The sequence below is a fragment of the Lactococcus sp. FSL K6-0773 genome (assembly GCF_038006485.1).
Taxonomy (GTDB): Bacteria; Bacillota; Bacilli; order Lactobacillales; family Streptococcaceae; genus Lactococcus; species Lactococcus lactis.
In genome coordinates, this window is sequence record NZ_JBBOVF010000002.1 from 1 (window position 1) to 57671 (window position 57671).

Annotated in this window: 49 protein-coding genes, 1 tRNA gene and 18 pseudogenes (1 of these 68 running past the window's edge); 39 read left to right on the forward strand and 29 right to left on the reverse strand. The window is 36.8% G+C overall.

Features of this window, described 5'->3' with window-relative positions:
- From MHB61_RS12535 to MHB61_RS12555, 5 genes and pseudogenes are all read left to right on the forward strand, one after another.
- The coding region (locus MHB61_RS12535) for a replication initiation protein (protein WP_014011582.1) at positions 1-1353 on the forward strand (1353 nt) is incomplete at its 5' end.
- 344 nt (positions 1354-1697) lie between these two features.
- A pseudogene (locus MHB61_RS12540) lies at positions 1698-2588 on the forward strand (IS982 family transposase).
- 284 nt (positions 2589-2872) lie between these two features.
- Positions 2873-3106, forward strand: a complete 234-nt coding sequence (locus MHB61_RS12545; RefSeq protein ID WP_014573541.1) for a hypothetical protein — start codon at positions 2873-2875, stop codon at positions 3104-3106.
- Between the two features lie 9 nt (positions 3107-3115).
- Complete coding sequence (locus MHB61_RS12550) at positions 3116-3874, forward strand: ParA family protein (protein ID WP_023349312.1); 759 nt, start codon at positions 3116-3118, stop codon at positions 3872-3874.
- Between the two features lie 3 nt (positions 3875-3877).
- Positions 3878-4606, forward strand: coding sequence for a ParB/RepB/Spo0J family partition protein (locus tag MHB61_RS12555; RefSeq protein ID WP_014573539.1), 729 nt, complete (start codon positions 3878-3880; stop codon positions 4604-4606).
- Between the two features lie 29 nt (positions 4607-4635).
- Here the strand turns inward: MHB61_RS12555 and MHB61_RS12560 are convergent, their stop codons facing one another.
- Complete coding sequence (locus MHB61_RS12560) at positions 4636-4986, reverse strand: hypothetical protein (protein ID WP_014011586.1); 351 nt, start codon at positions 4984-4986, stop codon at positions 4636-4638.
- A pseudogene (locus MHB61_RS12565) lies at positions 4976-6442 on the reverse strand (Y-family DNA polymerase). Before MHB61_RS12565 ends, MHB61_RS12560 begins: the two are co-directional and overlap by 11 nt.
- A gap of 641 nt (positions 6443-7083) precedes the next feature.
- Between MHB61_RS12565 and MHB61_RS12570 the strand changes: the two are divergent.
- Positions 7084-7383, forward strand: a pseudogene (locus MHB61_RS12570) (type I restriction endonuclease subunit R); the annotation flags it as partial.
- 82 nt (positions 7384-7465) lie between these two features.
- Here MHB61_RS12570 and MHB61_RS12575 read toward each other — a convergent pair.
- The 3 genes and pseudogenes from MHB61_RS12575 to MHB61_RS12585 form a co-directional block, all read right to left on the reverse strand.
- A protein-coding gene (locus MHB61_RS12575; protein ID WP_101928132.1) for an IS3 family transposase occupies positions 7466-8613 on the reverse strand; the annotation gives its coding sequence in 2 pieces (ribosomal slippage) (positions 7466-8361 and positions 8361-8613; 1149 coding nt in all).
- 45 nt (positions 8614-8658) lie between these two features.
- A pseudogene (locus tag MHB61_RS12580) lies at positions 8659-9011 on the reverse strand (integrase core domain-containing protein); the annotation flags it as partial.
- A 54-nt stretch (positions 9012-9065) separates the two neighbouring features.
- Complete coding sequence (locus tag MHB61_RS12585; RefSeq protein ID WP_340817565.1) at positions 9066-9746, reverse strand: IS6 family transposase; 681 nt, start codon at positions 9744-9746, stop codon at positions 9066-9068.
- A gap of 802 nt (positions 9747-10548) precedes the next feature.
- On the opposite strand from MHB61_RS12585, the gene MHB61_RS12590 reads away from it, so the two are divergent.
- The 8 genes from MHB61_RS12590 to MHB61_RS12625 all read left to right on the forward strand — a co-directional run bounded on the left by MHB61_RS12590 (position 10549) and on the right by MHB61_RS12625 (position 13850).
- Positions 10549-10622, forward strand: a tRNA-Met gene (locus tag MHB61_RS12590).
- Positions 10623-10724: 102 nt separating this feature from the next.
- Positions 10725-10925, forward strand: a complete 201-nt coding sequence (locus tag MHB61_RS12595; protein WP_014570881.1) for a hypothetical protein — start codon at positions 10725-10727, stop codon at positions 10923-10925.
- A 130-nt stretch (positions 10926-11055) separates the two neighbouring features.
- Positions 11056-11256 carry a cold-shock protein gene (locus tag MHB61_RS12600; RefSeq protein WP_003132324.1) on the forward strand — a complete coding sequence of 67 codons (201 nt, stop codon included), beginning with the start codon at positions 11056-11058 and terminating at the stop codon, positions 11254-11256.
- 279 nt (positions 11257-11535) lie between these two features.
- On the forward strand, positions 11536-11736 hold the full coding sequence (locus MHB61_RS12605; protein ID WP_012898583.1) for a cold-shock protein: 201 nt from the start codon (positions 11536-11538) through the stop codon (positions 11734-11736).
- A gap of 514 nt (positions 11737-12250) precedes the next feature.
- Positions 12251-12490 carry a GlsB/YeaQ/YmgE family stress response membrane protein gene (locus MHB61_RS12610; RefSeq protein WP_081144449.1) on the forward strand — a complete coding sequence of 80 codons (240 nt, stop codon included), beginning with the start codon at positions 12251-12253 and terminating at the stop codon, positions 12488-12490.
- Between the two features lie 29 nt (positions 12491-12519).
- The gene (amaP, locus tag MHB61_RS12615; RefSeq protein WP_031559152.1) at positions 12520-13080 is read left to right on the forward strand and encodes an alkaline shock response membrane anchor protein AmaP; all 561 of its coding nucleotides are present in this window, start codon (positions 12520-12522) and stop codon (positions 13078-13080) included.
- 9 nt (positions 13081-13089) lie between these two features.
- Positions 13090-13278 (forward strand): DUF2273 domain-containing protein, encoded by a 189-nt coding sequence (locus MHB61_RS12620; RefSeq protein ID WP_081144448.1) that lies wholly within the window; start codon positions 13090-13092, stop codon positions 13276-13278.
- 20 nt (positions 13279-13298) lie between these two features.
- Positions 13299-13850: an Asp23/Gls24 family envelope stress response protein gene (locus MHB61_RS12625; protein ID WP_015425998.1), complete on the forward strand. Its 552-nt coding sequence runs from the start codon at positions 13299-13301 to the stop codon at positions 13848-13850.
- Between the two features lie 76 nt (positions 13851-13926).
- On the opposite strand, the pseudogene MHB61_RS12630 reads toward MHB61_RS12625, so the two are convergent.
- The 8 genes and pseudogenes from MHB61_RS12630 to MHB61_RS12665 all read right to left on the reverse strand — a co-directional run.
- A pseudogene (locus MHB61_RS12630) lies at positions 13927-14280 on the reverse strand (IS3 family transposase); the annotation flags it as partial.
- Positions 14281-14364: 84 nt separating this feature from the next.
- A complete protein-coding gene (locus tag MHB61_RS12635) occupies positions 14365-15015 on the reverse strand; it encodes an IS6-like element ISS1N family transposase (protein ID WP_340817568.1) in 651 nt (216 codons plus the stop codon).
- Positions 15016-15051: 36 nt separating this feature from the next.
- Positions 15052-15261 (reverse strand): annotated as a pseudogene (locus tag MHB61_RS12640) (hypothetical protein); the annotation flags it as partial.
- 55 nt (positions 15262-15316) lie between these two features.
- Complete coding sequence (locus MHB61_RS12645) at positions 15317-15997, reverse strand: IS6 family transposase (protein ID WP_014621307.1); 681 nt, start codon at positions 15995-15997, stop codon at positions 15317-15319.
- Between the two features lie 69 nt (positions 15998-16066).
- Positions 16067-16399 (reverse strand): annotated as a pseudogene (locus tag MHB61_RS12650) (tyrosine-type recombinase/integrase); the annotation flags it as partial.
- A gap of 28 nt (positions 16400-16427) precedes the next feature.
- Complete coding sequence (locus tag MHB61_RS12655) at positions 16428-16724, reverse strand: DUF4298 domain-containing protein (RefSeq protein ID WP_081144390.1); 297 nt, start codon at positions 16722-16724, stop codon at positions 16428-16430.
- A 90-nt stretch (positions 16725-16814) separates the two neighbouring features.
- Positions 16815-17705: pseudogene (locus MHB61_RS12660) on the reverse strand (IS982 family transposase).
- Between the two features lie 346 nt (positions 17706-18051).
- Positions 18052-19162 (reverse strand): annotated as a pseudogene (locus tag MHB61_RS12665) (IS3-like element IS981 family transposase).
- A 146-nt stretch (positions 19163-19308) separates the two neighbouring features.
- Here MHB61_RS12665 and MHB61_RS12670 point away from each other — a divergent pair.
- Positions 19309-20196: a GRP family sugar transporter gene (locus MHB61_RS12670; RefSeq protein WP_081144391.1), complete on the forward strand. Its 888-nt coding sequence runs from the start codon at positions 19309-19311 to the stop codon at positions 20194-20196.
- A gap of 73 nt (positions 20197-20269) precedes the next feature.
- Here the strand turns inward: MHB61_RS12670 and MHB61_RS12675 are convergent, their stop codons facing one another.
- The 4 genes and pseudogenes from MHB61_RS12675 to MHB61_RS12690 form a co-directional block, all read right to left on the reverse strand.
- Positions 20270-20860 (reverse strand): hypothetical protein, encoded by a 591-nt coding sequence (locus tag MHB61_RS12675; RefSeq protein WP_262652272.1) that lies wholly within the window; start codon positions 20858-20860, stop codon positions 20270-20272.
- 35 nt (positions 20861-20895) lie between these two features.
- Positions 20896-21342 (reverse strand): annotated as a pseudogene (locus tag MHB61_RS12680) (IS982 family transposase); the annotation flags it as partial.
- 525 nt (positions 21343-21867) lie between these two features.
- Positions 21868-22623 carry an ABC transporter permease gene (locus tag MHB61_RS12685; protein WP_010276774.1) on the reverse strand — a complete coding sequence of 252 codons (756 nt, stop codon included), beginning with the start codon at positions 22621-22623 and terminating at the stop codon, positions 21868-21870.
- A complete protein-coding gene (locus MHB61_RS12690; RefSeq protein ID WP_010383508.1) occupies positions 22620-23270 on the reverse strand; it encodes an ABC transporter ATP-binding protein in 651 nt (216 codons plus the stop codon). The genes MHB61_RS12685 and MHB61_RS12690 overlap by 4 nt, the downstream gene beginning before the upstream one ends.
- Positions 23271-23418: 148 nt before the next feature.
- Between MHB61_RS12690 and MHB61_RS12695 the strand changes: the two are divergent.
- A pseudogene (locus MHB61_RS12695) lies at positions 23419-23571 on the forward strand (23S rRNA (uracil(1939)-C(5))-methyltransferase RlmD); the annotation flags it as partial.
- Between the two features lie 54 nt (positions 23572-23625).
- Here MHB61_RS12695 and MHB61_RS12700 read toward each other — a convergent pair.
- Positions 23626-24306: an IS6-like element ISS1N family transposase gene (locus MHB61_RS12700; protein ID WP_283657087.1), complete on the reverse strand. Its 681-nt coding sequence runs from the start codon at positions 24304-24306 to the stop codon at positions 23626-23628.
- Between the two features lie 64 nt (positions 24307-24370).
- Between MHB61_RS12700 and MHB61_RS12705 the strand changes: the two are divergent.
- A pseudogene (locus MHB61_RS12705) lies at positions 24371-24514 on the forward strand (transposase); the annotation flags it as partial.
- Between the two features lie 117 nt (positions 24515-24631).
- On the opposite strand, the gene MHB61_RS12710 reads toward MHB61_RS12705, so the two are convergent.
- Positions 24632-25531: a peptidylprolyl isomerase PrsA gene (locus tag MHB61_RS12710; protein ID WP_058212595.1), complete on the reverse strand. Its 900-nt coding sequence runs from the start codon at positions 25529-25531 to the stop codon at positions 24632-24634.
- Positions 25532-25855: 324 nt separating this feature from the next.
- Here MHB61_RS12710 and prtP point away from each other — a divergent pair, with 324 nt between their 5' ends.
- Positions 25856-31738: a PII-type proteinase gene (gene prtP / locus MHB61_RS12715; RefSeq protein ID WP_137016054.1), complete on the forward strand. Its 5883-nt coding sequence runs from the start codon at positions 25856-25858 to the stop codon at positions 31736-31738.
- A gap of 247 nt (positions 31739-31985) precedes the next feature.
- On the opposite strand, the gene MHB61_RS12720 is transcribed toward prtP, so the two are convergent.
- On the reverse strand, positions 31986-32666 hold the full coding sequence (locus tag MHB61_RS12720) for an IS6-like element ISS1N family transposase (RefSeq protein ID WP_262652276.1): 681 nt from the start codon (positions 32664-32666) through the stop codon (positions 31986-31988).
- A gap of 169 nt (positions 32667-32835) precedes the next feature.
- On the opposite strand from MHB61_RS12720, the gene MHB61_RS12725 reads away from it, so the two are divergent.
- The 7 genes and pseudogenes from MHB61_RS12725 to MHB61_RS12755 all read left to right on the forward strand — a co-directional run bounded on the left by MHB61_RS12725 (position 32836) and on the right by MHB61_RS12755 (position 36990).
- Positions 32836-33066, forward strand: a complete 231-nt coding sequence (locus MHB61_RS12725; protein WP_031297153.1) for a ComC/BlpC family leader-containing pheromone/bacteriocin — start codon at positions 32836-32838, stop codon at positions 33064-33066.
- 9 nt (positions 33067-33075) lie between these two features.
- Positions 33076-33438 (forward strand): hypothetical protein, encoded by a 363-nt coding sequence (locus MHB61_RS12730; RefSeq protein ID WP_137015828.1) that lies wholly within the window; start codon positions 33076-33078, stop codon positions 33436-33438.
- 186 nt (positions 33439-33624) lie between these two features.
- Positions 33625-33894 carry a hypothetical protein gene (locus MHB61_RS12735; protein ID WP_023349276.1) on the forward strand — a complete coding sequence of 90 codons (270 nt, stop codon included), beginning with the start codon at positions 33625-33627 and terminating at the stop codon, positions 33892-33894.
- A 129-nt stretch (positions 33895-34023) separates the two neighbouring features.
- Positions 34024-34614, forward strand: a complete 591-nt coding sequence (locus MHB61_RS12740; protein ID WP_023349277.1) for a TetR/AcrR family transcriptional regulator — start codon at positions 34024-34026, stop codon at positions 34612-34614.
- A 73-nt stretch (positions 34615-34687) separates the two neighbouring features.
- Positions 34688-34852: a hypothetical protein gene (locus tag MHB61_RS12745; protein WP_153915025.1), complete on the forward strand. Its 165-nt coding sequence runs from the start codon at positions 34688-34690 to the stop codon at positions 34850-34852.
- A gap of 26 nt (positions 34853-34878) precedes the next feature.
- Positions 34879-35502 carry a cysteine hydrolase gene (locus MHB61_RS12750; protein WP_058212982.1) on the forward strand — a complete coding sequence of 208 codons (624 nt, stop codon included), beginning with the start codon at positions 34879-34881 and terminating at the stop codon, positions 35500-35502.
- 137 nt (positions 35503-35639) lie between these two features.
- Positions 35640-36990: pseudogene (locus tag MHB61_RS12755) on the forward strand (FAD-dependent oxidoreductase).
- Between the two features lie 386 nt (positions 36991-37376).
- Here MHB61_RS12755 and MHB61_RS12760 read toward each other — a convergent pair.
- A pseudogene (locus MHB61_RS12760) lies at positions 37377-38750 on the reverse strand (IS3-like element ISLla3 family transposase).
- A gap of 74 nt (positions 38751-38824) precedes the next feature.
- Here MHB61_RS12760 and MHB61_RS12765 point away from each other — a divergent pair.
- The 3 genes and pseudogenes from MHB61_RS12765 (at position 38825) to MHB61_RS12775 (ending at position 41950) form a co-directional block, all read left to right on the forward strand.
- Positions 38825-39972 (forward strand): IS3 family transposase gene (locus MHB61_RS12765; RefSeq protein WP_123174241.1). Its coding sequence is split into 2 segments (ribosomal slippage): positions 38825-39077 and positions 39077-39972, totalling 1149 coding nucleotides; the frame shifts between segments, so codons are not numbered across the junction.
- A 70-nt stretch (positions 39973-40042) separates the two neighbouring features.
- Positions 40043-41183: pseudogene (locus MHB61_RS12770) on the forward strand (IS3-like element ISLla3 family transposase); the annotation flags it as partial.
- A gap of 176 nt (positions 41184-41359) precedes the next feature.
- Positions 41360-41950 carry a CHAP domain-containing protein gene (locus tag MHB61_RS12775; protein WP_137016748.1) on the forward strand — a complete coding sequence of 197 codons (591 nt, stop codon included), beginning with the start codon at positions 41360-41362 and terminating at the stop codon, positions 41948-41950.
- Between the two features lie 132 nt (positions 41951-42082).
- Here the strand turns inward: MHB61_RS12775 and MHB61_RS12780 are convergent, their stop codons facing one another.
- Complete coding sequence (locus MHB61_RS12780) at positions 42083-43162, reverse strand: SEC-C domain-containing protein (protein ID WP_137016746.1); 1080 nt, start codon at positions 43160-43162, stop codon at positions 42083-42085.
- A 347-nt stretch (positions 43163-43509) separates the two neighbouring features.
- On the opposite strand from MHB61_RS12780, the gene istA reads away from it, so the two are divergent.
- From istA to MHB61_RS12795, 3 genes are all read left to right on the forward strand, one after another.
- Entirely contained in the window at positions 43510-44733 is a 1224-nt protein-coding gene (istA, locus tag MHB61_RS12785) for an IS21-like element IS712 family transposase (protein WP_003331415.1), read from the forward strand.
- Positions 44734-44744: 11 nt separating this feature from the next.
- Complete coding sequence (gene istB, locus MHB61_RS12790; RefSeq protein ID WP_003331414.1) at positions 44745-45503, forward strand: IS21-like element IS712 family helper ATPase IstB; 759 nt, start codon at positions 44745-44747, stop codon at positions 45501-45503.
- Between the two features lie 250 nt (positions 45504-45753).
- Entirely contained in the window at positions 45754-45858 is a 105-nt protein-coding gene (locus MHB61_RS12795) for a type I toxin-antitoxin system Fst family toxin (protein WP_127005300.1), read from the forward strand.
- Positions 45859-46008: 150 nt separating this feature from the next.
- On the opposite strand, the gene MHB61_RS12800 is transcribed toward MHB61_RS12795, so the two are convergent.
- Positions 46009-46572, reverse strand: a complete 564-nt coding sequence (locus tag MHB61_RS12800; protein ID WP_137016744.1) for a recombinase family protein — start codon at positions 46570-46572, stop codon at positions 46009-46011.
- A gap of 159 nt (positions 46573-46731) precedes the next feature.
- Here MHB61_RS12800 and MHB61_RS12805 point away from each other — a divergent pair.
- A pseudogene (locus MHB61_RS12805) lies at positions 46732-47020 on the forward strand (IS6 family transposase); the annotation flags it as partial.
- Positions 47021-47115: 95 nt separating this feature from the next.
- Here MHB61_RS12805 and MHB61_RS12810 read toward each other — a convergent pair.
- Entirely contained in the window at positions 47116-47418 is a 303-nt protein-coding gene (locus tag MHB61_RS12810; protein ID WP_015081754.1) for a bacteriocin immunity protein, read from the reverse strand.
- 243 nt (positions 47419-47661) lie between these two features.
- Between MHB61_RS12810 and MHB61_RS12815 the strand changes: the two genes are divergently transcribed.
- On the forward strand, positions 47662-48084 hold the full coding sequence (locus MHB61_RS12815) for a cupin domain-containing protein (protein WP_003108064.1): 423 nt from the start codon (positions 47662-47664) through the stop codon (positions 48082-48084).
- 162 nt (positions 48085-48246) lie between these two features.
- Here MHB61_RS12815 and MHB61_RS12820 read toward each other — a convergent pair.
- Positions 48247-48366, reverse strand: a pseudogene (locus MHB61_RS12820) (IS5/IS1182 family transposase); the annotation flags it as partial.
- Positions 48367-48441: 75 nt separating this feature from the next.
- Between MHB61_RS12820 and MHB61_RS12825 the strand changes: the two are divergent.
- From MHB61_RS12825 to gdhA, 5 genes are all read left to right on the forward strand, one after another.
- Positions 48442-49122, forward strand: a complete 681-nt coding sequence (locus MHB61_RS12825; protein WP_010890648.1) for an IS6-like element ISS1S family transposase — start codon at positions 48442-48444, stop codon at positions 49120-49122.
- 565 nt (positions 49123-49687) lie between these two features.
- Positions 49688-50080 (forward strand): Hg(II)-responsive transcriptional regulator, encoded by a 393-nt coding sequence (gene merR / locus MHB61_RS12830; RefSeq protein ID WP_020220203.1) that lies wholly within the window; start codon positions 49688-49690, stop codon positions 50078-50080.
- A gap of 24 nt (positions 50081-50104) precedes the next feature.
- Positions 50105-51745, forward strand: a complete 1641-nt coding sequence (merA, locus tag MHB61_RS12835; RefSeq protein ID WP_301475099.1) for a mercury(II) reductase — start codon at positions 50105-50107, stop codon at positions 51743-51745.
- A gap of 241 nt (positions 51746-51986) precedes the next feature.
- The gene (locus tag MHB61_RS12840; protein ID WP_340817571.1) at positions 51987-53309 is read left to right on the forward strand and encodes an ISL3 family transposase; all 1323 of its coding nucleotides are present in this window, start codon (positions 51987-51989) and stop codon (positions 53307-53309) included.
- 293 nt (positions 53310-53602) lie between these two features.
- The gene (gene gdhA, locus MHB61_RS12845) at positions 53603-54949 is read left to right on the forward strand and encodes an NADP-specific glutamate dehydrogenase (protein ID WP_011915213.1); all 1347 of its coding nucleotides are present in this window, start codon (positions 53603-53605) and stop codon (positions 54947-54949) included.
- 120 nt (positions 54950-55069) lie between these two features.
- On the opposite strand, the gene MHB61_RS12850 is transcribed toward gdhA, so the two are convergent.
- Positions 55070-55750 carry an IS6-like element IS1216 family transposase gene (locus MHB61_RS12850; RefSeq protein WP_340817572.1) on the reverse strand — a complete coding sequence of 227 codons (681 nt, stop codon included), beginning with the start codon at positions 55748-55750 and terminating at the stop codon, positions 55070-55072.
- Positions 55751-55869: 119 nt separating this feature from the next.
- Here MHB61_RS12850 and MHB61_RS12855 point away from each other — a divergent pair, with 119 nt between their 5' ends.
- Positions 55870-56397, forward strand: coding sequence for a hypothetical protein (locus MHB61_RS12855; protein WP_032944468.1), 528 nt, complete (start codon positions 55870-55872; stop codon positions 56395-56397).
- A 286-nt stretch (positions 56398-56683) separates the two neighbouring features.
- Here the strand turns inward: MHB61_RS12855 and MHB61_RS12860 are convergent, their stop codons facing one another.
- The 3 genes and pseudogenes from MHB61_RS12860 to MHB61_RS12870 all read right to left on the reverse strand — a co-directional run.
- Positions 56684-56911, reverse strand: a complete 228-nt coding sequence (locus MHB61_RS12860) for a hypothetical protein (RefSeq protein ID WP_023189917.1) — start codon at positions 56909-56911, stop codon at positions 56684-56686.
- Positions 56912-56924: 13 nt separating this feature from the next.
- A complete protein-coding gene (locus tag MHB61_RS12865; RefSeq protein WP_023189918.1) occupies positions 56925-57164 on the reverse strand; it encodes a heavy-metal-associated domain-containing protein in 240 nt (79 codons plus the stop codon).
- Positions 57165-57324: 160 nt separating this feature from the next.
- Positions 57325-57671: pseudogene (locus tag MHB61_RS12870) on the reverse strand (type II restriction endonuclease); its annotated part runs 861 nt beyond the window's last position; the annotation flags it as partial.

A 57671-nucleotide genomic window follows, 5' to 3' on the forward strand; every position in this document is an offset into this window, starting at 1 on the left:
ATGCAAAGTTACGATTTACTTGATGAACTTGATAGTGAAGATAAATTTAGAAAAGATATTAAATACAGCCGTCAATTGCCTGAGATGTTCTCTACTGAAGACATAAATGCTGCAAGTGAAAATATTACTTATGCTATACTTGGAGAGCTGAGAGACCGTTATAACGGAAGTGAACCAGTAACATTTTCTTATCAGGAATTAGCGGAATTAGGTGGATTGTGGGTAACACGTAAAAATGGTGTGAAATCGCTCTACAATGGTAAACGGCTACAAAAAATAATGTATGATTTAAACGAGGCATTGAAAAATTTCTCATACTATCAAGTAAGAGAAACAAATGATGATGGCACTCCCAAATCATGGAAAACAATAAATATTTTCAGTGTAATTGATTTTGATGGTACTAAAAAAGAAGTAAAACTCACAATTTCTAATGCTCAAATTAGTTCAGAACAAGTTGATGCAAAAGGGCATGTGATTGATAAACCGCTATATGTTTATGACTTAATCAATTCCAAAGATTGGAGAACGGTTAAACACTTACAATATAACAGAGGAATCAATAATAGTCTGCCATCTAAGTACTCCAAACGTGTTTACCGCTTTATAAGCGAGTTTAGGAGTTTTCCAAAAGGTACAAAAATGAGAATTGATGATTTTGATAAAAAAATACTTAAAATATTGAAGACTCAAGAAGACTCCTTTAACACCAAAGAGGTATTTGACCTCAGAAAAAATCGTAAAAAATATTTAGAAACTGCGGTTAAAGAAATATCAGAATTAACTACTCCTGAAGGAACTCAAATTGTTAAAAATTTAGATTATATTTATCACACTTCTGGACGAAGAATACAGTCTATTGAATTTACATATACGCCATTTAATGCTGATTTATCAGGCAGCAATCATATATCTATGAATTCTCGTACTTCTTCTCCTGGTACAGATAGTCCATTTATAAACGAAGCAAGAATGGTATTAGAATACTTTAATTACTTATCAAAAGTAAATTTTAATTTAGATGAAAACGGAATAATTAAACATTTACCAAATTATTATGATATTCAATTTGAACTAGATGATATACAACTTCTTCAACCGATTCATAAATTGCTTGAAAGTGGTGTAGCGATAGATGAATTGTTACAAGTGGCTGAGATGAAAGCAATCGATTGGAAGCTAGACAGCAATCAAATGATTAATAATTTTAGACCGAGTGTTGTTTTTGGAAATAAATTTTCAGAATACAGAGCATTTCTAACAACGTATAAGGCTCAAAATATACATAAATTAGTTTTTGATAGTTCGTCTGATTTCTATGTACCAATGAATGGTCCTTGGGATAGTAAATAAACTAAATATTTACCTTCAACATTAAGTATAAAAAAAAAGGGGCTAAATTTAGCTCCTTTTTTTGGAACGAATATATGAATGAACTTTTCCTCTAAAAAAAAACTTTTTACTCTCAACCTTTTGGACAGAGAAAGAGCAAAAAGCTACCACAAACCAGAGAGGTTTGATATGAGTAAGTATATCAAAATTAATTGTTCTTATCAATATTCGACAAAATTTCCCTCCAAAAAAATGAGGGAATTAAACTTGATTCTACCCGAATTGCTAGTTGATTTCATTGAAAAATATATAAGTCGTGCTATCCTAATCTTAAACCACTAAGCATTAGAAAGCGCACGACCTATATGACTTATAATAGCACGCTTACAAAAGTTTTTGTTTATTTACTGACAAGCATTGAAGCGATTTATCAAACGAGTGTTCCCCTTGAGGTTCAAAACCGAAAGAACGTCCATCTTGCAACATCTGACTGTTTAGTGATTACTTGTTACCTGTGGGGCGTACTGCATTTTAGTGAAACACTTAAAGCAAAGCACCAATTGGCTCAAAGTCTATTCCCTAATTTCCTAGAATATTCTCGCTTTGTTCATCGTTGTAATGCACTCCTACTGAGTATTCAACTCATTCGCCAATCTCTCGTCTTTAAAGAAGTTGAAGGGATTGATGTGTCTATTATTGACAGCTTTCCCATTCCTTTGTGTCAGCCGATTCGTAATTTTAGAAGCAAAGTTTTGGGCGACTATGCAAATATTGGCTACAATGCTACCAAAGGTCAGTACTTTTATGGCTGTAAATGTCATGCTTTAGTCAGTGAATCAGGCTATGTCATCGACTACGTGATTAGTCCTGCTTCAATAGCTGACAGTACAATGGCCGAGGAAGTATTGTCTCAATTTGGCACACCCATAGTCCTTGGAGATATGGGATATCTAGGTTAGTCACTGCATGATAGGCTTGAACTCAAGGAAATTGAACTTATTACACCCGTCAGAATGAACATGAAGAAAAAGGATATAACTTTTCCTAATTTTTCAAAACGTCGAAAAGTCATTGAACGCGTATTCTCTTTTCTGACAAACCTCGGAGCTGAACGCTGTAAAAGTCGTTCTTCTTATGGTTTTCAAGTCAAATTAGAGATGACGCTTTTAACTTATTCTCTAATATTGAAATCAGCTAAAACCGTGAATTCAATGACTTTAAGATACTCTACCGGATATCAAGTCATGGCTGAATAATCAACTAGCAATTCGGGTTGATTCTTAATTGATAAAGGGGGCTAAATTTAGCCCCCTTTATTTTTATATAAAAAATTTAAGAAAAACCGTAAAAACCTTTGACGTAAACATAAATTTACGATACAATAGATGTACAGTAAAAATAAAACAACTTCTTGCTTCAAACCTTTGGACAGAGAAAAAGTAAGAATGTTTACCACAAAATGTGAGAGGGCTGAGAATGAAATAATGAATTATAAAAATATGTTTTCGCAAGTATCGTATATTTGTGAAGAAAGGTTGATATGGAAAAAGTAACAGATGAAATTAAAAACGTGGTACAGAGATTACTCGATGATGACGAAAATTTTTCTGGTTGGTATATTGAGAAAGAACTCGAAAAAATTGGAATAAAAGTTTCTAGGATGACGATTTCAAACCTAAGAAATAAAAAAACGACATTGGGTAACACTAAATTTGAAACGTTAGAGGGACTTTATCATTTCGCAAAGACTCATGAAAATATAAATAAAGAATAGAGAGAAAATATGAAAACAATAAGTCTATTAAACTTAAAAGGCGGAGTTGCTAAAACAACAACAGGTGGAAATATAGCAAAAGGTTTAGCAAATAGAGGGTTCAAAACTCTGTTGATTGATACAGATATGCAAGCTAATGCAACAAGTATTTTTCTTGAAGATGAACGCTCGAAAGAGGATTATAAAGGTTTTGCAGAACTGATAGTTGATGAAAAACTAGATGATGTTGACCAGTATGTTTATAACGTAAGTGAGAATTTGGACATGATTGGTTCAAGTTTAGCAGTTGCTGAAAGTGAATTGAAAGTAAGAAATTCATTCAATCGTAATTCATCAAACATTGTAAAAAAAGTTTTAAAGAAACTAGATTCTAAATATGATTATTGTATTATTGATTGTGCTCCAACAATTAATCTAATTACTCTCAATATTATTATTGCGAGTGATGAAATTATCATCCCAATAAAAATTGATAAATTTGCACTTGAAGGTTATAGAACGACTTTAAAGAACATCAATCAAATTATTGATGATTATGAGTTAGATACAGAGGTGACCGTACTTTACACAATGGTCAACAGAAATAATATTGATAAACAATTTATTCAAGAAATATCTGGGAATAGATTTGAAACAACAATACGACATCAAGCTAAGCCAGTTACAGAAAGTGCTTTAAAGAATGAGGTATTAATTGATAGTTCTAAAAGTTCTAAAGTAAAAGATGATTATTTAAATCTTATTGATGAAATAGTAAAAAGGGGTTAAAAAATGAGTAATAGTTTCGGATTTACAGACCTTATGAACAAGGACGAACACAAGCGAAAAAAAACAAATACAAAAAATATTCCTATTGAGGAGATAAAGGAAAATGAGAATAACAACTATGATTTAGTTGACATTGATAAGTTAGCTGATAGCATAGACGAGTTAGGCTTATTACAACCCGTTCTTGTTAAACAACGTGATAAATATAGCTATGAATTGATTGCAGGGCATAGACGATTTAATGCTATTAAAAAACTAATTAGTGAAAATAGACTCCCTGAAGATTACGAAGTTCTCGCTAAGAAAGTTGATGAAGACGAGGATGAGCTTGTAACAAGACTAAAGTTGCATGAAACTAACCTACAAACTCGCTCGCTCTTAAAAATGCCAGAAGAAGAAAAAATAGCCATCATTGATGACTATATGGATATTTTAGATAAAGCCAAAAAACAAGGGTTACAAATCAACGGAAAACCTGTTAAAGGAAAGACTAGGGACTTAATTGCCGAAAGATTTGGTATCAGTCATTATACCGCTCAAAAACTGATTAGAAAAGCTAAAGAACAAGGTGGAGAAGAAGAGGGGGCAAAAATTAGCCCCCAAAAGAAAACCGCTAAAAAGCCAATCACGCAGTTAAAGAAAATTGAAACTCAATTAGAAAAATTAGAGTTTGAGGGAACGGAAGAAGAACAAGAAATCAAGAAAAAATTGATTGAGTTGTTGATGAAATAAAAAGGGGGCTAAATTTAGCCCCTTTTTATTTAGGAAATATTTATAATTTGTTCAATGGATATGAGATAGATTTTATCCGTTGATTTAACTCTTACTTGATTATTGATAAATTCTGATACAAAACCATAGACTTCATTTAATTTATCTTTTGATTGATATTTAACTTTGATTTGTAGCTGATTTGAAAAAGACTGATTGAGAAGATAAAGGACTACATGATGTGGTAAAGCTTGAATTTTCTTATCATCTTTTTTTTCTTTTTCAAAAGTATTTTGAGCCTCCGTGAGTTCTCCAGTCGCAAATGCGCCCCATTTCATCATCCCTCTATCGTGATAAGCACGGATGACTTCATAGGGGCTGTATGAACGGTCAACTGACATCTTTTACCTCCTTGTCTTGACTTGCTGCATGACCTCCAATGAGTTTGTTCCGATAAATGACACGTGAACCCTCGGATAAACTACTTGCCTTTTGTATTGAAAGAAAATCGAAAGTTTCTCTAATCTCATCAATAGCTTTTTGGAGTGATTCTTGCTTTTTATTAGTTTGATTTTCTTGAACACTTTCAAATAAAGAGAGTTGTTTAACAGAACTATCAGAAAGTTGATTTCCGCTTATCCCTATTTGTCTTATCGCTCCCCCTTGGTACTTTTCACGAAATAAAGAGATTGCGAGGTCTTGCAACTCCTTTGTGTTTTGCGTGGCTTCAATATTGCGAGAAACCTTAACAGAAGAGTATTCAGAAGTAGAAGCAGCACCTGCATAAAGTGAAAGATTGCTTGCTAGTTTTCCGCCCTTTCTCAATCTTATCGCTAAGTTCTCAGCCATTTCTTTAATCACAAGTTCAATTTCTCTTTGCTTATGATAGTCACGTGGCAGAATTTGAGAATTGCTGAAGCTAGTAGATTTTGGAGTATATTTTTCCCTTACATTGCTTTCATCGATGCCGTTTGCGTGGAAAAAATGCTGAAGTCCAATTGCTCCCAATTTTTGTTTAAGGAGAAGTGGGTCAGCATTCGCAAGCTCTTTGATAGAAGTGATTCCAAGTTTGTTTAATCGTTTCTCAGTTCGCTTTCCAATTCCCCAGAAATCTGTCATCTTAGGAATTGTCCATAGTTTATTAGGGACATCTTCATAACGGATTAGGGCTCTCATATTATCATTGTGCTTGGCATAGTTATCCATTGCAAGTTTGGCAAGCAAGGGGTTGTCTCCCATCCCAACAGTCACATATAGTCCTAGTTTATCTCGAATCTCACGTTGCAAGTCTAAAGCAATCCGATTCATTTGTTCATAACGATTTTTAATCTCAGGGAAGAAGAAGTTCAATGATTCAGTGATATCCAAAAAAGATTCATCAATCGAGTAGGAGTGAATCTAATCAATTGACGTATAATTGGTCAGTATATCTGTCACTTCAATTTTATAGTCCACATAGAGCTGCATTTGTGGAGGAACAATCCACGTGCGTTTCGCCCAAGATTCAATAAAAGCGACATATTGCAAAGTTGGTTCAGTTCGCTGTCCATGAATGTCTGTATGTGTTCGATACCATTTCGGATAATTGAACTTTCGTGTTTCTATAAGAAAAGGTAAATCGCTGGCACGACTGACATTTTTCATACCAAAAACTTTTTTAAAGGTTGGACTAGAGGCAAGCGTTAACCCTTTAGAATGATCTGCTCGACTCATGACACAAAGAGAAGTGGTCAGAGGATTTAAATTTCGCTGAACGCATTCAATTGAAGCATAATTAGACTTGACATCTTGAAAGAGGATGGCACGACGTGGTTCAAGCGAGTAGTCAAAGTATTGATTTAATTTCGATTGTTCCATAGTTCCTCCTAAATCAACAATATCAGTTTAACTGATATTATATCTTTTTTTAGAGTGAAAAACAATCGAAATAAACACCAAAACTGATAACTTGGAATATTTAAGGGAAATTCTTAGTCCTTCAACATCCTTCCTATGCTTTTGGTTTAATAGAGTTAAACATATTATCATTTGAAAGAGAACGTGGAGAAATAATGGATAAATACTTAAGGCGAGCCTATCAGAGAATGAATCAAATGTCTTTTGGAGGACAGGTTTTGGCTTGGTTCATTTCAATAAAGTTATCAGATTTGGTTTTAAAAAAATTTTAAAATATTGGTGTTCCTTTTTTTAATTTAATCCTAGGGTTTATATTATCAGTGCTTTTTCTGACTGTCGGAATGTTGCTTCTTGACTCTATTGAAAAAAATAAATAAGCACTTTGTCCTTAGTCACGTTTTTTTAAAATATAAAAACACGTCTATTCCTAGAGGTGTTTTTATATTTTGGAAAAAAATCTATGGATTAATGTTTTCATTGACTTTATTCTCCCTTAGGGCTCAGTTTTCTTTAGTGACTCAATAAAATCTTTCCTATAATGATAATAAATTGATAAAATATGAATAACGAAGATCAAGTAACAGTGGGAGGAAGAGAAAAGAATGGCAGAAGCAAAATTTGAAGCTGCTTTGATCAAAAAACTAGAAGCAGAAGGATGGACCTATCGTAAAGATTTATCTTATGTCTCTATTAAGGTCTTAGAGGGACACTGGCGTGAGGTGCTTAATGAAAATAATGCTTATAAATTAAATGGCAAACCTTTGTCTGATGTTGAATTTGGCTTAGTGATTCAAGAAGTTCAGAGGATTAAAACGCCTTATGATGCTCAACTTTTATTGGTAGGGGCAGGGGGTGTCGGCTCTATTCCTATAACACGAGATGACGGCTCTAACTTAGAAGTATGGACCAATGTCAAATATTTAGACACAAAATGAGCTATATTTTGGAAAGTCAACGAAAAACTAGACACGGAGTTAAGAGAATTTAAGAATTATATTTTTCAAAGTCTTTTGGAGACTTGTAATCAAGACCTGAATGCATCCTTTTTGTATTGTAATAGGTCTCAATGTATTTAAATATTTCTTGAGTAGCCTCAGCTCTTGTCTCAAAATGAGCATCATTAATAAGCTCCCTCTTTAGCGTCTTATAAAAAGACTCCATCATTGCATTGTCATAGGGATTTCCTTTACGACTCATGCTAGATTGAGCACCGACTTGACGAAGAGTAGATTGATAACGAGAGCTTGTATATTGACTCCCTTGATCAGTATGGACAATCAAGCCAGGCTGAGGATGTTCTTTCCCACAAGCTTGTAAGAAGCAATCCCTCACCAGTTTATCTTGCATCCGTGAAGACATTGACCAGCCTACAATCTTACGTGAAAAAACGTCGATATTCACGGCTAAGTATAAGGTGCCTTCTTTGGTAGGGATATAGGTCATGTCTCCCAGCCATACTTTATTAGGAGCTGTTGCTTTAAAGATCTGATTAATTAAATTGGGTCTTGAAAGCGAAGCTCCTTTTCTGTTGTAATGTTTATATTTATAACGGCTTCCCTTGGCATAAAGTCCCATCAAGTGCATCAGTTTCCCAACACGTTTCGTGTTGGTCATAATACCAGTATTATGAAGTACCTTGGTAATTCTAACCGCACCATAGCGTCCCTTATGCTCATGAAAGACAGCTTTTATCTTCTCTGAGAGAATTTCTCTCTCCACTTGTTGTTTTGAAGGACGACGATGCATGTATTCATAGAAACCTGAACGAGAAACCTTAAGAACTTTTACTGCATGCTTAATTTTTATCTTCCCATGATGTTTCAAGAGAAATTCAAAACGTTTTACTTGCTTCGCTTCAAGAAGACCCGGAACTTTTTTAGAAGTTCAAGTTCCTCCTTAAGATAACGATTTTCTTTCTCTAACAATTTAATCTTATGTTGGGCATCAGCTAGGGCTGTCCCATTGCCTGGAAAAGCACTTTCTCCATATTCTTCAACTTCTTGAACCCAGCGATAAAGACTATTGGCATGAACCTCAAGCTCTTGGCTGACTTCTTTAACAGAGTAACCCTCTTCAAGAATGAGTTTTACTGCAGAATTTTTAAATTGTTTATCGAATTTTCTTCTTGCCATAATAAACCTTTCCACGATTTCTCTTAACTTTGTGTCTAGTTTATTATAACCTTTCCATTTTCTTAAAATAATTTTCTTCTTTCTAATTTGGAGTTAAACCATTGTTGGCTGAATGAGGATTATAATTGTTATAAAATTGTTCGATGTATTCAAAGCAAGAGAGTTGAACTTCTTGAATGGAGTGATAAGTTCTGCGATTAATTTCTCGTTGTTTAAGATACTTGAAAAAGACCTCAGTGACGGCATTATCATAAGGATATCCAGGCTTGGAGTAAGAAGCAAGCAATTGATGCTCATCTAATAACTTTCTAAAACCCGAATTGCTAGTTGATTATTCAGCCATGATCCGAATGAAAAATAATTGGTTCCTTAGGTTTCCTCTTATTTATAGCTATTTCGGTTCTGTTGCGAAGTTTGAAAATCAAACGCGCCCGCTCTGAACTCCAAATATCTTAGGCTGTTATTCCCATTAATACCTTGATTTCAGTAGACACCGAAAAGCCGAAGAGCGTTCCATTTCTTCGGTTCTTTTTATATATTCCTCGAATGATCTCCATGCCCTTAATCGTGGAAAAGGCTGTACGGAGACTTTGATAAAATTTATTCCGTCGTTTAATAGGTCGATGGTCTTGTTCTATTAAATTGTTAAGATACTTCACAGTTCGGTGCTCTGTCTTAGTATATAAACCCACACTCTGTAACTTTCTAAAGGCGGAGCCAAGAGAAGGTGCTTTATCGGTCACAATTGCTTTCGGCTCACCAAACTGTTTATGGAGTCGTTTTAAGAAAGCATAGGCTGCTTGCGTATCCCGTTTCTTTCGTAACCAGATATCTAAGGTTAAGCCGTCCGCATCAATTGCACGATAAAGATAATGCCAACGTCCCTTAATTTTGATATAGGTTTCATCCATTTTCCATGAATAGAAGGATTGTCTATTTTTCTTCTTCCAAAGATAATAGAGGACTTTGCTGTACTCTTTCACCCAACGATAAATCGTAGTATGACAAACATTTATTCCACGATCATATAACAATTCCTGAACTTCACGATAGCTTAGATTGTAACGCAGGTAGTAACCAACAGCCACAATAATGACGTCTTTTTTGAATTGTTTGCCTTTAAAATGATTCATTACTCTGTCGTCTCTGTCTTTTTTCTCAATTTTACACTAAAATAGATTTTTTGGATAACTTTGCAACAGAACCTATAAGCCTTTATAAACCTGTTTCATAGAAAACCTCTTAAATTGAAAAATAAATTGGGACAAATTTGGGGCAATTATGGTATAAAATCATAGCTACGATTTAATCTCATTGAATTTTTGAGTTTATAAAGTTAAGGAACTAAGCATATTATTTTGGAAGATTTGCACAAAAAATAAATTAAAGAGTCATTAAGAATTGAATTAATGACTTTTTATTATGTTAAGTTTGTTTGATGCTTTTAAGCTATATGTTTTTCTCTTTATAAACTAATAATCAGTATTGAGCTTAACAAGGTGCTATACTTAATTTTATGAGATTACAGTCTCTGTTGTGGAATAGAAACCAAAATTGGTTTCTATTTTTTTGGTTGATATTGTAATTTCGAATTAAAGTGATATACTTAGCTCATGGGTGGTTTAGCGAAAGCACCACACCTTCATCATTAGCTACTCAAATGGGGGTAGCTTTTTTAAATAATGTGTAACTATAAACAAAAATCAGTTTGATAATAAGAGTATGGAGCATCTAACGAATAAAAATAAAGAAAAAAAGGCGATCATAGGCCTACTGTTTTTTGGGTTTGTAGTAAGTATTTTAGTGATATATCTAGTGATAGCTTTACTAATGTAAGAAATAACTTAATGTTCGGATAAGGTAACACATTTTTTAAATAATTTATGAATCCTAATGTTAAATTGACTTTAACTGATATTAGTGTTACACTTGCGAAGTGGGATGGAGCAGTTAGGTAGCTCGTCGGGCTCATAACCCGAAGGTCATAGGTTCAAATCCTATTCCCGCAATATTTTAAGGGCTTTAGGGAGCCCTTATTTTTCTTATAAAAAACTCACCCTTAAGTAAAAATTTTTTCGTGAAATAGGCAGCGCCTAGAATGGAAGTGAAAAATGAAAACAGGAGATAAAATTACATTATCTAATGGGGAACAAGCAATAGTCGTTTCTGGAGATATTAATCTCTATAAGTATGCACTAGTTGTTGAATTAGAAAACCATGATGTCAGGGTGGTTGATAGAGAAACCCTGACACTTGCTAAAGCAAATCCTCATGAAAATCTGGGGAATCACAAGAAAATCAATAAGTTTTAAATAGACCAATTTGACTTTGGTAAGAATAGGTGTTACTATTAAGAGGTAGGTTTTGTCTCGAGTTTAAATGTTTTAGGAATGCACTTTTTCGCAAAATGGGATTTACAGATGATGCGAAAGGATGTATTACATGAATAAAGGAACAATAAATTGGTTTAACGCTGACAAAGGCTATGGTTTTATTATGGCAGATGATATGCAAGATGTGTTTGCTTATCTCTTATCTATTCAGGGAAATGATTTTAAAAAATACGATGAAGGTCAAAAGGTTACTTTTGATATCAAAATGACGTCTCGTGGACGTTATGCTTCAAACGTACATAAAAGATAAATGAGTTAAAGCATGGGGTGTCCTTTGCTTTTTTATTTATTGCTATTGCAAAAATGAATTAAAATGTTATACTGAGTGAGGGAAAGATTAGTTGCTTTCCCTACAGTTCATAAAATCCATGTCACTACGATATGGATTTTATTAATCAGAGAGTAGTTTGACATTGAGTATAATTAGTGTTATTATAAAGAAGTAGATTTTGTCATGAGTAAAATGTTTTATAGATTCACTTTTCGCAAAATAAGATTTACAATTTTGTCGAAAGGAAATAAATATATTATGGCAAATGGAACAGTAAAATGGTTTAACGCTACTAAAGGATTTGGTTTTATTACCTCTGAAGATGGTCAAGATTTGTTCGCTCACTTCTCATCAATCCAATCTGATGGATTCAAATCACTTGACGAAGGTCAAAAAGTTGAATTTGATGTTGAAGAAGGTCAACGTGGACCTCAAGCAGTTAATATCACAAAAGCATAATTGTATCTGAAAATCGTGCAAAAACTGGAGTCATGACTTCAGTTTTTTTATATTCAGTTGCAATTATGAGAGAGTATGATATACTTAGCCAGCAAGAGGAAACTCACACTTCCCATTCATAAATTAGGGGCACTTTAATATAGAGTGGTTTTTTTAATGTTTATTAATTAAAATTAATATTTAAAAGATTTATATAAAAAACCACCTATCACAGCACATAATGATAAGCAGTTTTTGGTGCATGTTCATAGATTAAGAAGTTAATATTTAAAACATACAAATTAATAATACCGTATAGATAGTCTTAAGGTCAAAAATAGAGAGATGTGTTTAATGGAGTACCTTAAACATAAGTGCCAGCAAATGCTGGCTTTTTTTATTTTCTTAGTTATTTGAAGTGCTATAATTATTGGGTTAGTAAATTAAAAAAATGAATCACATCTCTTGAATACGCGTTCTAAAAGTGCTAAATTAAAGTAAGAAAAAGATTATAATCTTTAGAAAGAGGTGGCTTATGATTTGGTCATTAATTGTTGGTGCATTAATCGGATTAATCGCTGGTGCGATTACAAAAAAGGGAAGTTCAATGGGATGGATTTCTAATATCTTAGCGGGGTTAGTTGGATCTTTTGTAGGTCAAGCCTTACTTGGAACTTGGGGACCTTCGCTTGCTGGCATGGCGTTAATACCATCCATTGTTGGTGCAGTGATTGTGGTTGCTGTTGTATCTTTCGTCCTATCTAAAATGAATTAATAGATCTTAGGATCTAGAAAGGAGGAGTTTTGGCAACTGGAAAGAAAGTAATACTCATTATCCTTGATCTCCTTTTACTTACGCTTGTTCTACCAATGACGTGGGATTATTATAATTTCATGGAATATGATTGGATAACAACAACCTCTAGTAACATTCCCTTCATAGGTAAATATATGACAGACTATTTGTTTTGGGGGAACATCGTTTTAACAGTCATATTAATTATCGCCTTGATTGTAATTCTTTTTTACCCTCGAACCTATATGGATGTACAACTCACTTCAAATAATGGAGATTTAACTTTGAAGAAGTCTGCCATTGAAGGTTTTGTAGGTGAAAAAGTAAAAGAAAATGATTACCTTAAAAACTCAAAAATCGCTGTTTCACTTTTTAAAAATAAGATAAAAATTGATATAAAGGGTGAGATTGTTCCTCGAGTTGAAGTGGCCCAAAAAGCTCAAGTTCTGGAACAGGAAATCATTGAAGGGTTAAAAAGTTTCTTTGGATTGGAACATACGGTTAAACTTAAAGTAAAAGTCAATACATTAAGTAAAGATGATAACCCTAAACGCCAACGTGTTATGTAGGAGGGATCAATGGATTATTTCGAAAAAAATCGATACCCAATTATAGGGGGAATCGTAGGTGTACTCATTGCTGTGTGTATCTTCACTATTGGATTTTGGAAAATGATTCTGGTTTTATTTTTAATTGGATTAGGAATTTATATTGGTCTATTTTTAAAAAAATCAGGAATCATTGATCAATTTATAAATCGTAAATAACATTATAAAAGGAGAATATTATGGTACAAGAAAACATGAAAGCATTTGGAACAATGGCAGAAAAAGAAACTCCTAAAACAAAGGAAACCCAACCAGAAATTAAGGGGACTTTGACTTATGAAGATAAAGTTGTGCAAAAGATTGTAGGACTAGCATTAGAATCAGTGGATGGACTTCTTTCTGTAGAAGGTGGGTTCTTCTCAAACTTAACAGGAAAACTTATTAATACTGATGATGTTACAACAGGTGTTGACGTAGAAGTTGGGAAAACACAGGTTGCAGTAGACTTGAAAGTAGTTACAGAATATCGTAAGAATGTGCCTGATATTTATGAAAAAATTAAAGAAGTCATTCGTAAAGAGGTTGCGGCAATGACAGAATTGGAAGTTGTTGAAGTTAACGTAACAGTCACAGATATTAAAACGAAAGAGCAACAAAAAGAAGATGATGTAAGTATTCAAGATCGAGTGACTAGTGCGGCTCAAACAACTGGGAAATTCACCTCTGAACAAGTTGATAAAGTAAAAGACAAAGTAGAAGACAATACAGATAAAGAAGCTAGAGTTAAATAAATTTCTAGATAAATCGTGAGAAATAAATGCCTCTATTATGAGGCTTTTTAGTAAGTGAGTTCATTTATATAGTTTTTTATTTAGATAGAAGCACCGAGTCAAATTGATTAGGTGTAAGATACCCTAAACTTTGATGGATTCGTTTTGAATTATAAAAGGCTTCGATGTACCAGAAAATACTCTGATAGGCTTCTTCAAAGTTCTTATATTTAAATTGATACACCCACTCTCTTTTTAAATGTCCATGCCAAGATTCAAGACTGGCATTATGATAAGGGTATCCCCTTCGACTGAAAGAGTGAGTCATCCCATAATACTTAAGCAACTCTTCATACTCTAGACTCGTATACTGGCTTCCTTGGTCAGAATGAAGAATAACAGCTTCTGGATAGTCTTGTGATTTAATGGCCTTATTTAAAGTTCTTTGCACGGGTCTGTTGCGAAGTTTGAAAATTAAACGCGCCCTCTCTGAACTCCGAATATCTTAGGCTGGTATTCCCATTAATACCTTGATTTAAGTAGACACCGAAAAGCCGAAGAGCGTTCCATTTCTTCGGTTCTTTTTATATATTCCTCGAAGGGTCTCCATGCCCTTAATCGTGGAAGAGGCTGTACGGAGACTTTGATAAAATTTATTCCGTCGTTTAATAGGTCGATGGTCTTGTTCTATTAAATTGTTAAGATACTTCACAGTTCGGTGCTCTGTCTTAGTATATAAACCCACACTCTGTAACTTTCTAAAGGCGGAGCCAAGAGAAGGTGCTTTATCGGTCACAATTGCTTTCGGCTCACCAAACTGTTTATGGAGTCGTTTTAAGAAAGCATAGGCTGCTTGCGTATCCCGTTTCTTTCGTAACCAGATATCTAAGGTTAAGCCGTCCGCATCAATTGCACGATAAAGATAATGCCAACGTCCCTTAATTTTGATATAGGTTTCATCCATTTTCCATGAATAGAAGGATTGTCTATTTTTCTTCTTCCAAAGATAATAGAGGACTTTGCTGTACTCTTTCACCCAACGATAAATCGTAGTATGACAAACATTTATTCCACGATCATATAACAATTCCTGAACTTCACGATAGCTTAGATTGTAACGCAGGTAGTAACCAACAGCCACAATAATGACGTCTTTTTTGAATTGTTTGCCTTTAAAATGATTCATTACTCTGTCGTCTCTGTCTTTTTTCTCAATTTTACACTAAAATAGATTTTTTGGATAACTTTGCAACAGAACCAATCCAAGATACGTTAAGGTCATAGCTTCACTTGAATGGTTTAATAAATGCATCACTAAGCCAATATTATAGTTTGACTGCGTATAGACCCGATAAGCGCCTGTTTTACGCATGGTATGCGTTCCTAGATAGTTAATTCCTAAAAGATCACCAACTCGTGCCATAATCTTATAGGTTCTGTTGCAAAGTTTCCCAAAAGAGTATAGAAGTCCTAGTTTAACATTTTGACTATGCTGGGATCCCCATCAGAACTTTAATTTCAGTCGACACCGAAAATCCGAAGAGCGTTCCGTTTCTTCGGTTCTTTTTGTATATTCCTCGAATAGTCTCCATGCCCTTAATCGTGGTTGAGGCAGTTCGTAAACTTCGATAAAATTTATTACGGCGCTTAATTGGACGATGGTCCTGCTCAATTAAATTATTGAGATACTTCACTGTCCGATGTTCTGTCTTGGTATATAAACCGTTAATCTGTAGCTTTCTGAATGCAGAACTAATCGATGGTGCTTTATCGGTTACAATCACTCTAGGTTGTCCAAATTGTTTATGGAGCCGTTTTAAGAAAGCATAAGCCGCCTGAGTATCCCGTTTCTTTCGTAACCAAATGTCTAAAGTTAATCCATCAGAATCAATTGCACGATAGAGATAATGCCAACGTCCTTTAATTTTGATATAGGTTTCATCCATTTTCCACGAATAGAAGGACTGTCTATTTTTCTTCTTCCAAAGATGATAGAGGACTTTACTGTACTCTTGAACCCAGCGATAAATCGTAGTGTGACAGACATTGATACCACGGTCATACAGTAGTTCTTGAACTTCACGATAGCTCAGATTGTAACGTAGATAATAGCCCACAGCGACAATAATCACATCTTTTTGAAATTGTTTCCCTTTAAAGTGGTTCATTACTCTGTCCTCACTGTCTTTTTACTGAATTTTATACTAAAATAGATTTATTGGTCAACTTTGCAACAGAACCATCTTATAAAACTGTTTCTCAGTAATAGGACGATCAGGACGAGAAGTTGAAGGAAATAACCACTCTGAATTCATATTTTGTTGGATGAGCCATGCATGATAAAGCATTAAATCTTGTTGGACAGGTTTTAAATATAACGTATTTCCCTTACCTGTTTTTTGATCATGAATAAATGCAGTTTGTTTGACTGTTCCATCAAGATTAAAGACATCTGTTTTCTTTAATTTCATGACATCACTTACTCTTAACAAGGTCGCTTTCCCAACTTGGAAAATTGTATAGTTGCGACGACCAGCACGAAAACTATCAAGTAGTGTATCCTGCACCATTTTTAAGATATTTGAATCTTTGATATTTTTAAAAATTTTTGTACATTTTTGAAGTTAGGTCAAGTAATACTCCAAGAAGTTCATTATGATCACCAATCATATCAAATAATTGGTCTTCTGTTAAAACACCACATTTTACTGGGATTTTTTCAATTTCCATATATTCAAACCATTTTTCACTACCATAAAAATTTTTTAATTCAATATAGTTATTGTAAATTGAGTTAAATTTTTCAATACTATCAATTAAATTAGTTAAGACTGGCATAAAAGTGTCATATTTGTTTTCCATTTGTTGAATCAGCTCTATATCTTTGTTATCCATTTGAGAATCCTCTCTTTTTTAGCAATTATCTCAAAAAGCAATTTTTAATGCAATCATTAGTATTTAATAAAGACCCGAATTGCTAGTTGATTATTTAGCCATGACTTGATACCCGATAGAATATCTTAAAGTCTCTGGTTCCAGTGATTTAGCTGATTTTAACAGTAAAGAATACGCTAAAAGTATCATCTCTAATTTCAATTGAAAACCTTGAGGCGAACGACTTTTACAACGCTCAGCTCCTAGATTTGTCAAAAAAGAGAAAACTCGCTCAATCACTTTTCTACGTTTTGAAAAATTAGGGAAAAGGATTTTCTTTTGCTTCGTGTTCTTCCTGACAGGTGTAATTAGATCAATTCCTTTTAATTACAGCCTATCATGCAGTGACTAACCTAGATATCCCATATCTCCAAGGACTGTTGGTGTCCCAAATTGACTCAACACTTCCTCGGTCATTGAACTATCAGCCATTGAAGCAGGAGTAATTGTGTAGTCTATGACATAGCCTGATTCATTGACTAAAGCATGACATTTACATCCATAGAAGTACTGTCCCTTTGTAGCATTGTAGCCAACATTTGCATAATCTCCAAGAACTTTGCTTCTGAAATTACGAATAGGCTGACACAAAGGAAGGGGGAAGCTGTCAATAATGGATACACTCATTCCTTCAACCTCTTTAAAGACGAGTGCTTGGCGAATGACTTGGATACTCGGTAAGAGGGCATTACAACGGCGGACAAAGCGAGAATATTCTAGGAAATTAGGAAATAAACTTTGAGCCAATTGGTGCTTTGCTTTAAGTGTTTCACTAAAATGTAGTACGCCCCATAGGTAACAAGTAATCACTAAGCAATCTGATGTTGCGAGATGGACGTTCTTTCGGTTTTGAACCTCAAGGGGAACACTCGTTTGATAAAGTGTCTCAATGGTTGTCAGTAAATAAACAAAAACTTTTGGAAGTGTGCTATTATAAGTCATATAAGTCGTGCGTTTTCTAATGCTTAGTGGTTTAAGATTAGGATAGCACGACTTATTTATTTTCCAATGAAATTAACTACCAATTCGGGTATAATAAACTATTTTTTTAAACATGTACACGACAGATAGACGACAAAAGAACGACAATCTACCGACACAAAGGTAAAACAACAGTTTTGGAGGAAATAATAAAAGCAGTAATCATACTAAAAACTGCTTTTATTATTGTTTTATTTTTCATGTTACTTTGTTTTGGACTTTTTATTCTTTAGTTTTTTATATTCTTTATTGATGACGTTAAGTCAAGTTTTTAGAGTAACAAACGTAGAATTTTAATCTATTTATTTTAAGCACTTACCTTTTCAAATTGATTAGGTGTAAGATACCCTAAACTTTGATGGATTCGTTTTGAATTATAAAAGGCTTCGATGTACCAGAAAATACTCTGATAGGCTTCTTCAAAGTTCTTATATTTAAATTGATACACCCACTCTCTTTTTAAATGTCCATGCCAAGATTCAAGACTGGCATTATGATAAGGGTATCCCCTTCGACTGAAAGAGTGAGTCATCCCATAATACTTAAGCAACTCTTCATACTCTAGACTCGTATACTGGCTTCCTTGGTCAGAATGAAGAATAACAGCTTCTGGATAGTCTTGTGATTTAATGGCCTTATTTAAAGTTCTTTGCACTAATTCTACAGTCATTCGCTTGCCCAAATCCCAGCAATGACTTTTTTAGTATAACGATCCATAATGGTTGAGAGATAAGCCCATCCTTGTTGAGTAGGAATATAAGTAATGTCGGTTGACCAAACCTTATTTTTCTTTGTAGGTTCAGTCTGTATAAGATTTTTTCGATTGATGTGATCACTTAGTGAGTATCCAGGCTTAAATTTCTTAATGACTACAGACTTGAGTTGAAGTTGCTTCATTAGCTTCTGTACCAGTTTTAACCCGACTTTTTCCCCTTGTTTAAGTAGAAGATGATGAATTTTAGGAGCACCATAGATTCCTCGGTTAGCATTGAAGAGTTGAGACATTTTGAGTGGCAGGTATTGTCTCCTTAATTGAGTTTTAGATGGATGTCGGTTAATCCGTTCATAATAACTTGATTCAGGAACATCAAGGAGTTGACAGCTTAGTCTGACATTGAGTGCTAAAGTTTGTATGGTTTGAGCCATATCCGCAGCACTCACTTCTTTTTCTCGGCGAATATGGTCAATACTTTTTTTAAGATGTCTCGTTCTTCCTTAACTTTAGCCAGTTGTCTTTTTAATTCTAGAAAATCAGCTTTAGAGACGGAGCTTTCATTAGATTTAGAGTAGAGGTCTATCCATTTATAAATTGTTGCAGGGGCCACGTCGTATTCTTTAGACAGCTGGGTGACGGATTGACCAGAATGATAGAAGGCGATAAGGGTTTCTTTAAATTCTTTTGAGTAGCGTTTTTTCATGTTTTTGTCCTTTGTCTAAATTATACAATAGTGACTCTAAGATTTAAGGATAACATCAATCTTTTGTTTTTTCCCGAAAAAAGAGTAATATAGAGATATGTTTAATTTTTTAAGTAAAAAATTATTTTAAGGAGATAAATATAAACATGCAAGGAGTTCTTCTCGCGCTTGTTCCAATGTTTGCTTGGGGTTCTATCGGATTTGTAGCTAATAAATTTGGTGGTGATGCTAAACAACAAACACTTGGAATGACTTTGGGCGCTTTTGTTTTTGCACTTATTGTTTTCTTATTCCGCATGCCAACGTTGACATGGCAAATTTTCTTAATTGGATTTATTGGTGGATTGCTTTGGGTAATTGGACAATTTGGTCAGTTTAATTCAATGAAATACATGGGTGTTTCAGTAGCAAGTCCGCTTTCATCAGGGAGTCAATTAGTAATTGGTGGCTTGATTGGGGTTTTTGCTTTCCACGAATGGACAAAACAAATTCAATTTATTCTCGGATTTATTGCGATGGCTGTTTTGGTAGTTGGGTTCTATTTCTCAGCTAAACGTGACCCAGAAAATGCAGTTGTTGAAGAAGGACGTAATTATACTAAAGGATTGACTGCTTTAACTTACTCAACTTTGGGATATGTTATCTATGTTATTCTTTTTAATAACTTAGCAGTACTTTGGTTCAATGTTCATTTTGATGCACTGACAATTATCTTGCCAATGTCAGTTGGAATGATCTTTGGAGCACTTGTGATGGGTCGTTTCAAAATTAAAATGGATAAATATGTTTATGAAAATATGATTGATGGAGCAATGTTTGGTGTAGGAAATATCTTTATGCTTATGGCTGCAAGCGCTGCTGGTAACGTAATTGCCTTTTCGTTCTCACAATTAGGTGTTATCATTTCAACTATTGGAGGAATTCTCTTCCTTGGTGAAAAGAAAACCAAAAAAGAATTGGTTTATGTTGGAATTGGGATTGTTCTGTTCGTAACAGGTGCAATTTTACTTGCAATTGTAAATTCTAAAGGATAATAAAAAAGCTGTCAGTAAATTGACGGCTTTTTTTGTGAGTTAATTTTCTGACAAGTTTTCTGTCAGTAAAATTTTATAGTTTTTCATTAACGAAATTTACAAAATGATTCCAAAAAACCTTTGGAGCGCTACTACGGGGGACAGTTTTCTTAGCAACCAATGGAATTTGTTCTGCGGTACAATTTGGAAGATAGCCTAAACTATCCTTTACTGTAGTAGAAAGTGTGACAAGTTTTTGGTTTTTAGTCACAGTTGCTTCAACTGAGGCTGTTTTTTTCTTACTGAATTTGACTGTCAGTGATTTTGTATCTGCACTACCATCTGTAGCATAAGGAACAACGGGAGTGATATTTTGTGGAGCAACGAGTTGAACAGATTTTTCTTTTCCATCAGTCACAGCAATTTCTTTAAAATCATCTAAGGATTTATTTTTTTGCACAAGACTGGTCATACGCCAATGACCATAAACATAGTTCATCAGTTGATTTGTGAGGGTGAAAGGAGTTGAGTTGTCAGCAGCAGGATCTGTAGCTTCTAAAACAACCGTAATGATTCTAAAGCCGTTTTGATTTGTTGTTCCAGCAAAACAGTCAATTTGAAAACTTGTTGAACCTGTTTTCAAGCCATCCACACCAGTTCTTGAAGTAGAAAAACCACTAAGCATTTGATTGGTATTAGTTAACCCGAATTGCTAGTTGATTATTTAGCCATGACTTGACACCCGATAGAATATCTTAAAGTCTCTGGTTCCAGTGATTTAGCTGATTTTAACAGTAAAGAATACGCTAAAAGTATCATCTCTAATTTCAATTGAAAACCTTGAGGCGAACGACTTTTACAACGCTCAGATCCTAGATTTGTCAAAAAAGAAAAAACTCGCTCAATCACTTTTCTACGTTTTGAAAAATTAGGGAAAAGGATTTTCTTTTGCTTCATGTTCTTCCTGACAGGTGTAATTAGATCAATTCCTTTTAATTCCAGCCTATCATGCAGTGACTGACCTAAATATCCCATATCTCCAAGGACTGTTGGTGTCCCAAATTGACTCAACACTTCCTCGGCCATTGAACTATCAGCCATTGAAGCAGGAGTAATTGTGTAGTCTATGACATAGCCTGATTCACTGACTAAAGCATGACATTTACATCGGTTCTGTTGCAAAGTTTTCCAAAAATAACTCACGGGCTGCGGCACATGACTACTCAACAGATTGCCTAAAAATGGCAAAATCAGAATGGCCAGTCCCAAGTACAAGGTCAGCATATTCGCCAACGTATGACTCTCATGACGCCACATGATCCACGCATTCCATAAGAGCAAGAAAGCTTGTAAGGTAAAAATCAGCCCAATCAACAGGATCAGCAACACAAACAACGTTCCACTGATAATGATCAACCAGTGGATATTGCTACCTAAAATTGCAATCGCCAGCATGGTTAAAAACGAATAGAAAAATAGCGAAAACCAAATACCGTTACCTAGGCGAACCTTATCGCGATGATAACGCCAACCAAAAATGGTTCCAAATATAATTGGTACTAACCAGCTTCAGTAAAACATTGCTGGAACTGGAACCCAAACCACTGCGTCATTCACATCAATACCCCCGCATTAAGTTTTATTTCAGCTTCCATCATAAAGGACTCCCCGCGGGACTGCAATCAAGAGTCATTACTTCAACTGTTTTTGTTCATTATAGAAATTACGGTAAGCTAAATAGCACGCAATGATTGACCCCAAACTAGTCGCTGATAAGAGCATGAACGTGACCATAATTTGATACCTAATGGCCCGTACTGGATCGACCCCTGCAAAGATCAAACCGGACATCATCCCTGGCAGACTGACTAGACCCACAGTCTTTGCCGAATCAATGGTTGGTGACATCCCCGTACGAATCGCCTCACGCACGATGGCAATCGAAGCATCAAGTAGACCAGCCCCTAACGCCAACCGTTCAAGCACACCTTGCCGCTGGTCATGAAACTGACTATTGAGGCTGCGATAAGCCAGCCCAATTGCGACCATTGAATTCGACGCAATCATACCAGAAATGGGAATCATTTGCGATGGCACAAACTTAATCGCACCAGATAGCACGAGGACGCCGAGTGTTACCCCCGTACTAACAAAAATGGCTAATAACGAAATGGCTAATGCATGGTCAATCCCCGGCCCCCGTTTTTTCGCATTCCAAGCCGCATTGAAGATAATGAAGCCTATCATCGCCAGCGTTAGCCACAAATTGTTGACTCGGAAAATATACTTTAGCAAGTAACCCACGATAAATAGTTGTACAACAGCCCGCACGACACCAATGACGATGTCCCTATCCAAGCCAAGTTTCTGCCACAAACTAATTCCTAACGCGACGAGCACTAACATTGCCGCCAAAAATAGCGACGTATTATTAACTGCTAAATTCATGCGTGTACCTCCAATCTGCCAGCAACCACTTTCGCTAATTGATCTGCCGCAGCAATCTCTGTCGCGTCATGAGTAATCATGATCGTTGTCACGTGATCCTGCTCATTTAACTGTCGTAACCAGGCGTGCACGATTTGCTTATTATTTTCATCCAAACCAGCTGTCACCTCATCTAATAACAACACTTTTGGTAAGAATAAGATGTTGCGAATCAGCGCGACCCGCTGCCGTTCACCACCGGAAAGCTCGATAATCGGCTGATGCAGGGTTCGTTCGGACAGCCCAACATTATTTAACGCCGTTACCACTCGTTGCGTATCCATGACTTGCTTACGAATTTGGTACGGGAAAGCTAAGTTATCTGCCACCGTCTCACCAAATAACGTCGGTTGTTGGAAACAATATGAGACTTGCCGCCGATACATGATTGGGTCATAACTTTCAATCGGCTGCCCATCAAAAATCAAGGTCCCACTTGTTTTAGAAATCATGGCCGCAATGATCCGTAATAACGTACTTTTCCCACCACCGGATGGTCCCGTCAATGTAATATGAGCCCCAGCTGGAATCTGCCAATCAACATCATGTAAAATATGTTGATCAGCGATTTGATAATTAACTTTTTCTAAACTAATCAATGAATTCATATGCCCACCCCCGATTACTAATTTATAATCATTATAACCTGACTGTTAGGCGAATTTCAAACAATCCTCCTCAGTTATCCTGTGTCTTTCCACATGCTATAATGGAGGTTAACACAGTTCACAGAAAAACGAGGTCAAAATCAAACTTATGCCACAACCTAATCATTATTCGCACTAATCCCGATCGCACAATGATCGGCGCCGACAACAGCCGGATGAAAAAGTGCAAGCGACCGTTAACATCGGCCAGCGTTTTCCATTGACCATTCAGCGTTTAGGCATTAACGGTGAAGGTATTGGCGGTTCTGTTGCGAAGTTTGAAAATCAAACGCGCCCTCTCTGAACTCCAAATATCTTAGGCTGTTATTCCCATTAATACCTTGATTTCAGTAGACACCGAAAAGCCGAAGAGCGTTCCATTTCTTCGGTTCTTTTTATATATTCCTCGAATGGTCTCCATGCCCTTAATCGTGGAAGAGGCTGTACGGAGACTTTGATAAAATTTATTCCGTCGTTTAATAGGTCGATGGTCTTGTTCTATTAAATTGTTAAGATACTTCACAGTTCGGTGCTCTGTCTTAGTATATAAACCCACACTCTGTAACTTTCTAAAGGCGGAGCCAAGAGAAGGTGCTTTATCGGTCACAATTGCTTTCGGCTCACCAAACTGTTTATGGAGTCGTTTTAAGAAAGCATAGGCTGCTTGCGTATCCCGTTTCTTTCGTAACCAGATATCTAAGGTTAAGCCGTCCGCATCAATTGCACGATAAAGATAATGCCAACGTCCCTTAATTTTGATATAGGCTTCGTCCATTTTCCATGAATAGAAGGATTGTCTATTTTTCTTCTTCCAAAGATAATAGAGGACTTTGCTGTACTCTTGCACCCAACGATAAATCGTAGTATGACAAACATTTATTCCACGATCATATAACAATTCCTGAACTTCACGATAGCTTAGATTGTAACGCAGGTAGTAACCAACAGCGACAATAATGACGTCTTTTTTGAATTGTTTGCCTTTAAAATGATTCATTACTCCGTCCTCTCTGTCTTTTTTCTCAATTTTACACTAAAATAGATTTTTTGGAAAACTTTGCAACAGAACCCTTGAGGGTATTAACGGCATCATCAAGAAGATTAAGAACACTGCGTACGGCTATACGAATTGGAACAATTTCATCAATCGTATATTCCTGGAACGGGTTTGGTTCAGAGCTAAGAGCAGCAAGGCAGCAGCATAATAAAAGCACCTAGACCAATTAAGGCCTAGATGCTTCACAAAAGATCTATCAACTCTACTTGACGAAGAGCCAATTTTTAAAAGTACTGGCTGTTATTTCATCTTACTCGGTTAAGCCTTAATTCGTTGTCGCAAGCTTCTTATAACTATCTAGCGCACCCGCAAGATCCTTGTCTTTAATCGTCACATGCTGGTTCTTCAATACCTGACTGATAACCCGTTGCATGATGCTTGAATCGCGAGACCATTTAGCGTAAACGCTGGCAGTTAGCGCCTTTTTACTGCTAGTAAAGGTGCCTTTGGCGGGATGGTTAATCATTTTAATAACTTCATACCCGTCTGTCACTTTGACTGGGGTCTGCGTGTAGTCACCATTTTTTAATTTGTAGGCAGCATCCTTAAATGTGGCATCGAGCGTTTTATTGTTTAATTCAAAACTAATCTTCCCGCCGTTATCTTTAGTCGCAGTATCAATGGAATCAGTTTTCGCAAGCGTGGCAAAATCCTTGCCAGCTGCTAAATCACTGATAACTTGCATAGCAGTGTCCTCGTCGCTAGTTAGAATATGTTGGACAGTCACTTTGGGCTGATAGGTCTTCCAAGCGGCCTTGAGCTGGCTTTCAGAAACCTTTTTTAACTTTTTCAGTGCAACTTCACTTAAAAAGTTGGTTCGTAGGCTTTCCTTGAAGCTACTGCGACTGAAACCGTTTTGACTTAAGAAAGCATCGAAATTTTCGCCGTATTGTTGTTTGTAGCTATCATAGGCGTCATTAACTGTTTTAGTGCTAACCGATTTTCCATAGGCATGATTCAATGCACGGTAAATAAGCATGTTAGCAAGCATGGTCTTTGTCGTTGGTGACTGTTTGAGTTCCTTGTAGAAGCTACTTTCAGTCACCTTGCCACCTGAATAGGTCGCAACTGTTTGGTCGGTCTGATTTGACTGACAACCGCTTAGCAGCAGTAAAGCAGTTGCGGTACTTGCCAATAATACTTTAAGGCGCGTTTTTTTCTTCATCGATTCGGTCTCCTCTGAAATGCTTACAGTAAACGTTGTGTATTTATTCTAGCTTTGGCAATTGAGAATTTCAATTCAAATACTCATTTTCTAATAATGCTAAAAATTTCAAAACATCTATAGTCTGTAAACGGCTAAATAATAACGCTAAAAGTTAATTTACAGATAAAAAAATTAATAGAAGATTAAAATTTTAGTTGAATTTGTTCTTTAATAGTATATAATATAATAGTATATACTATTATATTATATACTATTATATTAACTACATCAAGCGTACATTTTGATTTGGTTATGAAACTTTTGGAAAGTGGAGGGTATTGGATGCAAAGGAAAAAGAAAGGGCTATCGATCTTGTTAGCCGGCACAGTCGCTTTAGGGGCGCTGGCTGTCTTGCCAGTCGGCGAAATCCAAGCAAAGGCGGCTATCTCGCAGCAAACTAAGGGATCATCACTCGCAAATACGGTGACGGCTGCTAAGCAAGCGGCCACTGACACAACTGCAGCGACAACGAATCAAGCGATTGCTACACAGTTGGCGGCTAAAGGTATTGATTACAATAAGCTGAATAAAGTTCAGCAGCAAGATATTTATGTTGACGTCATTGTTCAAATGAGCGCAGCGCCTGCCTCTGAAAACGGCACTTTAAGAACTGATTACTCCAGCACGGCGGAGATTCAGCAGGAGACCAATAAAGTGATCGCGGCTCAGGCAAGCGTTAAGGCAGCTGTTGAACAAGTCACCCAACAAACTGCCAGTGAAAGTTATGGCTATGTCGTTAACGGCTTTTCAACTAAAGTTAGGGTTGTTGATATCCCTAAACTGAAACAAATTTCCGGAGTTAAAACAGTCACATTGGCGAAAGTTTATTATCCGACTGATACTAAGGCAAACTCGATGGCGAATGTGCAAGCCGTATGGTCCAATTACAAATATAAAGGTGAAGGCACAGTTGTCTCGGTTATTGACACTGGCATTGATCCAACACACAAAGACATGCGGCTAAGCAATGATAAAGACGTTAAACTAACCAAATCTGATGTTGAAAAATTCACTGATACCGCCAAGCATGGCCGCTATTTTAATTCAAAAGTGCCATATGGGTTTAATTATGCTGATAATAACGACACAATTACAGATGATACGGTTGACGAACAACACGGCATGCATGTTGCTGGGATCATCGGTGCTAACGGGACAGGTGACGATCCAGCCAAGTCTGTTGTCGGAGTTGCGCCAGAAGCACAGCTACTGGCAATGAAAGTTTTCACCAACTCTGACACTTCTGCAACAACCGGGTCAGCTACCTTGGTTTCTGCCATTGAAGACTCGGCAAAAATCGGTGCCGATGTCCTCAACATGTCCTTAGGATCTGGTTCAGGCAACCAAACCTTGGAGGATCCAGAACTTGCTGCGGTGCAAAATGCTAACGAATCAGGAACAGCCGCCGTCATTTCTGCTGGGAACTCAGGAACATCCAGTTCAGCAACTGAAGGCGTCAACAAAGATTATTACGGTTTGCAAGACAATGAAATGGTGGGAACGCCAGGGACATCACGAGGAGCGACCACAGTTGCTTCCGCTGAAAACACGGATGTCATCACTCAGGCAGTGACCATTACTGATGGTACAGGTTTACAGCTTGGACCGGAAACCATTCAGCTTTCAAGCAACGATTTCACTGGTAGCTTTGACCAAAAGAAGTTTTATGTTGTTAAAGATGCTAGTGGCAACCTCAGCAAAGGGAAAGTAGCCGACTATACTGCTGACGCTAAAGGCAAAATTGCCATCGTTAAACGTGGCGAACTTACCTTTGCTGATAAACAAAATTACGCCCAAGCCGCTGGTGCTGCTGGCTTGATCATTGTCAACAACGATGGCACAGCAACACCGGTGACTTCTATAGCGTTAACCACCACCTTCCCAACATTTGGGCTCTCAAGTGTAACCGGTCAAAAGCTGGTTGACTGGGTCACAGCACACCCGGATGATAGTCTCGGTGTCAAGATTGCCCTGACGATGGTACCAAATCAGAAATATACTGAAGACAAGATGTCTGACTTCACATCCTATGGGCCAGTTTCCAATCTTTCCTTCAAACCAGATATTACCGCACCAGGCGGCAACATCTGGTCAACGCAAAACAACAATGGCTACACAAATATGTCTGGTACGTCAATGGCCTCGCCATTTATTGCCGGTTCACAAGCATTGTTGAAACAAGCATTGAATAACAAAAACAACCCTTTTTATGCTTACTACAAACAACTTAAAGGGACAGCGCTCACCGATTTTCTTAAGACAGTTGAGATGAATACTGCCCAGCCAATCAACGATATTAACTACAATAATGTTATCGTATCGCCGCGGCGGCAAGGGGCCGGTCTTGTTGATGTGAAGGCAGCCATTGATGCATTAGAAAAGAATCCGTCAACGGTTGTCGCCGAAAACGGCTACCCGGCAGTTGAATTGAAAGACTTCACGAGTACGGACAAGACCTTTAAACTGACCTTCACGAATCGCACGACCCATGAACTAACCTATCAAATGGACAGTAATACGGATACTAATGCCGTTTATACATCAGCGACTGACCCTAATTCTAGGGTTTTGTATGACAAGAAGATTGATGGAGCAGCCATTAAAGCTGGCAGTAACATAACTGTGCCTGCTGGAAAAACGGTGCAGATTGAATTCACACTATCTTTGCCGAAGGCTTTTGACCAACAGCAATTTGTTGAAGGTTTTCTGAACTTTAAGGGTAGCGATGGATCGCGCTTGAACTTGCCATACATGGGCTTTTTTGGTGACTGGAATGACGGTAAGATTGTCGATAGTCTCAATGGGATCACTTATAGTCCTGCTGGTGGTAATTTTGGCACCGTGCCACTATTGACGAACAAAAATACAGGCACTCAATATCATGGCGGCATGGTCACAGACGCTGATGGCAACCAGACAGTTGACGATCAGGCGATTGCTTTTTCGAGTGACAAGAATGCCTTATATAATGAAATCAGCATGAAGTATTATCTATTGCGCAATATCAGCAACGTCCAAGTTGATATTCTTGATGGTCAGGGCAATAAAGTTACGACTCTCAGCAGTTCCACCAATCTGACGAAGACCTATTATAATGCTAATTCGCAGCAGTACATCTACTACCATGCTCCAGCGTGGGATGGCACCTATTATGATCAACGTGATGGCAACATCAAGACGGCTGATGATGGCAGTTATACTTATCGTATTTCCGGTGTACCGGAAGGCGGCGACAAACGTCAAGTGTTTGATGTGCCTTTCAAGCTCGACTCTAAGGCGCCGACAGTTCGTCATGTCGCTTTGTCAGCCAAAACGGAAAATGGGAAAACCCAGTATTATTTGACAGCTGAAGCCAAGGATGATTTGAGTGGTCTTGATGCCACCAAGAGCGTTAAAACTGCAATTAATGAAGTGACGAATCTTGATGCTACCTTTACCGATGCTGGGACAACGGCTGATGGGTACACCAAAATTGAAACGCCATTATCTGATGAACAGGCCCAAGCACTTGGCAATGGCGACAATTCGGCTGAGCTGTACTTGACTGATAATGCATCCAATGCCACTGATCAAGATGCCAGCGTTCAGAAGCCGGGGTCTACATCGTTTGATTTAATTGTGAACGGCGGCGGTATCCCAGACAAGATCTCAAGTACCACAACCGGCTACGAAGCCAATACTCAAGGTGGCGGGACGTATACGTTTAGTGGAACGTATCCAGCAGCGGTTGACGGTACTTACACTGATGCACAAGGAAAGAAACATGATTTGAACACAACCTACGATGCTGCGACTAACAGTTTCACTGCCTCAATGCCGGTCACAAATGCTGATTACGCCGCGCAAGTGGATCTATATGCCGATAAGGCGCTTACCCAGTTGCTTAAACATTTTGACACTAAAGTTCGGCTGACGGCGCCAACCTTTACTGATTTGAAATTCAACAATGGCTCGGATCAGACCTCTGAAGCGACCATCAAGGTTACAGGGACGGTTAGTGCTGACACCAAGACAGTTAATGTTGGCGACACCGTAGCAGCACTTGATGCACAACATCACTTTAGTGTTGATGTACCGGTTAATTATGGTGACAATACCATCAAAGTGACCGCCACCGACAAAGACGGAAACACCACGACGGAGCAAAAGACGATTACCTCGTCTTATGATCCTGATATGTTGAAGAATCCTGTGACGTTCGATCAAGGTGTGACATTTGGTTCCAATGAATTCAATGCCACCTCGGCTAAGTTCTATGACCCTAAGACCGGGATTGCGACGATTACTGGTAAGGTCAAGCACCCAACGACAACGTTGCAGGTTGATGGTAAGCAAATTCCAATCAAGGATGATCTGACTTTCAGTTTCACTTTAGATTTAGGTACTCTTGGACAAAAACCGTTTGGGGTTGTTGTGGGTGACACCACTCAAAACAAGACCTTCCAAGAATCGTTGACCTTCATTTTGGATGCAGTGGCGCCAACATTGTCATTGGACAGCTCGACAGATGCACCGGTTTATACCAACGATCCAAACTTCCAGATTATCGGAACAGCCACTGACAATGCGCAATATCTGAGTCTGTCAATTAACGGCAGTTCTGTCGCCAGCCAATACGCAGACATCAACATCAATAGCGGCAAACCAGGTCATATGGCTATTGATCAGCCCGTTAAATTGCTCGAAGGCAAAAACGTGCTGACTGTTGCTGTTACAGATAGCGAAGACAACACCACGACCAAGAACATCACAGTTTACTACGAACCAAAGAAAACACTGGCAGCACCAACTGTGACGCCAAGTACCACTGAACCAGCCCAAACGGTGACTCTGACGGCAAACGCTGCCGCAACGGGCGAAACGGTTCAGTATAGTGCTGATGGTGGCAAGACATATCAGGATGTTCCGGCAGCCGGTGTCACGATCACGGCAAATGGCACCTTCAAGTTTAAGTCGACTGATTTATACGGTAATGAATCACCAGCCGTCGACTATGTTGTCACCAATATCAAGGCCGATGATCCTGCACAATTGCAGGCAGCTAAGCAGGCACTGACTAATCTGATTGCTTCCGCCAAAACGCTAAGTGCCAGCGGTAAGTATGATGATGCCACAACGACTGCTTTAGCAGCGGCAACGCAGAAGGCACAAACGGCGCTTGATCAGACGAACGCCTCAGTTGATTCACTTACTGGTGCCAATCGAGACCTGCAAACTGCGATCAATCAATTAGCTGCCAAGTTACCTGCAGATAAGAAGACTTCGCTGCTTAACCAGTTGCAATCTGTGAAGGCTGCGCTGGGAACGGACTTGGGCAATCAAACTGATCCAATCACTGGCAAAACATTTACTGCAGCGTTAGACGACCTAGTGGCACAAGCTCAAGCAGGCACGCAAACGGACGACCAGCTTCAAGCGACTCTTGCCAAGGTACTTGATGCAGTATTAGCAAAACTTGCGGAGGGTATTAAAGCGGCAACACCGGCTGAGATTGGCAATGCTAAAGATGCTGCAACTGGCAAAACTTGGTATGCCGACATTGCTGACACATTGACGTCTGGTCAAGCCAGTGCTGATGCGTCTGACAAGCTTGCACATTTACAAGCTTTGCAAAGTCTGAAAACGAAGGTGGCAGCTGCCGTTGAAGCGGCCAAGACAGTTGGTAAAGGCGACGATACAACCGGTACTAGCGACAAAGGCGGCGCTCAAGGTACCCCGGCGCCCGCTCCAGGCGACACAGGTAAGGACAAAGGCGATGAGGGCAGCCAGCCTAGTTCTGGCGGTAATATCCCAACAAAGCCAGCCACAACGACGTCAACGAGCGCGGATGATACGACTGATCGTAATGGTCAACATACATCCGGTACTAGCGACAAAGGCGGCGCTCAAGGTACCCCGGCGCCCGCTCCAGGCGACATAGGTAAGGACAAAGGCGATGAGGGCAGCCAGCCTAGTTCTGGCGGTAATATCCCAACAAAGCCAGCCACAACGACGTCAACGAGCACGGATGATACGACTGATCGTAATGGTCAACTTACATCCGGTAAGGGAGCATTACCCAAGACAGGAGAGACAACTGAGCGGCCAGCGTTTGGCTTCTTGGGTGTCATTGTGGTCATTCTGATGGGGGTATTAGGATTGAAACGGAAACAACGTGAAGAATAGCCTGTCCATGCGTTGCGTTTAGGGCAGCAGCGTATCGACAAAAAGAAAAGGGCGCTACGATATTTGGAGTTGAGGTTCAAAGTCAAATGGTACTGATGACCGGTAAAATTTAATATTTTGAACCTTGCTTAGGCAGCTGACTTCACATTGTTGAGATCAGCTGCCTTTTGCTTATAGTTCATTGAGTAGAAACGGTTCTGTTGCGAAGTTTGAAAATTAAACGCGCCCTCTCTGAACTCCGAATATCTTAGGCTGTTATTCCCATTAATACCTTGATTTCAGTAGACACCGAAAAGCCGAAGAGCGTTCCATTTCTTCGGTTCTTTTTATATATTCCTCGAATGGTCTCCATGCCCTTAATCGTGGAAGAGGCTGTACGGAGACTTTGATAAAATTTATTCCGTCGTTTAATAGGTCGATGGTCTTGTTCTATTAAATTGTTAAGATACTTCACAGTTCGGTGCTCTGTCTTAGTATATAAACCCACACTCTGTAACTTTCTAAAGGCGGAGCCAAGAGAAGGTGCTTTATCGGTCACAATTGCTTTCGGCTCACCAAACTGTTTATGGAGTCGTTTTAAGAAAGCATAGGCTGCTTGCGTATCCCGTTTCTTTCGTAACCAGATATCTAAGGTTAAGCCGTCCGCATCAATTGCACGATAAAGATAATGCCAACGTCCCTTAATTTTGATATAGGTTTCGTCCATTTTCCATGAATAGAAGGATTGTCTATTTTTCTTCTTCCAAAGATAATAGAGGACTTTGATGTACTCTTGCACCCAACGATAAATCGTAGTATGACAAACATTTATTCCACGATCATATAACAATTCCTGAACTTCACGATAGCTTAGATTGTAACGCAGGTAGTAACCAACAGCGACAATAATGACGTCTTTTTTGAATTGTTTTCCTTTAAAATGATTCATTACTCTGTCGTCTCTGTCTTTTTTCTCAATTTTACACTAAAATAGATTTTTTGGAAAACTTTGCAACAGAACCGACAGGAGCAATAAGGGATTTTTAATTCTTGAAAAGGAAATGAAAAAGGAATATAATAAAAGTGCTTACAAAGTTAATGAAAAGGAGTTTTTTAAAATGAAAACCCAAGAACTTAATTTAAAACAATTTGTAATGTTGTCTGAAAAGGAACTTCAAGAAATTAGTGGAGGAGGCGGATGGGGTTCTGCTTTTGCAGGATGGCTTGGAGGAATTGGTGTTAAATCAGGTCAAACTGCCCAACAAGTAGTTAATCAATTAAATGTTGTAACGGGCTTTCACGCTTATAATCATAATCCATATGGTAGTGGTGGTACACCAAACGATTGATTGAGAAGTATGTTTACATTGATTTTCTCTAATTTAACAGGAGGTATAATTATTAAAGCGATTTATAAAGATAAGACTGTAGATGTCTGGGAAATAAGTAAAAATAATGAACAACCAGATTGGGTAAAAAATGCTTTTAAAGAAAATTATCTTAGTTGGTATGACGAAAGATTAAAAATTCTAATGAATGGCATCAAACCTTCAGCTAAAAGTTCTTTAAAATTGGGAATTATGGGCTCTGTTGCTGGAAGTTTAGCTGGTGGATTAGCGGGAAACAATATTTATGTGATGGGTGAAATTGGAGATTATTTAGATATAACCAACCGCAAAGTTGTATCTAAAGAAAAATTTTTTAAAAAATATAGTGTTTGAATCAAAACGCTCTTTGAGCATTTTTTTAGGTTTTAAACTGATTTGCTGAGCGTTAGTGTTGGGAAAAATTCGTGAATATAAAAGGAAAACTACGACAAGAAAGTATTTACTAACAATTGTCTGAGCTAGTTTTCTCGACAGTGGTGTCACTATTTTTTTATCCAGGAAGATAAGGAGAATTAGATACTGAAATATTTTGTGACATTTTTGTCTCCAACACAGAACATGGGAACATTGAATTGGCAAACAATGATATTGGATGATTATCTTGTTGATGATTCCTACTGGGAAAATACCAAATTAGAATTATCAAAAGAAGTAGAATGGATTACGCAAAGTGAACTCTACAAAAAAGTAAAACGCAATGATGGTTCGGGTAATGATATTATATTATCGGTACCAGTTAGTGCGGTTTTAGAAATGATAAAATCATTTTTTATACTAGGACACAGTTAATGATATGTTTTGTACTATTCGGTACAAAATGTTTGTATTTCAAAAAAGAAGATGTTAATATAATTATACCAAGTGGTACAAAACAATGTTGTTAGATACAATCTAATCTAACCATTTGAATCTAAAGATATGGAGGTGTACAACTTGAGAAATACGAAAGAAAAGATATTGACGGCTACAGAACAGCTTATATATAAAAAAGGTTATACAGGGACTTCTATTAATGATATTTTAGATGAAACTGCGACAGGCAAAGGGCAATTCTATTATTACTTTGATTCAAAAAAAGAAGCTTGCCTAGCAGTCATCGATAATCATGTTAAAATTTGGCAAACACATTTGCTAAATGGAATCCTATCGAGAGATGAAAGTCCACTGGCAAACTTGAAAGAGATGCTGGATTGGATTTACAGTGATCATGCGCAAAAAAAAATATACTACGGCTGTCCTGTAGGTAATCTCGTTATTGAGCTTTCCGCCCTAGATGAGGATTTTAGAAAACCTCTTGAACAACTATTTTCAGATTTACAAAAAAAAATTGCGGAAAATCTATCAGCTTTAACAGGACTGCTGGTGAAACAAAATCTTCCTGCAGCACATGCAATTATTGCTCAAATTCAAGGAAGTCTTCTACTCTTGAAAGTGACTCAAGATTTAAATGTTCTTGAATCAAATTTTGATTTATTAAAAACTAGTTTTGAAAAAGTGGGAGAAAAATAATGAAAAAATTGGATATGATAGTTATCGGACCAGGTCCTGCCCCGCCTACTGCTGTGATACGACGTAAATCTTTATGTCAGCAGTTGAATCTAAAGAAAAAGTCAAGCTTTTGCAGGCCGATGCGATTCGGAGAGAATATCCCATTGCCGATGTTCAAAAAAGATGGCAAAGTTGTCAAACATTCATAGACGTTCTTCGTAAGGGGATACTTAAGCAACTCATTGCAGAATTATCATAAAAATTTTATATTTAAAGGAGAACAAAATGTTCAATAACAAAAATACAGCATTCGTCGTTACAGACCCACAAGTCGAATTCCTCAAACCAAAAGGTGCAGGCTATGGTCTAACAAAAGATATCCTCAGAAAATATCATACCACTGAGAATCTTACAGAACTCTTCAAACATGCTAAAGCAAAAGGCTATAAAATCTTTATTTCACCACATTACTTTTACGACCATGACCAAAACTGGAAATTTGGTGGTCAAGGCGAACAAATGATGTTGAATAATAAAATGTTCCATCGTGAACACCAGTATCAAGAAACAGTGAAAGGTTCAGGAGCAGACTTCGTGGAGGAACTCAAACCTTACTTGGATGAAAATACTATCATCACAAGCCCCCACAAAATCTTCGGTCCCGAATCAAATGACTTGGCGCTTCAACTCCGTAAAAACGGCATTGATACTGTTATCTTGGCTGGAATGAACGCAAATCTCTGTGTGGATTCACACTTGCGTGAACTCGTAGAATTAGGTTTTCACGTTCACGTTGCAGCTGACGCAACAGGAGCACCTGGTCAAGAAGCCTATGATGCAGCAATAACAAATTTTGGATTTGTTGCAGATCGCACCATGAGTACAGCAAAAGTTCTTGAAGAGCTTTGAAGCAATAGGTAAACAGGCAAATTAAATGAAAATAATATTTGATGAACTAGCTACTGAAAAAATTAAAAGCTTCGGTGCTGTGGTAAATCTATCGTGGATAATAAGTTAGTTCAAAACTAAAATTTGGAGATTTTTAAATGAAAAAAATAGACGTAAAAAATATCGTTGTTGGTTTTGGTAAAGGTGGAAAGACCTTGGCCAAATTCCTTGCTGGAAAAAAAAGAAAGTGTCGTCGTTATTGAACAATCAACTCTAATGTATGGTGGGACTTGTATCAACATCGGCTGTATTCCATCAAAATTTTTGATTGTCAACGGTGAAAAAGGTTTGAAATTCACAGAAGCTGAAGAAAAAAAAGCGATGCTTACAGGTAATTTGAATCTAAAAAATTATCACATGATTGCGGATGAAGCAACAGCTGAAGTTATTGATGGCAAAGCAAAATTTGTCTCTGATCACGAAATCGAAGTGATGGATGCTGAGGGTGAAGTCATTGCACAACTAATTGGCGAACGTATCTTTATCAATACTGGCGCGACACCTGTCTTGCCACCAATTCCCGGACTTGTGGACAGTAGAAATGTTGTGACTTCAACTGAATTAATGGATTTGAAGCAGCTTCCTGAACATTTGACGATTATTGGTTCTGGTTATATTGGTCTTGAATTTGCTTCAATGTTTGCAAGTTACGGATCAAAAGTAACAGTTCTTGATATTTTCGATAACTTCCTTCCTCGTGATGATGAAGATATTTCGAAGTTGGTTCGTTCCGACCTTGAATCTAGGGGGATTATCTTTAAGCTTGGCGTGAAGATTGATGCTATTACTGACAATAGCGTTGAAATAATAAATAAAGAAGGCAAAAAAGTTTCAATCTTATCAGATAAAATTTTGGTTGCAACAGGTCGCAAACCCAATACTGCTGGACTTGGACTTGAAAACACTAATATTCAACTTGGTCAACGTGGAGAAATTGTGGTCAACGATAAACTTGAAACCACTGTTCAAAATGTATGGGCACTTGGGGATGTGCATGGCGGTTTACAATTTACTTACACTTCCCTTGATGATTTCCGTATTGTAAGTAATAACCTTTATGGAGATGGTAAGCGGAGTCTGTCTGACCGCAAAAATGTACCAACCTCTGTGTTTATCACACCTGCCTTGTCTAAAGTTGGCCTTAATGAAAAAGCTGCTAAAGCAGCGGGCATCGATTATCGTCTCTTCAAACTTGCTGCGACAGCCATTCCAAAATCAGCTGTCTTGAATCAGTCTAAAGGCTTACTCAAAGCTTTGGTTGATCCAGAGACAGACAAAATTCTTGGTATTACAATTTACGCAGAAGAATCTTATGAAACAATTAATCTCATAAGTCTTGCGATTGAAGTAGGCTTGCCTTACACATTATTGCGTGACAAAATTTACACTCATCCAACCATGACTGAAGCATTAAATGATTTGTTTGCCGCTAAAAATGAAGTAAAGTAAAATAAAATAGTCAAATTTGATGGAAATCGAGTATGAGTTACTGACATACTACCAATAACTTTTTATATCTTGATAATTAAAACGAAAGTTTTTAATAGTTATTTTAAGTCAATTTAATGAATTGCCCGATTACCCTTGAAAAGTTGAGCAATATGAGCAGATTATGACAGTTTTATGAGAAGATGAGAGTGTTTATCTTTCTTAATTAAACGAGATGACAAAAAAACGAAGTTGTGATAAAATAAGGGTAAAGAAAAAGGAATTGCGCTAACAAGTCCTAGTGTATCCGATTAAAAGTCGGTGGCAGTATAATGTTCTAAGAACCGTTAACTGATGTGTACCCCAAAAGTTAGACTTTTTATCCAAGTAGAAATACTTGGATTTTTTTAATTGTTTTGGTAATTCAAGCGAAATTGAATTGGACTCATCCAGTTCAATTTTTGTTTGATTCGTTTTGTATTATAGTACCTAATCCAGATTACAATAACCTGTTCCAGTTCTTCGAAAGACGAGAAGATATGTCCGTAGTAAATTTCTTGTTTAAGTAGCCCAAAGAAATTCTCCATAACTGAATTATCATGACAGTTTCCTTTACGGCTCATAGACTGAAAAATTCTATGAGATTTTAATTTAGAAACATAGTCTCTCATTTGGTATCCCCATCCTTGATCTGAGTGGAAAGTACGTCGATAAGGACAATCAGATGTCACAGCTAAGGCTTGATTTAGAGCAATATCAATTGATTGATAAGAGGGTTGTTTAGAGATATGATAACTAATCACCTCGCTATTAAATAAATCAATGTAAGGATTGAGATAACACTTTTTCTAAATTCCATCTTCATAATATTTGAATTCTGTCGTATCTGTTGTGATTTTTTGATGAGGAATGGAAGTTCTGAATCGTCTGTGTAATTTATTTTTAGCTACCGTCCCTACTTTTCCTTTATATGAATTATATTTACGTGATTTGTGCCAATAAGACGTCACACGAAGCCCTAGCTTCTTCATTAAGCGCTGTACCTTCTTGTGGTTGACGTTGATAGCCACGTTGCTTAAGTAATTCACTCATTGGACGATAACCTGCATTGGCATGTTCTTGACGTATTTTAAGCATTTCTTTTTCGATAAGCTCATCTTTGTTTACCCGTTCAAAACAGTTAACCCAATAATAATAAGTGGCTTTAGGGAATCCTGTAACTTTCAAGATTTCTTTGAGTTTGAAGGTTTTACGGAGACTGTAGATGAGTCTTGATTTTTGTTCATTAGAGCATTTTTCTCCAATCTCCGAAGTCCTTTTAAATAAGCTACCTCAATTTGCGCATAACGTAATTCTTGTTCAAGTTCTTTAATTCGTTGAGAATCATTTGGGTTCTGAGTCATAGACGATGCAATGCTTTCTAGTTTTTTACGCCGTCCTCTCTTTTTGCTTATTGGGACTTCTCCATAAATTTTGAAATGATTAACCCAGCTTGCAAGTAAGGTAAAATTAGTAATTTCGAATTTTCTTGCCACAGCTTCATACGTTAAATCAGTTGTTAAATAACATTGTACCGCATTTTCTTTCAACTCCATAGAATAATTTTTATTGACTTTGGAGTGAGCTGTAGGAAGTCCCTCTGCTCGATAATTGCGAATCCAGCGTCTAACCTGACTAGATGAACCTACGTTGTGCAGTTTAGCAAGATAGGTAGCGCCTCCCTTGCCAGATAAATAATCTTGAATAACGCGTTGTTTTAATTCTATGGAATATTTGACCATAAGAAAAGACCTCCGAATGGAAAGGTTATAATAAACTAGACACAAAGTTAAGAGAAATCGTGGAAAGGTTTATTATGGCAAGAAGAAAATTCGATAAACAATTTAAAAATTCTGCAGTAAAACTCATTCTTGAAGAGGGTTACTCTGTTAAAGAAGTCAGCCAAGAGCTTGAGGTTCATGCCAATAGTCTTTATCGCTGGGTTCAAGAAGTTGAAGAATATGGAGAAAGTGCTTTTCCAGGCAATGGGACAGCCCTAGCTAATGCCCAACATAAGATTAAATTGTTAGAGAAAGAAAATCGTTATCTTCAGGAGGAACTTGAACTTCTAAAAAAGTTCCGGGTCTTCTTGAAGCGAAGCAAGTAAAACGTTTTGAATTTCTCTTGAAACATCATGGGAAGATAAAAATTAAGCATGCAGTAAAAGTTCTTAAGGTTTCTCGCTCAGGTTTCTATGAATACATGCATCGTCGTCCTTCAAAACAACAAGTGGAGAGAGAAATTCTCTCAGAGAAGATAAAAGCTGTCTTTCATGAGCATAAGGGACGCTATGGTGCGGTTAGAATTACCAAGGTACTTCATAATACTGGTATTATGACCAACACGAAACGTGTTGGGAAACTGATGCACTTGATGGGACTTTATGCCAAGGGAAGCCGTTATAAATATAAACATTACAACAGAAAAGGAGCTTCGCTTTCAAGACCCAATTTAATTAATCAGATCTTTAAAGCAACAGCTCCTAATAAAGTATGGCTGGGAGACATGACCTATATCCCTACCAAAGAAGGCACCTTATACTTAGCCGTGAATATCGACGTTTTTTCACGTAAGATTGTAGGCTGGTCAATATCTTCACGGATGCAAGATAAACTGGTGAGGGATTGCTTCTTACAAGCTTGTGGGAAAGAACATCCTCAGCCTGGCTTGATTGTCCATACTGATCAAGGGAGTCAATATACAAGCTCTCGTTATCAATCTACTCTTCGTCAAGTCGGTGCTCAATCTAGCATGAGTCGTAAAGGAAATCCCTATGACAATGCAATGATGGAGTCTTTTTATAAGACGCTAAAGAGGGAGCTTATTAATGATGCTCATTTTGAGACAAGAGCTGAGGCTACTCAAGAAATATTTAAATACATTGAGACCTATTACAATACAAAAAGGATGCATTCAGGTCTTGATTACAAGTCTCCAAAAGACTTTGAAAAATATAATTCTTAAATTCTCTTAACTCCGTGTCTAGTTTTTCGTTGACTTTCCAGAAAAGTCTATATTTCGGAGGTCTTTTCTTATGGTCAAATATTCCATAGAATTAAAACAACGCGTTATTCAAGATTATTTATCTGGCAAGGGAGGCTCTACCTATCTTGCTAAACTGCACAACGTAGGTTCATCTAGTCAGGTTAGACACTGGATTCGCAATTATCGAGCAGAGGGACTTCCTACAGCTCACCCAAAGTCAATAAAAATTATTCTATGGAGTTGAAAGAAAATGCGGTACAATGTTATTTAACAACTGATTTAACGTATGAAGCTGTGGCAAGAAAATTCGAAATTACTAATTTTACCTTACTTGCAAGCTGGGTTAATCATTTCAAAATTTATGGAGAAGTCCCAATAAGCAAAAAGAGAGGACGGCGTAAAAAACTAGAAAGCATTGCATCGCCTATGACTCAGAACCCAAATGATTCTCAACGAATTAAAGAACTTGAACAAGAATTACGTTATGCGCAAATTGAGGTAGCTTATTTAAAAGGACTTCGGAGATTGGAGAAAAATGCTCTAATGAACAAAAATCAAGACTCATCTACAGTCTCCGTAAAACCCTCAAACTCAAAGAAATCTTGAAAGTTACAGGATTCCCTAAAGCCACTTATTATTATTGGGTTAACTGTTTTGAACGGGTAAACAAAGATGAGCTTATCGAAAAAGAAATGCTTAAAATACGTCAAGAACATGCCAATGCAGGTTATCGTCCAATGAGTGAATTACTTAAGCAACGTGGCTATCACGTCAACCACAAGAAGGTACAGCGCTTAATGAAGAATCTAGGGCTTCGTGTGACGTCTTATTGGCACAAATCACGTAATTATAATTCATATAAAGGAAAAGTAGGGACGGTAGCTAAAAATAAATTGCACAGACGATTCAGAACTTCCATTCCTCATCAAAAAATCACAACAGATACGACAGAATTCAAATATTATGAAGATGGAATTCAGAAAAAGTGTTATCTCAATCCTTACATTGATTTATTTAATAGCGAGGTGATTAGTTATCATATCTCTAAACAACCCTCTTATCAATCAATTGATATTGCTCTAAATCAAGCCTTAGCTGTGACATCTGATTGTCCTTATCGACGTACTTTCCACTCAGATCAAGGATGGGGATACCAAATGAGAGACTATGTTTCTAAATTAAAATCTCATACCCGAATTGCTAGTTAATTTCATTGGAAAATAAATAAGTCGTGCTATCCTAATCTTAAACCACTAAGCATTAGAAAGCGCACGACTTATATGACTTATAATAGCACACTTCCAAAAGTTTTTGTTTATTTCTAAAGTCCTTGCCAATTTTAAACAAATGGATTATAATTTGAAACATGAAAAAAACAACTTATCAATTTCTCTCACCTCTATTGGTTGTGAGTAGCCTTCTCGTTTTGGGAAATGTGTTCCCTTCTCATGCAAAAGCAGGAATGGTTAATATTAATAGCACTCCTGAAGCGACGATTCCTACTATTCCTATACCATCTGAAAATAAAATTGATTCCGAACAAGAACCACTTCTACCTACAGAATGGACGATTGACCTTCCTATTCACTCAGAAAAATATTCTGAAACCAATTATGCTTATAAACAATGTACTTGGTGGGTTTATAATAGAGCCCAAGAATTCGGGATTCACTTCAGTACCTCAATGGGAAATGGAGGAGAATGGCAAAATAATCTTGCTTATGAGATCACGACAACTCCGCAACTTCATAGTGCGGTGAGTTTCAGACCTGGACAGATTATTGGCGGACAATGGCAAGCTGATCCAACTTATGGACATGTGGCGTTTGTGGAGGCCATCCATCCCGATGGCTCAATCTTGATTTCACAGTCTGGAACAGGATTCTCTACCTTATACAACTATCAAGTACTGACAGCCACAGAGGCTGCTCAACTTCATTATGTGATTGGAAAATAAAAAGAAAATGCTACCGAATCAATTCAGTAGCATTTTTTTGTTTATTAAGATGTGAAATCACAATATGAGTTTCTTGAAAATTGGAGTTTTTCTGACAGAACACCACTAAACTCCTTCTATAAGTTTGAACAATTACAATTTAAATAAATCATATCCAGGATAAGAGAATCTATCAACTAATTTTCCTAGAAGTTCCAACATTACTTCTTTCCCCTGGAAAATGGAATTGAAATTTTCTTTTTCTTTTCTTTTCATCGCTCCCCATGAGCTTGGGTTAATAACTAGATTTTCTGTTGTACTCGGTACAACATTATTAACAAAATTTTTCTTTTCTTCCTCATTAATGCTGCCTAATTTCTCACCAATGGTACAAAATAGTTCATCATTACTTTTGAGCCAAGCAATTATGAAATACATTTTTCCATTATCAGGAAAAATTGTATAGTAAATGTGTTTAGCCGGAATATCAAAGTCCTCTAAATCTTGAATTCTTAGTCCAGAATAATCAAACCTTGGTTCTTCCATACCAGTTGCAGCGAAGTTACTTTCTCCTTCAAATTCCCAGACAAAATAGGTTAAACAATTGTATTTATTATCTATTATCGCTTTGTCAAACTCTTCCTTTTCTATCAACAAGTCGTCGTGTCCTATTTTGGAAACCCACAATTGCTTCATTGTTTCCGAATTTCTTGCAATTGATGGCATCATCGAAAATAAATATTGATAAAATCTATGCCCTTCTTCCTTTCTATGAAGTTCCAGCACAAATGCTCGATAAATATGTAGAAATACTTGTTCCTCACTTCCCTCAAAGTCTTTATCTTCAATAGGTCTAAAAGTATACTTATCATGCTCATTACAAAAACCTGTAAAAGTAGTAGCCTCCTTTCTTCCGTATTCTGTTTGTTCATTAAAATTTAAATTTTTTGGAATAGGCATTAGTACAACACCATCATCAGCTATTTTTGATAGTATCTTATTGTTTTGTATTGAATGTGCAGAAATTATTTTTTCAGAACACTCGTTTTTTACAGGGTGGTGGCACTCTCTAAAACGAGCCTGCTTCCTCCCCTTGCTGTATAATTTATTAAAGCTCTCCGCATCTATGCTCTCTCTTTCCAATAAATCTTTTTTCCTCATACAGCAACTTTTGAATTTAATATCACTACCACAAAAACATTTCTCATTTCTACCAATAGTATACTTTTTCATCACACTCCTTTTAATACCTATATAATAAGTCTATTTCCTATATTTTATTATTTTTTTCTTCTGAAATACTAACTTCTCCATTGCAGGCGTTAGCTATGGGGTAACTGTTTTTCTTTCCGTCAGTTTGATTTATCACTACTACTGATTCATAATTCTTTATTGATTGTTAGTTAGTTAGTTAGTGATTATCTTACGGCCTTCTCTATTTTCGAGATCCTTAACAGATTTAACGTGTGAGGCTTTAAAAATCCAGTGATGATGCGGGGATGTAAAGGGCCATGCTAAAATGTAGGAAACGGGCCATTGAAAATGTAGGTTAACTTTAAAATTGTGATAGGCTTTTCCTTATGAGAAAAGACATCCTAGAAAGTATAACCGAACATCTTATGACTGGAATTAAACCTAATTTCGCTGATATTGCCAGACGCTATAATTGTGACTATCGGACGGTCAAACGTTATTATGACCTCGGAAAAGAAAAGACCCTTGAAGAAGCTTCAAAACGAAGGGTCCCACCGTCACTTATTGAGAACTATAAATCAATCATTGAAGATAAACTCAAGCTTGGCTGCTCTGTGCGCTCAATTTACTACTTCATCCAACTAAAAGGCTATCAAGGCTCATATACGACCGTCAAACGCTATGCCAGATTGATTCGAGAATCCTGCAAACATAAAGCAACGATTCGAATTGAAACAACGCCTGGACTTTCTGCTCAAGTCGACTGGAAAGAAAATTTAAAACTGATCTCACGCAATGGTGAAGTGTTTACGATTAATATCTTTCTGTATATTCTTGGCTACTCTCGGATGAAGTATCTTCAATTGACCGTCGACCGTCTCCAACCCACACTCTTTGAGTGTCTCAATCACGCTTTTGAGAAATTCGGAGGTGTCCCTGAAGAAATTTGGTTTGACAATATGAAAACAGTGGTGGACCATTCTAAAAGTCAATTCTCAAATGTTGTTTTCAATGAACGATTCAGGCAGTATGCAAAAGATGCTGGATTTAAACCCATTGCTTGTCGGCCATTCAGACCTCAAACCAAAGGTAAAGTAGAAGCGCTTGCGAGAACTGTTGACCGCCTGCTTGTCTTTAACAATGAGTTTGAAGACCTTGAAGAATTACAAGCACTGGTCCAACAATTGATGGAAGATTTGAATCATAAAGAAATCTCTCAAGCGATTGGAACCTCACCTTCTGAACGTCTTGACCAAGAGGCGTTGAATCTCAAGGCTTTTGATTTAGAGCTTCTCAAAGTTTATAGTCAATTGAGTGTTCCTTTGACTCGAAAAGTCTCTAAAGAGGCACTTGTGATCTTTGAAGGGCGTAAATATTCAGTGCCGGTTAAATATATTGGACAGACCGTAACCTGTGAAAAAGAACAAGAGGACCTTAAAGTCTATTGTGACCAACGCTTGATTGCTCGTCATCCTTTAAGCGACCGTCCCTTTAATTATCGCCGTGAAGATTACGTTGAAATTCTTAAATCAGATGTCTTCAAACATCTTGAAGAAGACGAACTAGAGGCTTATGTGGATGAGAATCTTCAAGCCTACGATTTATTGTGAAGGGAGCGCTTATGACAACTTATCATCAATTACTCAACCAATTGGACCATTTAAAACTCGATCGTGTGCGTCAGCTCTTACCAGAGTTCTTAGATGAGCATGCGGATATTTCCTTAGTAGAGGGCCTTCATGAACTCTTGAGTGAAGAACTTCGTGAACGAGAAGCGCTCCTTCAGGAAAGACGATTAAAAAAAGCCCATCTGCCTTATGAAAAGCGTGTGATGGACTTTGATTTTCAGTTTCAACCGAAAATTAATAAAGCAGAGATTTTAGATTTACATACCTTACGTTTTTTAGATAAGCATGAGAATCTTCTCTTCATTGGCAATAGTGGCGTAGGTAAGACACATTTAGCTATTTCTATCACTTTAGAAGCCCTAGAGAAAGGTTATAGCTCTTACTTTTGTATGAGTACTGAATTAGTGGACCGTTTATTAAGAGCCAATCAAAAAGGAACTTTAGAGCGAGTATTAAAACAGTATGCCAATTATGATGTACTTGTTATTGATGAAGTGGGTTATCTGCCCTTTTCAAGAGATGGAGCGAGTCTTCTCTTTCAACTGATTAATATGAGATATGAAAAGAAATCCACGTTGATTACTACGAATATCCCACTTTCTCAATGGTCTGAGTTTCTTCAAGATAAGAAATTAACGAATGCTTTATTGGACCGCTTGGTTCATCATTCTAAAGTCATTTCTATTACTGGAAAATCTTATAGAATGAAAGACTATAGTGAGAAGAAAACCAAAACCCCAAAAAGTAAATAAAGTGATGGGCCCAAAACCAACAATTTGGGTGGCCCATTTCCTACATTTTCAATGACCCAAAACCAACATTTTTAGATGGCCCTTGACAGCGGGGAAACTTAACCACTTTTAAAATATAGAAATTTACTAATATTTGTATTTCAATATTTTGATTTTTTATTTGACATAGCCTAATCCTTCCTGATATGCTACAATATAAATTGGCGCACCTGACCAATGCAGAAATGCCTTAGGGAGGGGGGTGAGATCTATGCTTCTGCAGTCATTCGTTACAGCTGTCGCTTCCATTGTGGTGGGAGTTGTCCTTGAACTTTTCAAGGACTGGTTAAAACACCGACATAAAAAGCGCCACTAATTCCACATCACTCACTTTTCGACGGAGTGAGTGTTTTTTTTATAAAAAAAGCCGAGACCTTTTCGACGTGTCCCGACTCTCTGTGAGATAATACTCCCACAATCATTCGTTATGTTAATTATATCATTTCAATAGTCTTTGTCAATAGATTTATTTTTTTGCGATCTTCATAAATCTTCTTTTTTGAGTCGCAATACTGATACCAGTTTTTCGCTCAATCATCTTGTAAGTCATTCCTTGCTGCTTTAATTCATAAGCAAATTGAATTTGTTCTTCAGTAAATTTCTGAGGACGTCCTTCTTTAAAGTTCGGATCATGGATTTTAGCAAAGTTTTTTCCTTCCTGAGTCCTGGTTACAATAAGGTCTCGTTCAAACTGCGCAAAAGCACTGAAGATGGTAAAAATAAGTTGACCTGTCGGTGTATTATCGATAAGTCCAATATTTAATATATGAACCTTAATTCCTCTATTAAATAACGATTGAACAATTTCTAAAACTTCTTTAGTGTTCCTGGCTAATCGATCTAACTTTGTCACAATTAAAGTATCGCCATTTGCTAACTTTTTGAGCACTAAATTAAATTGTGGACGTTCGACTGTAGTTCCAGTAAACTTTTCTTGGAAAACTTCTTCTGCTCCTGCTTCTTTCAGAACTTCAATTTGAGATTCTAATTTCTGTTCAAAAGTACTGACACGTGCATACCCAATTTTCATATTTTGACCTCTATTAATAACCCTAAGTTACGAGCCGTTCTTTCTCCTTTAATTATAACACACAAAAAAAGAGCTCACAACTGTTAAGTTATGAGCTAACCGTTAATTTCAAAACTGCTTTTTTACAAAGATTAAGGCAAACAATTTCCAAAAGACGTGATGATTGTAGCTGTAGGTTATTATTTGCGTTACAATTTGATCTATCGTGAAGTACAAGAGATGCTTTTTATGACCGAGGAATTAATGTATGCCATACAACGATTTATCGTTGGGTATAAGAATACAGCAAAGTGCTCTATCATCTATGGAAGAAGAAAAATAGACAGTCCTTTATTTGTGGAAAATGGACGAAACCTATATCAAAATTAAGGGACGTTGGCATTATCTTTATCGTGCAATTGATGCGGACGGCTTAACCTTAGATATCTGGTTACGAAAGAAACGAGATATCTAAGGTTAAATATTTAGACACAAAATGAGCATACCCATAATTTTGTAAAAACTAATCTATAATAAATTCCAGTTACTACTCAAATTTGATGTCTATTTACTTTCAAAGTTTGACCACCCATACGGAGAACCTCCAGTACCTGGATTAACTAGCATTCTCTTCCGAGACTCTTCAAGAAAATAAAGAACAGGAGAAGAGTGCACCAGATACTGCAAACTAGAAATTAGTTCACTAATTTGAGCATCAAAATCTCGCCCTCTTTCAATATCTCTTTTTGCTATTACAAAAAGTTTTTTTTCTTCTTTTGAGATAGTATTATTGATTATTATGTTATCAATAATATTTAATAACTCTTTTTGGTTATCTTTTAAATTTGGGTAAAAGTATTTCGTCATTCTTTATTAACCTTATTTGTTATGTTGAGTTTTTTTGTGTCATTCTACATTGACACAAAACCTATATTTCGACTATCACTGCCTTTTTATTTTTCTAACTTAATTTTACAATTCGCGATTCGCGTCTTTAAAAAAACGGTAGATAATAATCTTTTTCTTTGCTTTGTAAACGGTTTTATGTTATTACTATAGTATAGATTAATTATTAGAATTAGTCTAATTAAGAACAAGGAGGACTTTCTAATGACATTCGATTATAAAGATCATGGCAAAGAAAAATTTATCGTTAACATTGAGGATTATACCAAAGAAAACGAGAATTACCGTACAACAATTTGGACTGGTGAAAAACTTCAGGTTACATTAATGGCTATTGAACCCGGTGACGATATTGGTTTAGAAGTACACATGGGTATCGATCAATTCCTCCGTATCGAAGAAGGTAAAGGTTTATGCCAAATGGGAGATGCCGAAGATAATCTTACATTTGAACAAGAAGTTTCAGATGATGATGTAATTTTAGTACCTGCTGATACTTGGCATAATGTAACCAATATTGGTGACAAACCTCTGAAAATTTACTCAATTTATGCAGGTCCTGATCATGTCCCTGGTACAGTACATAAAACGCATGAGGAAGCTAAAAATGATCCTAATGAAGACTAATTTTAGTTATATGATTTGTCAAATTAAGGGCACCTCTAATAACTACCAATTAATTCACCTCTAAATGAAATTAGAAAAAAACACAGAAAACTAAGCATAGTCTACTGTGTTTTTCTTTATGTTACAGACGCCACTTGACTGTTTATTCTTATTTTAGACAGATTACCGCCATGTTTTGAGATTTAAACGTTTAACTTGTTCGTACCTCAATAAGTTATAAGTCAGATTTGTAAGGTCAGTATTTAAAACAGCTCGATCGAATCCAATATAACGTAAACTAGAACGGTTCTGTTGCAAAGTTTTCTGATAAGTCTATTTTAGTGTAAAATGAATAAAAATGACAGCGAGGATATATCAATGAACTATTTTAAAGGTAAACAATTTCAAAAAGATGTGATTATTGTCGCTGTTGGTTATTATCTACGTTACAATCTAAGCTATCGTGAAATTCAAGAACTCCTTTATGATCGTGGGATTAACGTTTGTCACACAACTATTTATCGTTGGGTACAAGAATACAGTAAAGTCCTCTATCATCTCTGGAAAAAGAAAAATAGACAGTCCTTCTATTCGTGGAAAATGGATGAAACTTATATCAAAATCAAAGGTCGTTGGCATTATCTCTATCGTGCAATTGATGCGGATGGATTGACTTTAGACATCTGGCTACGCAAGAAACGGGATACTCAAGCTGCTTATGCGTTCTTGAAACGACTACATAAACAGTTTGGTCAACCAAGAGTAATTGTCACGGATAAAGCGCCCTCTATTGGTTCTGCATTTAGAAAGTTACAGAGTAACGGTTTATATACTAAGACAGAGCATCGAACCGTGAAGTATCTCAATAACCTCATTGAGCAAGACCATCGACCAATCAAACGACGCAATAAATTTTATCGAAGTCTACGAACTGCCTCAACCACGATTAAGGGCATGGAAACAATTCGAGGAATATACAAAAAGAACCGAAGAAATGGAACGCTCTTCGGATTTTCGGTATCTACTGAGATTAAGGTCTTAATGGGAATATTAGCTTAAGAACAAGAAGGATTATAAACCTTGTATTTGATTTTTAAACTTTGCAACAGAACCATTCGCGCTATTTATGGAAAGCCCGTTCAGAAGACGGTCACTTTAAAATCGGTTTAAATGATGATGCCCGCGTGGAATTTGGCGAGATTTCTTCAGTAACGTTCTTCATCAACGTAAGTTAGATTTGTTGAAAGAACAGAAAAAAGGCTTTTTACAAAAGATGTTTGTTTAGGGTCTATAATTAGATAATAACCCCTCGAAAAGACTATTAAAATAACCCTAATTATCTATTGATTAGATAATGGGGGCTGTTTTTTTGTTAAGTGATATAATAAACCATAAAAGAAGTTTAGAAATATGGGGTCTTCGGAATATATAGTGGAATTACTTTTTTAATAGTTTAAAAACAACTGGTGTTTAAATCGGATTTTCTAGTGGGATGTTAGGACAATCAATAGTATTAAAGTATCAATCACATACGAGTGATACGTTGGGAAAAAAATAAAATAGTCCAATTTACTTGACCGTGTACTATGGTACACGGTTTATAATATTCATGGGGTGAAATAAGATGATTTACCGCATTAGCGAGTTTGCAGAAAAATGTGGCGTTAATAAAGAAACGATTAGATATTACGAGCGAAAAAATTTACTACAAGAACCTCACCGAACGGAAGCTGGTTATCGGATATATTCATATGATGACGTTAAGCGTGTTGGGTTTATTAAACGAATACAGGAACTTGGATTTTCTTTAAACGAGATTTATAAATTACTTGGTGTTGTAGATAAAGATGAAGTTCGTTGTCAAGATATGTTCGAATTTGTTTCTAAAAAACAGATGGAAGTTCAAAAACAAATAGAGGATTTAAAACGAATTGAAACTATGTTAGACGACTTAAAACAACGATGTCCAGATGAAAAGCAATTACATTCGTGTCCAATAATAGAAACATTAACATGAGAGATTAACGAAAGGGGCTTTATTATGAATAAATTTAAGGTAAACATTCAAGGAATGACCTGTGCGGGTTGTGAAAAACACGTTGAATCAGCACTTGAAAAGATAGGTGCTAAAAATATTGAGTCTAGTTTTCGTCGTGGTGAAGCAGTATTTGAACTACCCAATGAAATTGAGGTTGAAAGTGCAATAAAGGCGATTGATGAAGCAAATTACAAAGCCAGAGAAATTGAAGAAGTATCATCACTAGAAAACGTGGCGTTAAGTAATGAAGACAATTATGACCTTCTTATTATTGGTTCTGGTGCTGCTGCCTTTTCATCGGCAATTAAAGCTATAGAATACGGTGCAAAAGTTGGAATGATTGAGCGTGGAACGGTTGGGGGAACCTGTGTGAATATTGGCTGTGTTCCGTCAAAAACTCTTCTTAGGGCAGGGGAAATCAATCATTTATCAAAAGACAACCCGTTTATAGGTTTACAAACATCCGCTGGAGAAGTGGATTTAGCTAGTTTAATCACGCAAAAGGATAAATTGGTGAGCGAACTTCGGAATCAAAAATATGTGGATTTAATTGATGAATATAATTTTGATTTAATTAAAGGTGAAGCAAAATTCGTTGATGCTAGTACGGTTGAGGTTAATGGGGCAAAGTTATCTGCAAAACGCTTTTTAATTGCAACAGGTGCATCGCCTTCGTTGCCCCAAATTTCAGGACTTGAAAAAATGGACTATTTAACTAGTACAACACTTCTTGAGTTAAAGAAAATACCAAAACGATTAACTGTAATTGGCTCAGGATACATTGGAATGGAGCTTGGACAACTATTTCATCATTTAGGTTCAGAAATAACGCTTATGCAAAGAAGTGAGCGACTTTTAAAGGAGTATGATCCTGAGATTTCAGAGTCAGTTGAAAAAGCGTTAATTGAACAGGGTATAAACCTTGTCAAAGGGGCAACTTTTGAGCGTGTTGAACAAAGTGGAGAGATAAAAAAGGTTTACATAACAGTAAATGGCAGTAAAGAAGTCATTGAATCAGATCAGTTACTTGTTGCCACTGGAAGAAAACCAAATACGGATTCTTTAAATTTAAGTGCAGCAGGTGTTGAAACTGGAAAAAATAATGAAATCCTGATCAATGATTTTGGTCAAACAAGTAATGAAAAGATTTATGCAGCAGGAGATGTGACGTTAGGACCGCAATTTGTATATGTAGCAGCCTATGAAGGTGGAATTATTACTGATAATGCTATCGGTGGATTAAACAAAAAAATAGATTTATCGGTAGTTCCTGCTGTTACGTTTACGAATCCGACGGTTGCAACGGTTGGTTTAACAGAAGAACAAGCAAAAGAGAAAGGGTATGATGTGAAGACATCTGTATTACCTTTAGATGCTGTTCCAAGAGCAATTGTAAACCGTGAAACAACCGGTGTATTTAAACTAGTAGCAGATGCAGAAACACTAAAAGTATTAGGGGTTCATATTGTATCTGAGAATGCAGGAGATGTCATCTATGCAGCATCATTAGCTGTTAAATTTGGCTTAACGATAGAAGATTTAACAGAAACCCTAGCACCATATTTAACAATGGCTGAAGGGCTAAAATTAGCTGCACTTACGTTCGATAAAGATGTTTCGAAATTATCTTGTTGTGCAGGCTAAGGGAACTTTTTTTACAACTCCCTATTCAAGTGAACCAGCTAATACTGTACTAAAGGTGTGCAGTAGTTTAGCAAAGTCTACAAAAGATTTCATACACTATTTTGCGATCACCCATTATATAAATGCTTTAAGGGATTTTCTAAGTGCATTTGTGGTCACAAAAATAATTTAACACTGATGATTTCGACATCAAATCTATAATTGATACCTTAACACCGCAGAGTAATAAAGGATGAACAATATGTCAGACTTATTATCCTTACCAGACATTAAAACAATAGAACCACCACAAGAAAATGAAACCGATATGATGTTTAAAGTTGAAGCAGTCGGACCACCTGAACGTTGTCCTGAATGTGGTTTTGACAAGTTGTACAAACACAGTTCAAGAAATCAACTAATTATGGATTTGCCCATTCGTTTAAAGCGAGTGGGCTTACAATTGAACCGTAGACGATACAAGTGTCGTGAATGCGGATCTACCTTCTGGGAACGCCTAATATCTGTAGATGAAAAGCGTAGTATGACCAAAAGGCTTTTAAAGTCCATTCAAGAGCAATCCATGTCTAAGACCTTTGTAGAAGTCGCAGAAAGCGTTGGTGTTGACGAGAAAACTATTAGGAACGTTTTTAAGGACTATGTGGCACTCAAAGAACGTGAATACCAGTTTGAAACTCCTAAGTGGCTTGGGATAGACGAGATACATATTATCCGTAGACCTCGGCTTGTATTGACTAATATTGAACGCAGGACTATTTATGACATCAAGCCAAACCGTAACAAGGAAACAGTCATCCAACGTCTTTCAGAAATTAGTGACAGGACTTATATTGAGTACGTCACAATGGATATGTGGAAGCCCTACAAAGACGCAGTGAACACTATCCTTCCACACGCTAAAGTGGTCGTAGATAAGTTTCATGTAGTTAGAATGGCTAATCAAGTCTTAGATAACGTCAGAAAGTCTTTGAAAGCTCATATGAGCCAAAAAGAAAGACGTACCCTTATGCGTGAAAGGTTTATCCTTCTAAAGCGTAAACACGATCTAAATGAACGTGAATCATTCCTCTTAGAGACTTGGTTAGGTAATCTTCCTGCCTTAAAAGAAGCCTATGAACTCAAAGAAGAGTTTTACTGGATATGGGATACTCCTGATTCAGATGAAGGTCGTCTTCGTTATAGTCAATGGAGACACCGTTGTATGTCCAGTAACTCTAAAGATGCATATAAAGACCTCGTGAGAGCCGTAGACAACTGGCATGTCGAAATATTCAACTACTTTGATAAAAGGCTCACTAACGCTTATACGGAGTCAATTAACAGCATTATTAGGCAGGTAGAGCGAATGGGTAGAGGTTACTCGTTTGATGCCTTACGAGCCAAAATCCTTTTCAATGAGAAGCTCCATAAAAAGCGTAAGCCACGATTTAATTCAAGTGCTTTCAATAAAGCTATGTTACACGATAATTTCAATTGGTATGAAGTGAATGATCATAACATTACAGACAACTTTGGTGTCGATTTTTCCACACTTATTAAGAATTTGGAGAAGGGTGATTTATAAGCCCTTTTCCACCATAAAATCCGAATACCCGAAATATGGTCCTGGTCATAAATAAATAAACAATTTAATTAATTATTTATTTAATTTCAGAAAGGGTTCTGTGAGTGTTTTAATTGTGCTATAATACTACCATGAATTTATCGTGCGTCGACTGAATTCTGTATATATATATTGTCGTATAGTCAAATTTGGGCCTAACTTCAACTGCAGGTTCTGTCGTAGTTGAATGGGCACTGTCGATCACATTCGGTAATCGCGCAATCGATCAGCTAATGTGCAATAGGAGGAAAAATATGTCACAAGCAACTGAATATATCAAAGAAGTTCGGGCGAACCTTGCTCAACGCGATGGCAACCAAGCTGAGTTTCTTGAAGCGGTCGATAATTTTCTAGCAACGATCACGCCGGTGTTTGAAGCACATCCCGAATATATTGAAGCTAATATTTTGGGCCAGATCACTGAACCTGAGCGGGCCTTCCAATTCCGTGTACCGTGGGTCGACGATGCTGGTAAAGTTCAGATCAATCGCGGCTTCCGGGTGCAATTTAATTCTGCTATTGGCCCGTACAAGGGTGGGCTGCGCTTCCATCCTAGTGTTAACTTGTCCGTTGTTAAATTTTTAGGCTTTGAACAAATTTTCAAAAATAGCCTAACTGGCTTACCAATCGGTGGTGGTAAAGGCGGTAGTGATTTTAATCCTAAAGGTAAATCTGATGGTGAAGTCATGCGTTTTGCCCAAAGCTTTATGACCGAATTGCAAAAACATATTGGTCCTGATATTGACGTGCCAGCTGGTGATATTGGTGTCGGCGGTCGTGAAATTGGTTACTTATTTGGTCAATACAAACGTCTAAATGGCTTTAGCGGTGGGATTTTAACTGGTAAAGGTCTCAGCTACGGTGGTAGCTTAGTGCGGCCAGAAGCGACTGGTTTTGGCTTACTTTACTATGTGGATGCGATGCTCAAAGCACATCGCGATGATCTCAGCGGTAAAAAAATCAAATTATCTGGTGCCGGTAATGTGGCAATCTATGCGATTCAAAAAGCGACTGAACTAGGTGCTAAAATCGTAACGGTTTCTGATTCTGATGGCTATATTTATGATGAACGAGGTATTGACTACAAGGTTGTGCAACAGATCAAAGAAGTCGAACGCGGTCGTATCAGCGAATACGCTAAGCGGGTCTCAACGGCAGAATATTCTAAAGGTTCTGTTTGGGAAGCACCAATTGATTGTGACGTTGCTTTACCATGTGCAACACAAAATGAAATTGATGTTGATGGAGCTAAATTATTGATTTCCAGCGGCGTCCAAGTGGTTGCTGAAGGGGCCAATATGCCAAGTACACCAGAAGCTATCAAAGCTTATCGCCAAGCCGGCTTATTGTACGGTCCAGCTAAAGCAGCTAATGCTGGTGGCGTTGCCGTTTCTGCGTTAGAAATGAGTCAAAACAGTCAACGGCTAGCTTGGTCGTTTGCTGATGTAGATCAACGTTTACAGAAGATTATGCAAGATATTTTCCAAAAATCAGCTGATGCCGCTAAACAGTATAATTTAGGCGACGATTATGTTGCGGGTGCCAATATTGCTGGTTTCTTGAAAGTTGCTGATGCGATGTATGCTCAAGGTATTGTCTAATTTTTTTGTTGAATCGTCCAAGGACGATTCGATGCTTTTGACTTGTAAGAACAGGATTGAATGAAGGGTTCTGTTGCAAAGTTTTAAATAAAGAATAAAATCCCTTGCGGTATCTATGATTTAAGCTGGGATTCCCAATAATACCTTGATTTCAGTACAGACCGAAAGCCCGAAGAGAGTGCCTTCTTTTCGGGTTTTCTTATATAATCCTCGGATGGCTTCCATGCCTTTAATCGTGGGTGAGGCAGTGCGTAAACTTCGATAGAATTTATTGCGTCTCTTTACTGGACGATGGTCTTGTTCAATCAAATTATTCAGGTATTTAATGGTACGATGTTCTGTCCCTTGATAAAAGCCGTATTCTTTTAGTTTCTTAAAGGCACTTGTAATAGAGGGGGCTTTATCTGTGACTACAACCTTCGGTTCATCAAACTGCTTCACTAACCGCTTAAGAAAAGCATAGGCTGCTTGTGTGTCCCGTTTTTTACGTAACCAAATATCCAAGGTTAAACCATCTGCATCGATGGCTCGATACAAATAATGCCATTTTCCTTTAATTTTGATGTACGTTTCATCCATTTTCCATGAATAAAAGGATTTTTTATTTTTCTTTTTCCAAATTTGATAGAGTAGTTTGCCATATTCTTGCACCCAACGATAAATCGTCGTATGAGAAACGTTAATGCCACGATCATATAAGATTTCTTGAACTTCACGATAGCTAAGGTTATAACGAAGATAGTAGCCCACGGCTACAATAATCACATCCTGCTGAAATTGCTTTCCTTTAAAATGATTCATCGTCATTCCTCCTGCTATCTTTTTCTATTATTCTACCTTATTTGATAGTAGATTTAAAACTTTGCAACAGAACCCTTATGATTATTCTTGGCTATATCCTTTTTCTTAGGCTGATATCTATGAATAGTGGCTGGACATATTTTACTGCCATATTAGCTTTCTTTTTAGTTTTCTTTGACCCTGTTGTTTTCGCTACTTTTTTTAGTAAATCAAAAATACAAAGTAAAATAAAATTTAGTACCCAGAAAAAAATATATAAAATTAAAATTTGGATTGCCGCTATACCAGTTTTTGCCGCCATTGTTCAAATGTTACTACCAATTGGAAAAATCACTTATTCCATATTTGATAGTAACAGTAACTCCACAACACCAATATTTGGAAGTAAGGCTTTAAAAGAAGCCTTTCAAGAGGTAGGATATGTCACTTGGACGGTTTTTTCAGTAGCCTATATTATTTTTATAATCATGCTAATTTTTATTTTATTTAGCGGGATTAAAAGCAAATTTAATAACAAGAAAAACGTCGGTTATGAGAATAATAAAATTAGTTTGGGTGAACGAATAATATTTTTAAAATTATTTACTGAACTATTGAATGAGTTAAAGTCGGATGACATTGAAAAAAATAAAAAAGCTGGAATTTGAAGAAGAAAGGCTAAGATTTCTAATCAGTAGTAATCTAAAGTATACGATACGAAAGAGTCAGCAACATAAAATAGTTATAGTTAATAGGGAAAAATTAAGCTAATAACCGATTGACAATTAATGAATACATGATATGTTAATACTAACGAAGATTCTTGCTAGTGCAACTCATAAAATCGAGGAATTCCGAAAATCTCTCGGTTTTTGGTATAAAAAAGCCCACCTCTCCGAAAGGTGCGCCTTTAAAATTATTATCTTTATATTCATATATAGTTCTTGCCATCAATTATGATATCTGAACATAGTATGAGTAGCATGAAATTTGATATTGCGCTCGCTCTAGTGCTTGAATAATGTCTGATAGTTGAGATGGAGTACGAGCTTTGATAATGGCCCAACCATCTAAAAAAACATGAGCAAAAATGGCTTCTTGTGTATTTTCAATGACTACTCTAACTGCATCTACGCTCACTTTATCATGGATTCCATAAATCTTTACACGGATATTTTTCATTTATCCTCTCCCCTCATTTTATTACTTTGTTATCAAAATAGTATGAAATTTTGAAACCTGCAAGTTTGACGGCATTGTTAATATCACGATAGGATAGTATAGAGCTATCATAAGTAATTTGAGTAACATCGATTTGTGAATCAGTTCTGACAGCAACCACTCCAGTTACCTCGGAAATCGCTTGCTTAATAGATTCTTGGCATTTTTTACAATGCATTTCTTCAATTTTGGCAGATATTTTTGTTAGTACCATGGAATTAACCTTCTTTTTAGAAAAATTTTTTAGTTGTATATGTAGACAATATGCTTTTATTAATATAATTATTATAAAAAAAGAATTTGCAGAACTTGTGAAGATAGTGTGTTTTCATGATAGTACAAAAAGTGAGGTGCATCCATTTTATTTTTCTAAACTGTACCAATTTACCATTTGTATAATGAGAAATTGGGGCTAATATCATAAAAACCTTACCAAATCGTTTCATAAAGGATACATTGTTCTACAAATCTTCAAACAGAATATATCGCAAATTGTCATGAAAGTTTTGGTTATACATGTAATGCTGCGGACGATTGAACTGTGCCAGAATCTCATCCTCACGCGATTCGGGCGAGACAATATACATCATTATATTTTCCTAATCGATAGAGGACAAGTCATCCATGCGATTCATGCCTGACATAATAGAAGTTGATTTTTCAATTTCAAAAGCACATACAGATTTTCCCACTTTAGCAAACTAAATGACATCAATCCAAT

Coding starts and splice junctions, on each gene's coding strand:
- MHB61_RS12810 (WP_015081754.1), bottom strand. CDS start 47,418: ATGACGAAATACTTTTACCCAAATTTAAAAGATAACCAAAAAGAGTTA.
- istA (WP_003331415.1), top strand. CDS start 43,510: ATGAGAAAAGACATCCTAGAAAGTATAACCGAACATCTTATGACTGGA.
- MHB61_RS12610 (WP_081144449.1), top strand. CDS start 12,251: ATGATTTGGTCATTAATTGTTGGTGCATTAATCGGATTAATCGCTGGT.
- MHB61_RS12825 (WP_010890648.1), top strand. CDS start 48,442: ATGAACTATTTTAAAGGTAAACAATTTCAAAAAGATGTGATTATTGTC.
- MHB61_RS12585 (WP_340817565.1), bottom strand. CDS start 9,746: ATGAATCATTTTAAAGGCAAACAATTCAAAAAAGACGTCATTATTGTG.
- MHB61_RS12795 (WP_127005300.1), top strand. CDS start 45,754: ATGCTTCTGCAGTCATTCGTTACAGCTGTCGCTTCCATTGTGGTGGGA.
- MHB61_RS12545 (WP_014573541.1), top strand. CDS start 2,873: ATGGAAAAAGTAACAGATGAAATTAAAAACGTGGTACAGAGATTACTC.
- MHB61_RS12725 (WP_031297153.1), top strand. CDS start 32,836: ATGAAAACCCAAGAACTTAATTTAAAACAATTTGTAATGTTGTCTGAA.
- prtP (WP_137016054.1), top strand. CDS start 25,856: ATGCAAAGGAAAAAGAAAGGGCTATCGATCTTGTTAGCCGGCACAGTC.
- MHB61_RS12740 (WP_023349277.1), top strand. CDS start 34,024: ATGGAGGTGTACAACTTGAGAAATACGAAAGAAAAGATATTGACGGCT.
- MHB61_RS12745 (WP_153915025.1), top strand. CDS start 34,688: ATGTCAGCAGTTGAATCTAAAGAAAAAGTCAAGCTTTTGCAGGCCGAT.
- MHB61_RS12720 (WP_262652276.1), bottom strand. CDS start 32,666: ATGAATCATTTTAAAGGAAAACAATTCAAAAAAGACGTCATTATTGTC.
- MHB61_RS12595 (WP_014570881.1), top strand. CDS start 10,725: ATGAAAACAGGAGATAAAATTACATTATCTAATGGGGAACAAGCAATA.
- MHB61_RS12675 (WP_262652272.1), bottom strand. CDS start 20,860: ATGCTTAGTGGTTTTTCTACTTCAAGAACTGGTGTGGATGGCTTGAAA.
- merR (WP_020220203.1), top strand. CDS start 49,688: ATGATTTACCGCATTAGCGAGTTTGCAGAAAAATGTGGCGTTAATAAA.
- gdhA (WP_011915213.1), top strand. CDS start 53,603: ATGTCACAAGCAACTGAATATATCAAAGAAGTTCGGGCGAACCTTGCT.
- MHB61_RS12710 (WP_058212595.1), bottom strand. CDS start 25,531: ATGAAGAAAAAAACGCGCCTTAAAGTATTATTGGCAAGTACCGCAACT.
- MHB61_RS12635 (WP_340817568.1), bottom strand. CDS start 15,015: ATGAATCATTTTAAAGGCAAACAATTCAAAAAAGACGTCATTATTGTG.
- MHB61_RS12730 (WP_137015828.1), top strand. CDS start 33,076: ATGTTTACATTGATTTTCTCTAATTTAACAGGAGGTATAATTATTAAA.
- MHB61_RS12605 (WP_012898583.1), top strand. CDS start 11,536: ATGGCAAATGGAACAGTAAAATGGTTTAACGCTACTAAAGGATTTGGT.
- MHB61_RS12625 (WP_015425998.1), top strand. CDS start 13,299: ATGGTACAAGAAAACATGAAAGCATTTGGAACAATGGCAGAAAAAGAA.
- MHB61_RS12865 (WP_023189918.1), bottom strand. CDS start 57,164: ATGGTACTAACAAAAATATCTGCCAAAATTGAAGAAATGCATTGTAAA.
- MHB61_RS12700 (WP_283657087.1), bottom strand. CDS start 24,306: ATGAATCATTTTAAAGGCAAACAATTCAAAAAAGACGTCATTATTGTC.
- merA (WP_301475099.1), top strand. CDS start 50,105: ATGAATAAATTTAAGGTAAACATTCAAGGAATGACCTGTGCGGGTTGT.
- MHB61_RS12620 (WP_081144448.1), top strand. CDS start 13,090: ATGGATTATTTCGAAAAAAATCGATACCCAATTATAGGGGGAATCGTA.
- MHB61_RS12780 (WP_137016746.1), bottom strand. CDS start 43,162: ATGAAAAAGTATACTATTGGTAGAAATGAGAAATGTTTTTGTGGTAGT.
- MHB61_RS12690 (WP_010383508.1), bottom strand. CDS start 23,270: ATGAATTCATTGATTAGTTTAGAAAAAGTTAATTATCAAATCGCTGAT.
- MHB61_RS12655 (WP_081144390.1), bottom strand. CDS start 16,724: ATGGATAACAAAGATATAGAGCTGATTCAACAAATGGAAAACAAATAT.
- MHB61_RS12555 (WP_014573539.1), top strand. CDS start 3,878: ATGAGTAATAGTTTCGGATTTACAGACCTTATGAACAAGGACGAACAC.
- MHB61_RS12800 (WP_137016744.1), bottom strand. CDS start 46,572: ATGAAAATTGGGTATGCACGTGTCAGTACTTTTGAACAGAAATTAGAA.
- MHB61_RS12560 (WP_014011586.1), bottom strand. CDS start 4,986: ATGTCAGTTGACCGTTCATACAGCCCCTATGAAGTCATCCGTGCTTAT.
- MHB61_RS12670 (WP_081144391.1), top strand. CDS start 19,309: ATGCAAGGAGTTCTTCTCGCGCTTGTTCCAATGTTTGCTTGGGGTTCT.
- MHB61_RS12855 (WP_032944468.1), top strand. CDS start 55,870: ATGAATAGTGGCTGGACATATTTTACTGCCATATTAGCTTTCTTTTTA.
- MHB61_RS12750 (WP_058212982.1), top strand. CDS start 34,879: ATGTTCAATAACAAAAATACAGCATTCGTCGTTACAGACCCACAAGTC.
- MHB61_RS12775 (WP_137016748.1), top strand. CDS start 41,360: ATGAAAAAAACAACTTATCAATTTCTCTCACCTCTATTGGTTGTGAGT.
- MHB61_RS12550 (WP_023349312.1), top strand. CDS start 3,116: ATGAAAACAATAAGTCTATTAAACTTAAAAGGCGGAGTTGCTAAAACA.
- istB (WP_003331414.1), top strand. CDS start 44,745: ATGACAACTTATCATCAATTACTCAACCAATTGGACCATTTAAAACTC.
- MHB61_RS12600 (WP_003132324.1), top strand. CDS start 11,056: ATGAATAAAGGAACAATAAATTGGTTTAACGCTGACAAAGGCTATGGT.
- MHB61_RS12645 (WP_014621307.1), bottom strand. CDS start 15,997: ATGAACCACTTTAAAGGGAAACAATTTCAAAAAGATGTGATTATTGTC.
- MHB61_RS12860 (WP_023189917.1), bottom strand. CDS start 56,911: ATGAAAAATATCCGTGTAAAGATTTATGGAATCCATGATAAAGTGAGC.
- MHB61_RS12850 (WP_340817572.1), bottom strand. CDS start 55,750: ATGAATCATTTTAAAGGAAAGCAATTTCAGCAGGATGTGATTATTGTA.
- MHB61_RS12815 (WP_003108064.1), top strand. CDS start 47,662: ATGACATTCGATTATAAAGATCATGGCAAAGAAAAATTTATCGTTAAC.
- MHB61_RS12685 (WP_010276774.1), bottom strand. CDS start 22,623: ATGAATTTAGCAGTTAATAATACGTCGCTATTTTTGGCGGCAATGTTA.
- MHB61_RS12840 (WP_340817571.1), top strand. CDS start 51,987: ATGTCAGACTTATTATCCTTACCAGACATTAAAACAATAGAACCACCA.